Source organism: Kluyvera chengduensis (assembly GCF_044197065.1).
GTDB lineage: Bacteria > Pseudomonadota > Gammaproteobacteria > Enterobacterales > Enterobacteriaceae > Kluyvera > Kluyvera ascorbata_C.
In genome coordinates this window covers 170036-227011 of sequence record NZ_JBIQOI010000004.1, presented here as the reverse complement: position 1 = coordinate 227011, position 56976 = coordinate 170036, and the positions used below count along the sequence as shown (strand labels likewise).

Genomic DNA, 56976 nt, shown 5'->3' with positions numbered 1-56976 from the left:
GACTTTCACCTTGATAAGTTCATGGTGCTCTAACGCTAGTTCAATCTCGGCCAGTACCCCTTCGGTCAAACCATTGTTGCCAAGCATAACTACAGGCTTGAGCGAATGTGCGAGACCTTTCAGGTGCTGTTTTTGTTTAGTACTCAGATTCATCGTATATTTTTGCTTACGTTGGGATTGAAAACGGGTCATTCTACCGCCATCTCCCATATATCGGCAAACGATGCGTAGAAATTTACGCCGAAAGGCTACGATGAACTGCCCCGATGGGAATGTTAAATGACAGGTAAAAAGCGTTCTGCCAGTTCAAGCCGCTGGCTTCAGGAACACTTTAGCGATAAATATGTTCAAGAGGCACAGAAAAAGGGGTTACGTTCCCGTGCCTGGTTTAAACTTGATGAAATACAGCAAAGTGACAAACTTTTTAAACCGGGGATGACGGTAGTCGACCTCGGTGCTGCTCCAGGAGGCTGGTCACAGTATGTGGTCACGCAGATTGGCGGCAAAGGCCGTATCATCGCTTGCGATCTTTTACCTATGGATCCAATCGTTGGTGTGGACTTCCTTCAGGGCGATTTTCGTGATGAACTCGTGATGAAGGCATTACTGGAACGCGTGGGTGACAGTAAAGTACAAGTTGTCATGTCAGATATGGCACCAAACATGAGCGGAACGCCGGCGGTTGACATCCCCCGGGCCATGTATCTGGTAGAACTGGCGCTTGAAATGGCTCGTGATGTGTTGGCGCCGGGCGGAAATTTTGTAGTGAAAGTGTTCCAGGGCGAAGGCTTCGATGAGTACCTAAGGGAAATTCGCTCCCTGTTTACGAAGGTTAAAGTTCGTAAGCCGGACTCTTCGCGTGCGCGTTCACGTGAAGTGTACATTGTAGCGACCGGGCGAAAGTGATAGACGGTGGTTTTTCAAACGAAAGTTTGAAAGAAACTGGATATAGAGTATCCTGACGCTGTTTTTAACACAGTTGTAATATGAGGTTAATCCCTTGAGTGACATGGCGAAAAACCTAATACTCTGGCTGGTCATTGCCGTCGTGCTGATGTCAGTATTCCAGAGCTTTGGGCCCAGCGAATCGAATGGCCACAAGGTGGACTATTCTACCTTCCTGCAAGAGGTCAATAACGACCAGGTTCGCGAAGCGCGTATCAACGGACGTGAGATCAACGTTACCAAGAAAGATAGTAACCGTTACACGACTTACATTCCGGTTAACGATCCGAAGCTGCTTGACAACCTGCTGACGAAAAACGTCAAAGTGGTTGGTGAGCCGCCTGAAGAACCAAGCCTGCTGGCTTCTATCTTCATTTCCTGGTTCCCGATGCTGCTGCTGATTGGCGTCTGGATCTTCTTCATGCGTCAAATGCAGGGCGGTGGTGGCAAAGGTGCCATGTCGTTCGGTAAGAGCAAGGCGCGCATGCTGACGGAAGACCAGATCAAAACCACCTTTGCCGACGTTGCAGGCTGCGACGAAGCGAAAGAAGAGGTGGGTGAGCTGGTTGAGTACCTGCGTGAACCGAGCCGCTTCCAGAAGCTGGGCGGTAAAATCCCGAAAGGCGTGCTGATGGTTGGCCCTCCGGGTACCGGTAAAACGTTGCTGGCAAAAGCGATTGCTGGCGAAGCGAAAGTACCGTTCTTTACCATTTCCGGTTCTGATTTCGTAGAAATGTTCGTCGGTGTTGGTGCATCGCGTGTGCGTGACATGTTCGAACAGGCTAAGAAAGCGGCACCATGCATCATCTTCATCGATGAAATCGACGCCGTAGGCCGCCAGCGTGGCGCAGGTCTGGGCGGTGGTCACGATGAACGTGAGCAAACGCTGAACCAGATGCTGGTTGAGATGGATGGCTTCGAAGGTAACGAAGGTATCATCGTTATCGCGGCAACTAACCGTCCAGACGTTCTTGACCCAGCGCTGCTGCGTCCAGGCCGTTTCGACCGTCAGGTTGTGGTCGGTCTGCCAGACGTTCGCGGTCGTGAACAGATTCTGAAAGTGCATATGCGTCGCGTGCCGCTGGCACCTGATATTGATGCCGCAATCATTGCTCGTGGTACGCCTGGCTTCTCCGGTGCAGACCTGGCAAACCTGGTGAACGAAGCGGCACTGTTTGCAGCGCGCGGCAACAAGCGCGTGGTATCGATGGTTGAGTTCGAAAAAGCGAAAGACAAAATCATGATGGGTGCGGAACGTCGCTCCATGGTGATGACGGAAGCGCAGAAAGAATCTACCGCTTACCACGAAGCAGGCCACGCGATTATCGGCCGCCTGGTACCGGAACACGATCCGGTGCACAAAGTGACGATTATCCCACGCGGTCGCGCGCTGGGTGTGACCTTCTTCCTGCCTGAAGGCGACGCGATCAGCGCCAGCCGTCAGAAACTGGAAAGTCAGATCTCCACCCTGTACGGCGGTCGTCTGGCAGAAGAAATTATTTATGGCGTAGAACATGTTTCTACCGGTGCGTCGAACGACATTAAAGTCGCGACTAACCTGGCACGTAACATGGTTACCCAGTGGGGCTTCTCCGACAAACTCGGTCCGCTGCTGTACGCGGAAGAAGAGGGCGAAGTATTCCTGGGCCGCTCTGTCGCCAAAGCGAAACACATGTCCGATGAAACCGCGCGTATCATCGACCAGGAAGTGAAAGCGCTTATCGAACGTAACTACGCTCGTGCTCGCCAGCTCCTGAACGACAACATGGATATTCTGCATGCAATGAAAGATGCGCTCATGAAATATGAGACCATCGATGCACCGCAGATTGACGACCTGATGGCTCGCCGCGACGTGCGTCCGCCAGCAGGCTGGGAAGAACCAGGTTCATCCAACAACTCTGGCAACACGGGTAAACCAAGTGCGCCACGTCCGGTTGATGAACCGCGTGCTCCGGACTCTGGCACTATGTCAGAGCAACTGGGCGACAAATAAGTTATCCCATCGTTGATGACTGTGCTTCACCTGAAACCCTGGGGCTTGCTCCAGGGTTTTTTTATGTCACGAATAACAAATCAGAAGGAATCGCTATGAAACTCACCGCCCAGGGCTCCATCCTGGATCTTTCCCATCCGCACGTGATGGGGATCCTCAACGTAACGCCGGACTCGTTCTCTGACGGCGGCACGCACAATACGTTGGTTGAGGCGGTGAAGCATGCAAACCTGATGATTAATGCTGGCGCGACGATTATCGATGTGGGCGGCGAGTCTACGCGTCCCGGTGCGCTGGATGTCAGCGTTGAAGAAGAGCTGGAACGCGTGATCCCGGTGGTGGAGGCAATTGCCCAGCGCTTTGAAGTATGGATTTCTGTCGATACGTCAAAACCGGAGGTTATTCGTGAATCCGCTCGCGTCGGGGCCCATATCATCAATGATATTCGCTCTCTGAGCGAACCGGGCGCGCTGGAAGCGGCGGCAGAGACCGGACTGCCGGTGTCGTTGATGCACATGCAGGGTAATCCAAAAACCATGCAGGAAGCGCCGAAGTACGACGATGTTTTTGCCGAGGTGAATCAGTATTTTGTCGATCAGATCGCGCGCTGTGAGCGTGCCGGGATCGCAAAAGATAAATTGTTGCTCGACCCGGGGTTCGGTTTCGGTAAAAATCTCTCTCATAATTACGCATTACTCGCTCGCCTGTCAGAATTCCACCACTTCGGTTTGCCGCTGTTTGTCGGCATGTCGCGGAAGTCGATGATTGGCCAACTGCTGAACGTGGGGCCATCAGAGCGCCTCAGCGGCAGTCTGGCGTGCGCGGTGATTGCAGCTATGCAGGGCGCGCATATCGTTCGCGTCCACGATGTCAAAGAAACTGTTGAGGCGATGCGTGTGGTTGAAGCCACGCTGTCTGCGAAGGGAAAAAAACGTTATGAGTAATCGCAAGTATTTTGGTACCGATGGGATTCGCGGTCGCGTAGGTGATGCGCCAATTACACCTGACTTTGTGCTGAAGCTCGGTTGGGCGGCGGGTAAGGTGCTGGCAAGCCACGGCTCACGTAAGATCATCATCGGGAAAGATACCCGTATCTCCGGCTATATGCTGGAGTCAGCGCTGGAAGCCGGTCTGGCGGCGGCGGGGCTGTCTGCCTCCTTCACCGGTCCCATGCCAACCCCCGCAGTCGCCTACCTGACCCGCACTTTCCGTGCGGAAGCCGGTATTGTTATCTCGGCATCACATAACCCGTTCTACGACAATGGCATCAAGTTCTTCTCCATTAATGGCACCAAGCTGCCGGATGAAGTTGAAGAGGCGATTGAAGCCGAAATGGAAAAAGAGATCACCTGCGTAGACTCTGCTGAGCTGGGCAAGGCGAGCCGTATCGTTGACGCCGCTGGCCGTTATATTGAGTTCTGCAAAGGTACATTCCCTAACGACCTCAGCCTTAACGGTTTAAAAGTCGTGGTCGATTGTGCCAACGGCGCAACCTATCATATCGCCCCAAACGTGCTGCGTGAGCTGGGTGCGACTGTTATCGCCATTGGCTGTGAACCGAACGGCGTGAACATCAACGAAGAAGTTGGGGCAACCGATGTGCGTGCGCTACAGGCGCGCGTGCTGGCGGAAAAAGCCGATGTCGGTATTGCGCTGGACGGTGATGGCGACCGCGTCATTATGGTTGACCACGAAGGCAACAAGGTCGATGGCGACCAGATCATGTACATCATTGCTCGTGAAGCACTGCGCCAGGGTCAACTGCGCGGTGGTGCCGTGGGTACGCTGATGAGCAACATGGGTCTGGAAGTGGCGCTGAAGCAGCTGGGTATTCCGTTTACCCGCGCAAAAGTGGGCGACCGCTATGTGCTGGAGAAAATGCAGGAGAAAGGCTGGCGTATCGGGGCGGAAAACTCCGGTCACGTGATCCTGCTGGATAAAACCACCACCGGCGACGGCATTGTTGCTGGTCTGCAGGTGGTTGCGGCAATGGTGCGTAATCACATGAGCCTGCACGATCTGTGCAGCGGTATGAAGATGTTCCCGCAGGTGCTGGTCAACGTGCGCTATACCGATGGAAAATCTAACCCGCTGGAAAATGATGCGGTTAAAGCGGCTGCGGCAGAAGTGGAAGCCGCGTTGGGTAACCGTGGTCGCGTACTGTTGCGTAAATCGGGCACTGAGCCGCTGATTCGCGTCATGGTTGAAGGTGAAGAAGAAGCGCAGGTGACCGCGTTTGCTCACCGTATTGCCGATGCAGTAAAAGCGGTATAATGGTTATCTAAGTTACTCAAAAGGCGGCGCTTGCCGCCTTTTTATTGTTGATTACGCGTTGTTTTGCTGTTTTTTTCCGCAGTTGATACAATGTGTCAAAATTGCCCTTGCGAAGGTCATTCGCTTTGGTTAGTATTCACACCCGCTTCAGTGGGAAACATAAACATCCCGCTTTATTGGTTGAAGCACTTGGTACGCGGTGTCCCCGCAAGGAACAGGTTGATTATGTACGAAGCTCTTTTAGTAGTTTTCCTTATTGTAGCAATTGGCCTTGTGGTCCTCGTTATGCTGCAGCAAGGTAAAGGCGCTGATATGGGAGCCTCCTTTGGAGCAGGCGCTTCCGGCACATTGTTTGGTTCAAGCGGTTCTGGTAACTTCATGACCCGTATGACCGCCGTGTTTGCGACGCTGTTCTTCATTATCAGTCTGGTACTGGGCAACATCAACAGTAACAAGATCAATAAAGGAAGCGAGTGGGAAAATCTGACTGCGCCTAAGACTGAGCAAACGACTCAGCCAGCGGCACCGGCCCAGCCGACCAGCGATATCCCGCACTAATAGCAGTATCTGTACCGAGGTGGTGGAATTGGTAGACACGCTACCTTGAGGTGGTAGTGCCCTAACGGGCTTGTGGGTTCGAGTCCCATCCTCGGTACCAATATTCCGAAAGAAAGACGCTGAAAAGCGTCTTTTTTTTCGTCTGTATAAAATCACCGTGAATTCGTAGGCCGGATAAGGCAACGCCGCCATCCGGCACTCTGCGGCTTAGTCAGCCTTAGGGAAGTCGACCACGGTATCGTTCACGCGGTTCACCATATTGGTGAACAAAATGGCGCTGATAGCGCTGATGGCTTCAATCACCTGACGGTCGCTGAACCCGGCGTCACGCAATACTGTCACATCCGCTTCCGGCAACGTGCCCGTGGTGGTCACCAGCGTTTGTGCGAATTTTGCCAGCGTGTCGAGATGTGCATCTTCTGCGTACTGCCCGCGGCGCAGTTCACGAATCTGTTCGCTGCTGAAGCCGGCCTTTTTCGCCATCATACTGTGTGCGGCCAGGCAGTAGTCACACCCGGTGGCTTCGCTGACGGCAAGGTTGATGGTTTCCAACTCTTTCGCATTCAGGCTGCCTTTGTGCAGCATCGCATTATGCGCCAGCGCCTGTTGCAGTGACTCCGGTGAGTGCCCGCCGATGGTCAGATAGGCATTCGGCACTTTCCCCATCGCTTTTTTGATACCGCCAAAAATCTCTGCGGCTTTCCCTGTTGCGTCTTGTTCACGAATTTCAGCTAAACGGCTCATGTCATACTCCTGTTACTAGAGGGTTTGTAGTGGCAATGACGTCATCTTAGTCACACTGAGCGTGCTAGACTGGCACTCTTCGTCTCATCTTTTTGTCTTATCGTCTCAGGAGTGATATGGACAGTCTCAGCCATCTCTTGACGCTGCTGGCCCCGCGCTGCGAAGTGAATCTGCACTGCCGTTTTGGCGGTCGTTGGCAGGCAGGGCACGAGCAGATGCGTTCCGGCATTGTGCCCTGGCATTTTGTATTACGGGGGGAGGGGCGTCTTACCGTGGGCAACCAAACCCGGCATATGCGAGCGGGAGATGCCATTTTGTTGCCGTACGGTTCGCCGCATCTGATGGAGAGCCTGGTCGAGTGGGGGCAGGTGCTGCCTGTCGCTCATCGCTTTAACGGCACGCTGACCGAAATGCGCACCGGCAGCGAAAGTGATGCGCTGGAGATGCTGTGCGGTGAGTTTTATTTTGGCCCGCACGTTAGCTGGCTTTTCGCCAGGGAGTCGGAGCTTATCCATCTGCATACCGATGAGCGGGAGGATTGCCCGGAACTTGAGATTCTGCTCAACGTACTGGTGCGCGAGAGTCTGGCGGAACATCCCGGCGGTAGCGCCATTGTCCGAAGCCTGGGTGATACGCTGTTGGTGCTTCTGTTTCGCACGCTACTGGGTGCAGAGGAGCCACCGGAGGGATTGTTGCGCCTGATGGGGGATGAACGGCTGATGCCCGCGGTGCTGGCCGTTCTTGCCACGCCTGAACAGCCCTGGACGATGGAAAGTATGGCGGCACGCGCCTTTTTATCGCGTGCGACGTTTGCCCGTCACTTTGCCCGAGCTTATCACCTGACGCCACAGGCCTGGCTGACGCAACTACGCATGGCGATGGCGGCGAGATTGTTGCATCAGGACAGACAGGCCCGGCTCGACGTGATTGCCGAACGCAGTGGGTTCCAGTCGCTGGCATCGTTCTCAAAGACCTTCAAAAAGTACTACGGCCTGACACCGGGAGAATGGCGGCGCAGATAGTGCAACTCTCCGAGCCCAAACAATCCCCAGGCGTAAAAAAGGCCGCATAAGCGGCCTTTTACATTCTCGACGCAGGCTTATTTGCCTTTGTTTTCCAGGTTCTCAACCTGCGGCAGACCGGTGGCAGAAGAGGCGGTCAGCAGACCCGCTTTCGCATAGCCGAACAGCTTTTCACGGGTATCGGTGATGTCGAGGTTACGCATGGTCAGTTGGCCAATACGATCGTCTGGCGAGAACACAGACTCACCTTTCTCCATGGTCAGACGCTCGGCCTTGTAGGTCAGGTTGTCAGACACAGTATTGAGAATGGAGTAGTCGTTGCCACGACGCAGCTCCAGTGTCACTTCACCGGTAATCTGGCTGGCCACCCAACGCTGCAGGCCGTCACGTAACATCAACGCCTGCGAGTCGAACCAGCGGCCCTGATACAGCAGTTTGCCCAACTGACGGCCATGGGAATGATACTGCTCGATGGTATCTTCGTTGTGGATACCGGTCAGCAGACGCTCGTAGGCAATATGCAGCAGTGCCATCCCCGGAGCTTCGTAGATGCCACGGCTCTTCGCTTCAATGATACGGTTTTCAATCTGGTCGCTCATGCCCAGACCGTGACGGCCGCCGATGCGGTTCGCTTCCAGCATCATCTCAACGTCGTCGCTGAAAGTTTTACCGTTCAGCGCGACCGGATGGCCCTGCTCAAAGCGCACAGTGACTTCTTCCGCTGGGATCTTCACGTTTTCGTCCCAGAATTTCACGCCCATGATGGGGTTAACGATCTTCACGCTGGAGTTCAGGAACTCAAGGTCTTTTGCTTCGTGCGTTGCGCCCAGCATGTTGGAGTCGGTGGAGTAGGCTTTCTCGACGGACATTTTGTAGTCGAAGCCGCAGGCGATCATGAATTCAGACATTTCATGACGACCGCCGAGCTCGTCGATAAAGTCGGTATCGAGCCACGGTTTGTAAATTTGCAGTTCAGCGTTGGTCAGCAGGCCGTAACGATAGAAGCGTTCGATATCGTTGCCTTTATAGGTGCTGCCGTCGCCCCAGATGTTTACGCCATCTTCTTTCATGGCGGCAACCAGCATGGTACCGGTCACGGCACGGCCCAGCGGGGTGGTGTTAAAGTAGGTCAGACCACCGGTAGTGTTGTGGAAGGCACCACACTGAATCGCGGCGATACCTTCAGCAACCAGTTGTTTACGGCAGTCGATCAGGCGAGCATTCTCTGCGCCATATTCCATAGCACGACGAGGGATCGCATCATAATCTTCTTCGTCAGGCTGGCCCAGGTTTGCAGTATATGCATAAGGGACCGCTCCTTTTTGTCGCATCCACAGCAGCGCTGCGCTGGTGTCAAGACCGCCAGAGAAGGCGATACCAATACGTTGACCTGCTGGAAGATGCTTGAGAATCGTCGTCATAAAGTAAAACCCTGCTTGATTGACTGAAGGATAAATCGCTTTCGCTGTCAGTGAATTTTTATGCAAAATAAATGAGTTTTCATTTAATCATGTTTTGACTGGCATCGGAAGGGATTCGTGCATTTTTATTCAAAAAATCCGCGCCGTCAGCGCTGATAACCAGCATTACCATACCGCGACGGCTTACGCATTTCTTCTGCATAGAATGTGAGGTTGACAAGCTGTGATCGAGGTCACTATACTAGAAGCAGATTTTACGTCCCGTCCTCGGTACCAAATCCCAGCATTATTTGCACTTTTTACTCAAAACGAGTAAAATTTGCCACGTTTCAGGCGCGGGGTGGAGCAGCCTGGTAGCTCGTCGGGCTCATAACCCGAAGGTCGTCGGTTCAAATCCGGCCCCCGCAACCACTTTCCCTTAGAGTTCATTTTCAAATATACTGTGAAGACTTAGGCCTTCGTAGCTGGATTTGAAAAAAAATTCTTTCGGAAGGTTCTCCAGGCCGCAGTTGCGGCTATAGGGTTCAGTTATCTAAAGCCCCGATTTATCGGGGTTTTTTGTTATCTGACTACAGAATAACTGGGCTTTAGGCCCTTTTTTTATGTCTTGGGGGTGGGTTTGTCCACATTAGAGCAAAAATTAACAGAGATGATTACAGCGCCGGTTGAAGCCTTAGGCTACGAACTGGTCGGCATCGAATTTATTCGCGGTCGCACATCGACACTGCGCATCTATATTGATAGTGAAGATGGCATCAATGTTGATGATTGTGCTGATGTGAGCCACCAGGTAAGCGCGGTGATGGATGTTGAAGATCCTATTACGGTGGCTTACAACCTGGAAGTTTCCTCTCCGGGCCTCGACCGTCCTATGTTCACTGCTGAACACTATGTGCGTTTCATGGGTGAAGAGGTTACGCTGGTCCTGCGTATGGCGGTTCAGAACCGTCGTAAGTGGCAGGGCATTATTAAAGCGGTAGACGGTGAGATGATCACCGTGACAGTCGACGGTAAAGATGAAGTGTTCGCGCTGAGTAACATCCAGAAGGCGAACCTGGTTCCCCACTTTTAACAGTCTGGATTGAGGTGAAAAGCCCGCGATGAACAAAGAAATTTTGGCCGTTGTTGAAGCCGTTTCCAACGAAAAATCACTGCCACGCGAGAAAATTTTTGAAGCGCTGGAAAGTGCGCTGGCTACAGCAACGAAGAAAAAATACGAACAAGAAATCGACGTTCGCGTTGAAATTGACCGTCGTAGCGGTGATTTCGACACCTTCCGTCGTTGGGTTATTGTCGAAGAAGTGACCCAGCCGACTAAAGAAATCACCCTCGAAGCGGCACGCTTCGAAGACGAAAGCCTGAACGTGGGCGAATACGTTGAAGATCAGATCGAATCTGTGACCTTCGACCGTATTACGACCCAGACTGCAAAACAGGTTATCGTACAGAAAGTACGTGAAGCTGAACGCGCAATGGTTGTAGACCAGTTCCGTGAGCATGAAGGTGAGATCATCACCGGCGTGGTTAAGAAAGTTAACCGCGACAACATCTCTCTGGACCTTGGCAACAACGCTGAAGCGGTTATCCTGCGTGAAGACATGCTGCCGCGTGAAAACTTCCGTCCAGGCGACCGTATCCGCGGTGTTCTGTACTCCGTACGTCCGGAAGCGCGCGGTGCGCAGCTCTTCGTCACCCGTTCTAAGCCTGAAATGCTGATCGAACTGTTCCGCATTGAAGTGCCAGAAATCGGTGAAGAAGTTATCGAAATCAAAGCTGCTGCTCGCGATCCGGGTTCTCGTGCCAAAATCGCTGTTAAGACCAACGACAAACGTATCGACCCAGTCGGTGCTTGTGTTGGTATGCGCGGTGCGCGTGTTCAGGCGGTCTCTACCGAGCTGGGCGGCGAACGTATCGATATCGTGCTGTGGGACGACAACCCAGCGCAGTTCGTGATCAACGCGATGGCTCCGGCTGACGTGGCATCTATTGTGGTTGACGAAGACAAGCACACCATGGATATCGCGGTTGAAGCGGGCAACCTGGCGCAGGCGATTGGCCGTAACGGTCAGAACGTCCGTCTGGCTTCTCAACTGAGCGGCTGGGAACTCAACGTTATGACCGTTGATGACCTGCAGGCGAAGCACCAGGCTGAAGCACACGCGGCTATCGATACCTTCACTAAATATCTCGATATTGATGAAGATTTCGCTACCGTGCTGGTTGAAGAAGGCTTCTCCACGCTGGAAGAACTGGCCTATGTGCCAATGAAAGAGCTGCTGGCTATTGATGGCCTGGATGAAGACACCGTTGAAGCACTGCGCGAGCGTGCTAAAAACGCACTGACCACTCTGGCACTGGCCCAGGAAGAAAGCCTCGGTGATAATAAACCGGCTGACGATCTGCTGAATCTGGAAGGATTAGATCGTGAGATGGCCTTCAAACTGGCTGCCCGTGGTGTTTGTACGCTGGAAGATCTCGCCGAACAGGGTATTGATGATCTGGTGGATATCGAAGGGTTAACCGACGAGAAAGCCGGTGAGCTGATTATGGCTGCCCGTAATATCTGCTGGTTCGGCGACGAAGCGTAATAAACTGTAGCAGGAAGGAACAGTATGACAGATGTAACCGTAAAAACGCTGGCTGCAGAAATACAGACCTCCGTGGATCGCCTGGTACAGCAATTTGCTGATGCGGGCATCCCGAAAGGTGCTGATGATTCTGTGTCCGCGCAAGAGAAGCAAACCTTACTGGCGCATCTGAACCGTGAAAATGGTTCTGCCCCAGATAAGTTGACTTTGCAGCGCAAAACGCGCAGTACTCTCAACATTCCAGGTACCGGTGGAAAAAGCAAATCGGTACAAATCGAAGTCCGCAAGACACGCACCTTTGTAAAACGCGATCCGCAAGAGGCTGAACGCCTGGCCGCGGAAGAGCAGGCGCAGCGTGAAGCGGAAGAGCAAGCCCGTCGTGAAGCTGAAGAAGCAGCTAAACGCGAGGCGCAACAAAAAGCTGAACGTGAGGCCGCAGAAAAAGCTAATCGTGAAGCCGCTGACAAAGCGAAACGTGAAGCTGCGGAAAAAGACAAAGTGAGCAATCAACAGACCGACGATATGACCAAAACTGCCCAGGCTGATAAAGCCCGCCGTGAAAATGAAGCTGCCGAGCTGAAGCGTAAAGCGGAAGAAGAAGCACGTCGCAAGCTTGAAGAAGAAGCGCGCCGCGTAGCGGAAGAAGCTCGCCGTATGGCAGAAGAAAATGAGAAGAATGGTGTGAATAACGCTGAACCTATTGAAGATGCTAGCGATTATCACGTCACGACTTCTACCCATGCTCGCCAGGCTGAAGACGAAAACGACCGCGAAGTTGAAGGTGGCCGTGGCCGTGCGCGTACTGCATCTAAAGCAGCGCGTCCTCAGAAGAAAGGCAACAAACACGCTGAATCTAAAGCTGACCGTGAAGAAGCGCGTGCAGCGGTTCGCGGTGGTAAAGGCGGCAAACAGCGTAAAGGTTCCGCGCTGCAGCAGGGCTTCCAGAAGCCAGCTCAGGCCGTTAACCGTGATGTTGTGATTGGTGAAACCATTACCGTTGGCGATCTGGCTAACAAGATGGCTGTGAAAGGCTCTCAGGTCATCAAAGCGATGATGAAGCTGGGCGCAATGGCCACCATCAACCAGGTCATCGACCAGGAAACCGCACAGCTGGTTGCCGAAGAGATGGGCCACAAAGTTATCCTGCGTCGTGAAAACGAGCTGGAAGAAGCGGTAATGAGCGACCGTGACACCGGTGCTGCGGCTGAACCGCGCGCACCAGTTGTGACTATTATGGGTCACGTTGACCACGGTAAAACCTCTCTGCTGGACTACATTCGTTCTACGAAAGTGGCCTCTGGCGAAGCGGGCGGCATTACTCAGCACATCGGTGCTTATCACGTTGAAACTGAAAACGGGATGATCACCTTCCTGGATACCCCAGGCCACGCCGCGTTTACCTCCATGCGTGCTCGTGGTGCTCAGGCAACGGATATCGTTGTTCTGGTTGTTGCGGCAGACGACGGCGTGATGCCGCAGACCATCGAAGCAATCCAGCACGCGAAAGCGGCGCAGGTGCCTTTGGTTGTTGCTGTGAACAAAATCGATAAGCCAGAAGCCGATATGGACCGCGTTAAGAACGAACTGTCTCAGTACGGCGTTATGCCGGAAGAATGGGGCGGCGAATCGCAGTTCATCCCTGTATCTGCAAAAGCGGGTACCGGTATCGACGACCTGCTGAACGCTATCCTGCTGCAAGCTGAAGTTCTGGAGCTGAAAGCGGTTCGTAAAGGTATGGCGAGCGGCGCGGTAATCGAATCCTTCCTGGACAAAGGTCGTGGCCCAGTCGCTACCGTCCTGGTTCGCGAAGGTACCCTGAACAAGGGCGATATCGTACTGTGTGGCTTCGAATACGGTCGCGTTCGTGCGATGCGTAACGAACTGGGTCAGGAAGTGCTGGAAGCGGGTCCATCCATTCCAGTGGAAATCCTGGGTCTGTCCGGTGTTCCGGCTGCCGGTGACGAAGTGACCGTCGTTCGTGACGAGAAGAAAGCGCGTGAAGTTGCTCTGTACCGTCAGGGTAAATTCCGTGAAGTTAAACTGGCTCGTCAGCAGAAATCTAAACTCGAGAACATGTTCGCCAACATGACCGAAGGCGAAGTTCACGAAGTGAACGTCGTACTGAAGGCCGACGTACAGGGTTCTGTGGAAGCGATCTCCGACTCCTTGCTGAAACTGTCTACCGACGAAGTGAAAGTGAAGATCATCGGTTCTGGCGTAGGTGGTATCACCGAAACCGACGCAACCCTGGCTGCAGCATCTAACGCTATCCTGGTTGGCTTCAACGTACGTGCCGATGCCTCTGCACGTAAAGTTATCGAGTCAGAAAGCCTGGATCTGCGCTACTACTCCGTCATCTATAACCTGATCGACGAAGTGAAAGCAGCAATGAGCGGCATGCTGTCTCCGGAACTGAAACAGCAGATCATTGGTCTGGCTGAAGTACGTGACGTGTTCAAATCACCGAAATTCGGTGCGATCGCGGGCTGTATGGTTACCGAAGGTACCATCAAGCGTCACAACCCAATCCGCGTTCTGCGCGACAACGTGGTTATCTATGAAGGCGAGCTGGAATCCCTGCGCCGCTTCAAAGATGACGTTAACGAAGTCCGTAACGGTATGGAATGTGGTATCGGCGTTAAGAACTACAACGACGTTCGCGTTGGCGATATGATCGAAGTGTTCGAAATTATCGAGATCCAACGTACCATCGCTTAAGGTTGGTTGGGTGTAGGCCGGATGGCGGCGTTTACGCCGTCATCCAGCAATGTTATGCCTGATGGCGCCAGCGCTTATCAGGCCTACAGCCTGAATACCGTATTAATTTTAAAAAGGGGCTGATAGCCCCTTTTTTGTCTGGAGAATTTATTATGGCGAAAGAATTTGGTCGCCCGCAGCGCGTGGCCCAGGAGATGCAAAAAGAGATCGCAATCATCCTGCAGCGCGAAATTAAAGATCCTCGTCTGGGCATGATGACCACCGTTTCCGGTGTCGAAATGTCTCGTGACCTGGCCTATGCCAAAGTGTTTGTCACCTTCCTGAACGATAAAGATGAAGCGGCGATTAAAGCTGGCATCAAAGCGCTGCAGGAAGCCTCTGGCTTTATCCGTTCTCTGCTGGGGAAAGCGATGCGCCTGCGTATCGTGCCGGAACTGACCTTCTTCTACGACAACTCGCTGGTTGAAGGTATGCGCATGTCTAACCTGGTGACCAGCGTGGTGAAGCATGACGACGAACGTCGTGTGAACCCAGCGGACGACAGCAAGGAGGACTGATGAGTCGTCCTCGTCGTCGCGGCCGTGATATTCACGGCGTATTATTGCTGGACAAACCGCAAGGCGCGTCCAGCAATGATGTGCTGCAGAAGGTCAAGCGTATTTATAACGCCAACCGCGCCGGGCATACCGGCGCGCTGGACCCGCTGGCTACCGGCATGCTGCCGATTTGCCTCGGTGAAGCCACCAAGTTTTCTCAGTATCTGCTGGACTCCGACAAGCGTTATCGTGTGATTGCTCGCCTGGGCCAGCGCACCGATACCTCGGATGCCGATGGCCAGATCGTGGAAGAACGTCCGGTGACCTTCAGCGATGCGCAGCTGGCTGAAGCGCTGGAGAGCTTCCGTGGAGACACCCAACAGGTGCCATCCATGTACTCGGCGCTGAAGTACCAGGGCAAAAAGCTGTACGAATATGCGCGTCAGGGCATCGACGTACCGCGTGAAGCCCGCCCGATTACCGTCTATGAGCTGCTGTTTATCCGCCATGAAGGTAACGAACTGGAGCTGGAGATTCACTGCTCAAAAGGTACTTATATTCGTACCATTATCGACGATCTGGGTGAGAAGCTCGGCTGCGGTGCGCACGTGATTTTCCTGCGCCGTCTGGCGGTCAGCAAATACCCGGTCGACCGTATGGTCACGCTGGAACAACTGCATGCGCTGGTCGAACAGGCCGAACAGCAGGGCGTTCCGGCCGCGAGTCTGCTCGACCCGCTATTAATGCCAATGGACAGTCCTGCTTCAGACTATCCGATAGTCAATCTTCCTTTAACCTCATCGGTTTATTTCAAAAATGGTAATCCGGTGCGGACGTCAGGTGCGCCTCTTGAAGGTCTGGTGCGCGTGACCGAAGGGGAAGAAGGCAAATTCCTCGGCATGGGTGAAATCGACGATGAAGGCCGCGTGGCACCACGTCGCCTGGTGGTCGAATACACCGAGTAAGTCAGATTGTGTGGCTTGCGATAACAGAGCGCTGCGAGTAGAATATCGCGGCTTAACGCCTGCTTAATTGTTTAACAATTGGCAAGCGTTATATCAGGGGCTGCTGAATTAGAGATCGGCACCCTTTCTTTCTTTTAAATTTGGAGTTCAAAATGTCTCTAAGCGTTGAAGCTAAAGCACAAATCGTTTCTGAGTTCGGTCGTGGCGCGAACGACAGTGGTTCTACCGAAGTTCAGGTTGCACTGCTGACTGCACAGATCAACCACCTGCAGGGTCACTTTGCAGAGCACAAAAAAGATCACCACAGCCGTCGTGGTCTGCTGCGCATGGTTTCTCAGCGTCGTAAACTGCTCGACTACCTGAAACGTAAAGATGTTGCACGCTACACCGCGCTGATCGAGCGTCTGGGTCTGCGTCGCTAATTCTAGCGAGTTTCAGAAAGAGGGGCCTTTATGGCCCCTTTTTTCCACCAGACAACGCCAATTTAAAAGAACAGAGTGCCCGTAGAAACGCTGTTTGTGCCCCGGTAATCCTCCCTGTCTACGTCTTGTTTAGACAAAATTGAGCTGAAATTACCGACACAGCAGTATTTTGAAAGATAACGGGTATAATGTATTGTTGTTGTGCATATTCTTCGTTGCAGAGGTTCGCGCGGCTAATGAGAGGCTTTACCCGCATCGGGTTAGGGTTGTCATTAGTCGCGAGGATGCAAAGAAGATCGGTTTCATCGGTTGGTACGCCAGAGGGTGTGCCACCATTTAATAAGAAAGGATAGAATTTTGCTTAATCCGATCGTTCGTAAGTTCCAGTACGGCCAACACACCGTCACGCTGGAAACCGGCATGATGGCGCGTCAGGCGACTGCCGCTGTGATGGTTAGCATGGATGACACCGCGGTATTCGTTACCGTTGTCGGCCAGAAAAAAACCAAACCAGGCCAGGACTTCTTCCCGCTGACCGTTAACTATCAGGAGCGTACCTACGCTGCTGGCCGTATCCCAGGTAGCTTCTTCCGTCGTGAAGGCCGTCCAAGCGAAGGCGAAACCCTGATCGCGCGTCTGATTGACCGCCCGGTTCGTCCGCTGTTCCCGGAAGGCTTCATTAACGAAGTTCAGGTTATCGCAACCGTGGTTTCCGTTAACCCACAGGTTAACCCTGACATCGTTGCCATGATCGGCGCATCCGCTGCCCTGTCCCTGTCCGGCCTGCCGTTCAACGGCCCAATCGGTTCTGCTCGTGTTGGTTACATCAACGACCAGTACGTACTGAACCCGACTCAGGACGAACTGAAAGAAAGCAAGCTGGACCTGGTTGTTGCCGGTACCGAAGCTGCCGTACTGATGGTTGAATCCGAAGCAGAACTGCTGAGCGAAGACCAGATGCTGGGTGCCGTTGTATTCGGTCACGAACAGCAGCAGGTTGTTATCAAAGAGATTAACGAGCTGGTAAAAGTTGCAGGCAAACCACGTTGGGATTGGCAGCCAGAAGCCGTCAACGAAGCGCTGAACGCGCGCGTTGCAGCTCTGGCAGAATCTCGCCTGAGCGACGCTTACCGCATCACCGACAAACAAGAGCGTTATGCTCAGGTTGACGTGATCAAATCTGAAACCATCGCTCAGCTGGTTGCAGAAGACGAAACCCTGGACGCTAACGAACTGGGTGAAATCCTGCACGCTATCGAGAAAAACGTTGTTCGTAGCCGCGTACTGGCAGGCGAGCCGCGTATCGATGGCCGCGAAAAAGACATGATCCGTGGTCTGGACGTACGTACTGGCGTTCTGCCACGTACTCACGGCTCCGCGCTGTTCACCCGTGGCGAAACTCAGGCGCTGGTGACTGCGACCCTGGGCACCACCCGTGATGCACAGAACCTCGACGAGCTGATGGGCGAGCGTACTGACAACTTCCTGTTCCACTACAACTTCCCTCCGTACTGCGTAGGCGAAACCGGTATGGTCGGTTCTCCTAAGCGTCGTGAAATTGGTCACGGTCGCCTGGCGAAACGCGGCGTGCTGGCAGTGATGCCAGAGCTGGACAAATTCCCGTACACCGTTCGTGTGGTTTCTGAAATCACCGAATCTAACGGTTCTTCTTCCATGGCTTCCGTATGTGGTGCTTCCCTGGCGCTGATGGACGCAGGCGTGCCAATCAAAGCGGCCGTTGCGGGTATCGCGATGGGTCTGGTGAAAGAAGGCGACAACTTTGTTGTTCTGTCTGACATCCTGGGCGACGAAGACCACCTGGGCGATATGGACTTCAAAGTGGCGGGTTCCCGCGACGGTATCTCTGCGCTGCAGATGGATATCAAAATTGAAGGTATCACCAAAGAGATCATGCAGGTTGCTCTGAACCAGGCTAAAGGTGCGCGTCTGCACATCCTGGGCGTGATGGAACAGGCGATTAACGCGCCACGTGGCGACATTTCTCAGTTCGCTCCACGTATCCACACCATCAAGATCAATCCAGACAAGATCAAAGACGTTATCGGTAAAGGCGGTTCTGTTATCCGTGCTCTGACCGAAGAAACCGGCACCACCATCGAAATCGAAGATGACGGTACCGTGAAGATCGCAGCGACCGACGGTGAGAAAGCGAAATTCGCTATCCGTCGTATCGAAGAGATCACTGCAGAAATCGAAGTAGGTCGTATCTACAACGGTAAAGTGACCCGTATCGTTGACTTTGGCGCGTTCGTTGCCATCGGTGGCGGTAAAGAAGGTCTGGTACACATCTCTCAGATCGCTGACAAGCGCGTTGAGAAAGTGACCGACTACCTGCAGATGAACCAGGAAGTACCGGTTAAGGTTCTGGAAGTTGACCGTCAGGGCCGTATCCGTCTTAGCATTAAAGAAGCAACCGAGCAGTCTCAGCCTGCCGCCGCACCGGAAGCTCCGGCAGCGGAACAGGGCGAGTAAGGTTTGCCTTTTGCCCTCCGCGTTTGCGGAGGGCACATTTAGCTGGCAGGATGCCTTGTTTGCAGGCGGGGGACAGGACGTTCATCCAATTGTTGTCTTCGGGAGTGGGAAATGAAGCCTTTTTTGCGCTGGTGTTTCGTTGCGACAGCACTCACGCTGGCAGGATGCAGCAACTCTGCCTGGCGTAAGAGTGAAGTCCTCGCAGTGCCATTGCAACCGACGTTACAGCAGGAAGTGATCCTGGCACGCATGGAACAAATACTTGCCAGTCGGGCTTTAACCGATGACGAACGCGCACAGCTTTTATATGAGCGCGGAGTGTTGTATGATAGTCTCGGTCTGAGGGCATTAGCGCGTAACGATTTTTCGCAAGCGCTGGCAATCCGACCTGATATGCCTGAAGTATTCAATTACTTAGGCATTTATTTAACGCAGGCAGGCAATTTTGATGCTGCCTATGAAGCGTTTGATTCTGTACTTGAGCTTGATCCAACTTACAATTATGCGCACTTGAACCGCGGCATCGCGCTTTATTACGGTGGCCGTGCGAAGTTAGCGCAAGATGATCTGCTGGCGTTTTATCAAGACGATCCCAATGATCCTTTCCGCAGTCTGTGGCTTTATCTCGCTGAGCAGAAGCTCGATGAGAAGCAGGCGAAAGATGCGTTGAAGCAACGCTTCGACAAATCGGATAAAGAACAGTGGGGATGGAACATTGTCGAGTTCTACTTAGGCAACATTGACGAAAAAACGTTAATGGAGCGCCTGAAGGCGGACGCAACGGATAACACCTCGCTCGCTGAGCATCTCAGTGAAACCAACTTCTATTTAGGTAAGTATTACCTAAGTCTTGGGGACAAGAACAGCGCTACGGCACTGTTCAAACTGGCGGTTGCCAACAACGTACACAACTACGTTGAGCACCGATACGCATTGTTGGAATTATCGCTCCTGGGCCAGGACCAAGATGACCTGGCAGAATCGGACCAGCAATAGCTGACGACTACATCAGCCCGTAATCTTTTTTGATTGCCATCACCTTCGCGGGTGAGGGCGTTGTTGTTCGTTAATACACCTACTTTGAGCCGGTTCACACTTTTCAATGAAAATTGCAGATCAATTTCATGATGAGTTATGTAGACTGGCCGCCATTAATATCGAGGCACTTGTACTACATGGCTGAATTCGAAACCACTTTTGCAGATCTGGGCCTGAAGGCTCCTATCCTTGAAGCCCTTACCGATCTGGGTTACGAAAAACCATCTCCGATCCAGGCTGAGTGCATTCCGCACCTGCTGGGCGGTCGTGACGTTCTGGGTATGGCCCAGACAGGTAGTGGTAAAACCGCAGCGTTTTCCCTGCCACTGCTGAACAACATCGATCCTGAGCTGAAAGCACCACAGATTCTGGTGCTGGCACCGACCCGCGAACTGGCGGTTCAGGTAGCTGAAGCAATGACGGATTTCTCTAAACATATGCGCGGCGTAAACGTGGTAGCCCTGTACGGCGGCCAGCGTTATGACGTGCAGTTACGCGCCCTGCGTCAAGGGCCACAGATTGTCGTCGGTACCCCAGGTCGTCTGCTGGACCACCTGAAACGCGGCACCCTGGACCTCTCCAAACTGAGCGGCCTGGTGCTGGACGAAGCAGATGAAATGCTGCGCATGGGCTTTATCGAAGACGTCGAAACCATCATGGCTCAGATTCCAGAAGGTCACCAGACCGCTCTGTTCTCTGCAACCATGCCGGAAGCTATCCGTCGTATTACCCGTCGCTTCATGAAAGAGCCACAGGAAGTACGTATTCAGTCCAGCGTAACCACTCGCCCGGACATCAGCCAGAGCTACTGGTCTGTGTACGGCATGCGCAAAAACGAAGCGCTGGTACGTTTCCTGGAAGCGGAAGATTTTGATGCGGCGATTATCTTCGTTCGTACCAAAAACGCGACCCTGGAAGTGGCTGAAGCCCTGGAACGTAGCGGCTACAACAGCGCCGCGCTGAACGGCGACATGAACCAGTCCCTGCGTGAGCAGACTCTGGATCGTCTGAAAGACGGTCGTCTGGATATCCTGATCGCAACCGACGTGGCGGCACGTGGTCTGGACGTTGAGCGTATCAGCCTGGTTGTTAACTACGACATCCCAATGGACTCCGAGTCTTACGTTCACCGTATCGGCCGTACCGGTCGTGCAGGTCGTGCTGGCCGTGCGCTGCTGTTCGTTGAGAACCGCGAGCGTCGTCTGCTGCGCAACATCGAACGTACTATGAAGCTGACCATTCCAGAAGTAGAACTGCCAAACGCAGATCTGCTGGGCAAACGCCGCCTGGAAAAATTCGCCGCGAAAGTACAGCAGCAGCTGGAAAGCAGCGATCTGGATCAGTACCGTGCACTGCTGGCGCAAATCCAGCCGACCGCGGAAGGCGAAGAGCTGGACGTTGAAACGCTGGCCGCTGCGCTGCTGAAAATGGCACAGGGCGAACGTTCTCTGATCGTTCCACCAGATGCGCCAATGCGTCCTAAGCGTGAGTTCCGTGACCGTGACGATCGTTTCGAACGTCGTGACCGCAATGACCGTGGTCCACGCGATCGTAATGACCGTGGTGGCGAAGATCGTCCTAAACGCGAACGTCGTGACGTCGGCGATATGGAACTGTACCGCATTGAAGTGGGTCGTGATGACGGCGTTGAAGTTCGTCACATTGTTGGTGCTATCGCGAACGAAGGCGACATCAGCAGCCGTTATATCGGTAACATCAAGCTGTTCGGTACCCACTCTACTATCGAACTGCCAAAAGGCATGCCGGGCGAAGTACTGCAGCACTTTACTCGTACCCGTATCCTGAACAAACCGATGAACATGCAGCTGATCGGCGACGCACAGCCTCGTCCAGAGCGTAGCGGTCGTAGCTTCGGCGGCGAACGTCGTGAAGGCGGTCGTAGCTTCGGTGGCGAACGTCGCGAAGGCGGTCGTGGCGAAGGTCGCGGTTTCGGCGGCGAGCGTCGTGAAGGCGGTCGTGGTGATGGTCGTCGTTTCAGCGGTGAACGTCGTGACGGTGGTAACCGTGCGCCGCGCCGTGATGATTCAGGCGCTGCTCCACGTCGTGATGACTCTGCAGGCCGTCGTCGTTTCGGTGGTGACGCATAAGCCTCACGGTTTAAAAGCGTAAAGTAATATATACAGCCCCGATCGTCATGATTGGGGCTTTTTTTATTCCATTTGTACTCGTGTACTGGTACAGTGCGACACATTAAAATGCAGTAGCAAAATAATACACTGGAGAAAAGGCTGTATGGCGACACTAACCACCACCCAAACGTCACCTTCGCTGCTTGGCGGCGTGGTGATCATCGGCGGCACAATCATTGGTGCGGGGATGTTCTCTCTGCCGGTGGTCATGTCCGGTGCGTGGTTCTTCTGGTCGATGGCGGCGCTGGTGTTTACCTGGTTCTGCATGCTGCACTCTGGGCTGATGATCCTCGAAGCGAACCTCAACTACCGTATTGGTTCGAGCTTCGACACCATCACCAAAGATCTGCTGGGCAAAGGCTGGAACGTGGTGAACGGTATCTCCATTGCCTTCGTGCTCTACATTCTGACCTACGCCTACATCTCGGCGAGCGGCTCGATTCTGCATCACACCTTCGGTGAAATGTCGCTGAACGTTCCCGCGCGCGCGGCGGGCTTTGGTTTTGCGCTGCTGGTGGCGTTTGTAGTGTGGTTGAGCACCAAAGCGGTAAGCCGCATGACGGCCATCGTGCTGGGCGCCAAGGTCATTACCTTCTTCCTGACCTTCGGTAGTCTGATGGGCCACGTCACGCCCACCACGCTGTTTAACGTTGCGGAGACGCACGCCAGCTATACGCCTTACCTGTTAATGACGCTGCCGTTCTGTCTGGCCTCATTTGGCTATCACGGTAATGTCCCGAGCCTGATGAAGTACTACGGCAAAGATCCTAAGACCATCGTGAAGTGCCTGGTCTACGGTACGCTGTTGGCGCTGGTGCTCTACACGGTGTGGCTGCTGGCGACGATGGGTAACATCCCACGTCCAGAATTTATCGGTATTGCTCAGAAGGGCGGTAACATTGATGTGCTGGTGCAGGCGCTGAGCGGTGTGCTCAATAGCCGCAGTCTGGACCTGCTGCTGGTAGTGTTCTCAAACTTTGCGGTGGCGAGTTCGTTCCTCGGGGTGACGCTGGGTCTGTTCGACTATCTGGCGGATCTGTTCAAATTTGATGACTCTGCGATGGGCCGTTTCAAAACCGCGCTGCTGACCTTCCTGCCACCGATTATCGGTGGCCTGCTGTGGCCGAACGGTTTCCTGTACGCTATCGGCTATGCAGGGCTGGCGGCAACCATCTGGGCGGCGATTGTACCGGCGCTGCTGGCACGTAAATCCCGCAAGCGCTTCGGTAGCCCGAAATTCCGCGTCTGGGGTGGTAAGCCGATGATTGCGCTGATTCTGGTGTTTGGCGTGGGTAACGCGCTGGTGCACGTGCTGTCGAGCTTTAATCTGCTGCCGGTTTATCAGTAAGGCATTTGCCCGGTGGCGCTACGCTTACCGGGCTTACATTCTGATGTAGGCCGGATAAGGCATAGCCGCCATCCGGCAAAAAACACACTACCCCAACAATTCCTGCTTCACATCCATCGCCAACCCAAACGAATGCAGTCGCGCCTGATGATCGAAAATCTGGCCGTTAACCATAATTTCATCCGCCTGCGTTTCCCGCAGAATCGACTCCAGACCATGGCGCACCTTCGCCTTATCACCCACCAGCGACATCCGCAGCGCCTGGTCAACGCCGTATTTCTCCGACGGGATCCAGAAGTGCTCCATCTGTTGAATCGGTGGTGGCAACTGCCCGGTCTCTCCGCGGCGCAGTTTCGTGAACGCCTGCTGCATCGAGGTGAAGAGGAATTCAGCATCACGGTTGCTGTCGGCAGCGATGATATTGATGCACACCATCGCGTATGGTTTCTCCAGCCGCGCCGACGGCTTGAAGTTGGTGCGGTAGAGATGCAGCGCCTGGAACAGCATATCCGGCGCGAAGTGTGAAGCGAAGGCAAACGGCAGACCAAGCTGTGCGGCAAGCTGCGCGCCGTACAGGCTGGAACCGAGCAGCCACACGGGGATCTTCTCGCCGTAGCCCGGTACCGGGCGCACCTGCGGGTCTGGGTCGGCCGCATCAAACCAGTCCACCAGTTCCGCGACGTCGCGCGGGAAGTTATCGATATCGCCACTCATATGACGGCGCAGCGCACGCATCGTCGGCTGATCGCTGCCCGGCGCACGGCCAAGCCCAAGATCGATTCGGCCAGGATAGAGCGTATTGAGCGTGCCGAACTGCTCGGCAATCACCAGCGGTGAGTGGTTAGGCAACATCACGCCGCCGGAACCCAGACGCAGCGTGGTGGTGTGGGCGGCGAGATGGCCGATCAGCACCGAGGTTGCCGCACTGGCGATGCCCACCATGTTGTGGTGTTCCGCCAGCCAATAGCGGTGGTAGCCGCGCTTTTCAGCGAGCTGTGCCAGATCGAGCGAATGGGAGAAGGCTTCTCGCGCGGAGGAACCCTGAGGGATCGGTGCGAGATCGAGCACCGAGAAGGCAACGGTTTTGTCAGTCATAAAGGCTCACTTTGCTAGCTGCTAATCTATTCATACTGCATTAAAGAATAGTGAATGTTGTTAACAAAGTGAGCTTTATACGACGGGTGCTGGTCAGAAAATGCCTGATGGCGCTGCGCTTATCAGGCCTACAGACGAACTGTAGCCCGGCCGAGCGCAGCGACGCCGGGGATGTTTAGGCCTGCAGCTCTAGCCCGGCCAGACGCTTCCAGTAACCATTACAGTCGCTATTGGCCGTCAGCGGCAGCGGAGCATGGCCATTTTCGTTGGCGCGGAAGGCGTCGAGCATGGCGAAGGTCTCATTGCCCATCGGCGACAGGCGCACCATATCAACCAGCCCGTGCATCGACGTCAGCTCATTACCCAGGTTGTAAACGTAGCCGCTCATGGTCTGAATACCGTTCAGCACGAACACCTGCTGATTCTCCTGCGACAGCATGCTGCGCCCGTTCGGGTACTTGATACAGCAGGTCTCGCACTCATCCTTTGGCTTATCTTCCGAACGAGCAGTAAAGCAGCGCGCGGAGTAGGCCAGCGGCAGATGGCCGTAGCTCAGCACTTCCACCTCAAACTTATCGCGGATTCCTAGCTCTTCGCACTGATTCAGCAGATTCACCAGCCAGTCGCGAGAAAGCTCCACCGGCATACACCAGCGCACCATCCCCTGTTTTTGCAATATCTTCAGGGTAACGGCGTTGTAGCAGTTCAGCGCGTGACCGGCGACAAACGGCAGTTTGCGTTCGGCGCAGAGGTTCACTACCCCAAGGTCGCTCGCTTCCAGCAGAAACTCGCCGTTGTCGACGTAGCGCTTCAGCTCGCCCAGCTCGGAGGATGCCTGCACCAGCGCCAGCGTAGAGATCACCACCTGCTTGCCGCTGTCCGCGAGGGATTTAGCCATATCCAGCCAGTCGCCCACTTTGGTGGCGCGACGCTTGCTGCATACCGCTTCACCGAGATAAATGGTATCGGCGTGGCTCGCGGCGGCCTGCTGGTAAAAGTCTTCCAGCGTCTCTTTTGACCAGTAGTAAAGCACTGGTCCTAATGAATATTTCATTGCGTTTCCTACTGCCATTTACGGTGATATGCGCCAAGCGTGGTCTGGGTGCCTTCCGACATTGAGCCGAGCGTCTCCATCCACGCCGCCTGCGGGGCAAAGTTCTGCGGGTCTGCCATGCAGCGATCGATTGCCTGACGCCACACTTTTGCCACCTGGCTGACGTACGCCGGGCTACGCTGACGACCCTCGATTTTCACCGAAGCGATATTGGCGGCCAGTAATTCCGGCAGCAGTTCCAGTGTGTTGAGGCTGGTGGGCTCTTCCAGCGCATGGTATCGCTCGCCGTCGACCAGATAGCGGCCTTTGCACAGCGTTGGATAACCCGCGTTCTCGCCGTCCTGATAACGGTCGATCAGCACTTCGTTAAGGCGAGACTCCAGCCCATGCGGGGTTTGCTGCCAACGAACGTAGCGCGCAGGCGAGCAGGCGCCGACGGTATTTGGCGACTCACCGGTCAGATACGAGGAGAGGTAGCAGCGGCCTTCGGCCATGATGCACAGGCTACCAAAGGCGAACACCTCCAGCGGCACCGGCGTAACGCGGGCCAACTGCTTCACCTGGTGAATAGACAGTACGCGCGGCAGTACCACGCGGGCCACGTCAAAGTTGCGATGATAGAAATTAATCGCCTCTTCATTGGTGGCTGATGCCTGAACGGAGACATGGCGCTCAATATGCGGGTAGCGCTCTGCGGCATACTCAAGCATGGCGAGGTCGGCGAGGATGAGGGCGTCAGCACCCAGCTGTGCGGCCATATCCACGGCACGCTGCCAGCGGACGTAGCCGTCCGGGTGCGCAAAGGTATTAATCGCGATGTGCAGCTTACGTTTATGCTGGTGTACGAAGTTCACCGCTTCCTGCAGCTTTTTCTCGGTGAAGTTAAGACCGGCGAAATGGCGGGCGTTAGTATCATCTTTCAGCCCGATATACACCGCGTCGGCACCGTTTTCGATAGCCGCCTTAAGCGCCGGAAGGTTTCCGGCAGGGCAGAGCAACTCCATAATTCTTCCTGAGTTTGCGGCCCGGCTGGGGCGCATTATTGTTAATGAATGGAGATTTTAGTTAACCTATCGCTAATCATTTTTGATTTGAGGCAGACAAAAGCGTATTGATGACGCCAATAATCCCTCAGCCTCACGACATAATTGTTGATTTACGCCGCTATGTCGTTTAACTGATATGGCAAAATAACGGAACTATTGCATTCAGGGAGTAAAGCTTGTGTTGGATAAACTGCGTTCACGTCTGGTCCATGTCGCACCGACTCTGATGAGCGTTCCGGTGAAATTCACGCCGTTCGCGCTTAAACGGCAGGTCCTTCAGCAGGTGCTAAGCTGGCAGTTCCGCCAGGCGCTGGATGACGGTGAACTGGATTTTCTCGATGGCCGCTGGCTGAGTATTGAGGTGCGTGATATTGGCCTCACCTGGTTTACCTCCGTTGAGAACGGGCGCTTAATCGTCAGCGACGCCGCTCAGGCGGACGTGAGCTTTAGCGCGGATGCCAGCGATCTGTTAATGATCGCCGCGCGCAAACAGGACCCGGATACGCTCTTCTTCCAGCGTCGACTGGTGATTGAAGGGGACACGGAGCTGGGTCTCTATGTCAAAAACCTGATGGATGCCATTGAGCTTGAGCAGATGCCAAAAGCGCTGCGCATGATGCTGATGCAGCTGGCCGATTTCGTTGAGGCTGGCCTAAAATCACCATCAGAAACTAAACATACATCGGTAGGTGAGCCATGTTGATTCGAGTAGAAATTGGAATTGATGCGCCGGGCATCGACGCGCTGCTGCGTCGAACCTTCAAGCGTGACGGTGAAGCCAACCTGGTGCGCGAGCTGCGCGAAGATGGCTTGATCACCCTCGGGCTGGTGGCGACGGATGACGAAGGTCATGTCGTGGGCTATGTGGCCTTTAGCCCGGTCAGCATTGAAGGCGAAGAGCTGCAGTGGGTGGGTCTGGCTCCGCTGGCGGTTGACGAAGAATACCGCGGCCAGGGGCTGGCGCGTCAGCTGGTCTATGAAGGGCTGGATTCACTGAACGAATTTGGCTACGCGGCGGTGGTCACGCTGGGTGAACCTGAACTCTACGGTCGATTCGGCTTTGAGCGTGCGGCACAGTACGATCTGCGCTGCCGTTGGCCGGGCACCGAAGAGGCATTTATGGTACATCGTCTGGCGGACGATGCACTGAACGGCGTGCACGGGTTGGTGGAGTATTCTGACCACTTCAATCGTGTTTAAGGCTGCTCAGTAACGTTTCGAATGAACCGTCACCAGCAACGAGGCGCTCTTTCTGGCGCTTCGTTAGCTGCTTAATGCGATACTCGAGGCGCAGCGCCAGCGAGTGCTCGCCGACCTCACCGGAAAACGCCAGCCGTAGCTCGCCTTTACCGCGCAGCGCTTTCGCCCCTTTACCGCTTTGATGCTGGTGGAACCGTCGTTCAACGTCGGTAGTGATACCGGTATACAATTTGTCGTCCTCGGTACGGACGAGATACAGAAACCAACGCACGTGCGGCAACCTGTCTATGTGTGTGAACGCACCATAGCATAATGGAGAGAACAGATGGAAACCCTCACTGCCATTAGCCGCTGGCTGGCAAAACAGCACGTTGTCAGCTGGTGCGTGGCGAAGGAAGGCGAGCTGTGGTGCGCGAATGCGTTTTACGTGTATGACCCCCAGCGCGTTGCGTTTTACCTGCTAAGCGAAGAGACCACCCGCCACGGCCAGATGACGGGCCAACAGGCACCGGTGGCTGGCACAATCAACGGCCAGCCAAAGACCGTCGCGTTGATTCGCGGCGTGCAGTTCAAAGGCGAAATTCGTCTGCTGAGCGGTGAAGAAGCCGAAGAAAAACGCGCGCTCTACGTCAAACGCTTTCCCGTGGCCCGCATGCTGCATGCGCCGGTCTGGGAACTACGCCTCGACGAACTGAAGTTCACCGATAACACCCTCGGCTTCGGTAAGAAGCTGCACTGGCTGCGCGACTAAGCCTTAAGCGTTGGCAATTCAATGATAAAGCGCGTGGCGACGGTATCGGACGTCACGCTAATCTTCCCGTGATGGGCGCGGATAATCGATTTCACAATGGCCAGCCCAATCCCGCTGTTCTCCCCTTTGCGCTGCCGGGAAGGATCAACCCGGTAGAAGCGATCGAACAGGCGCGGCAGATGCTCCTCAGAAATCGGCGTCCCCGGATTTTCCACGCTGTAGATAATCTTATCGTCCTGCGAGCTGACCTGCACGGTCACCGACATGCCGCGCGGGGTGTAGCGAATAGCGTTGGAGAGCAGGTTGTTGATCACCCGGCGGATCATCAGCGGGTCGCCGGCAATCAGCGACGGTTGCCCGACAAAGCGGAGCGCCACGTCGCGCTCTTCCGCCCAGGCTTCGAAGAACTCAAACACCTTTATGGTTTCGGTTTGTAGATCCAGCGGTACGCTCTCCGGTACCAGCAGGTTTTCATCCGCCTGCGCCAGAAACAGCATGTCGCTGACCATTTTTGCCATTCGGTTGTACTCTTCGAGGCTGGAATAGAGCACGTCCTCCAGCTCTTTCACCGTGCGCGGATGGCTTAAGGCGATTTCAGTCTGGGTCACCAGGTTGGTGATGGGCGTGCGAATTTCATGGGCGATATCCGCGGAGAAGTTGGCCTGACGGCGGAACACGTCTTCGATCCGGCCGATCATCTGGTTAAACGAGATAACCAGTTGCTCCAGTTCGATCGGCACTCGCGTGGGATCCAACCGCACGTCGAGATTTTCCGAGGTGATGTTTTTGATCTCCAGGCTGACGTCGCGCAGCGGCTGGTGGCCTTTGCGCACGGCGAAAAGCACGATCACCACGATAAGCAGGCTGATGACGGCGGCGATCATCATCAGGTTGCGTTTGAGCTCTTTGAGATAGTGCAGATGGAAGTCTATCGACAGTGCGGTCAGCAGCGTGTAGCGATGGGTATCGCTCTGAATTGTTGAGGCGATAACCCGGTAGGTCGTCGTCGGCATGGCGCTGGCTTCATGGCCTGCCATCGCAGGCATACTGCTGCCAACCCAGCGGAACATGCGCTGAGATTTCAGCGCCTGCGAAAACTGCGGGGAGGCAAAGATCGGCGAAAGATCGGGCCCGGCCGGTGAACGGTAAAGCTGCGGGTTATCCTCACTTCTCAGCAGCACGACAATATTGCGATACCCCGCCAGTGCGCTCTGGACGTTGGCTAGCTTCTCGGCTTCCGGCGTATCTGGCGCGGTGAGCTGCGCGTTAAGCGTCGCGTTCACCTGCTTCAGGTCATTCACATCCTGCTCGGCGAAGTGTTTTTCTACCGAATACAGCATCATCCCGGTGAAGGCGGCAAACGCGATAATGGTCGCCAGGCTGATAAAAAAGGTCAGGCGGGTAGCCAGCGAAAATGGGCGGCGGCGCGGGTTAGCCTTCATCGCGAACCTCAAGCACGTAGCCCACACCGCGTACGGTTTGAATCAGCTTTGGCGTAAAGTCGTTATCCATTTTGGCGCGCAGGCGCTTGATGGCAACGTCGATGGCGTTGGTGTCGCTATCGAAATTCATGTCCCAAACCTGGGAGGCAATCAGCGAACGCGGCAGCACCTCGCCCTGATGGCGCAGAAAGAACTCCAGCAGCGTAAACTCTTTGCTGGTCAGTGTGATGCGGGTGTCGCCGCGGGTGACTTTGCGGGAGACGCGGTCGAGGGTCAGATCGGCAACCTGTAGCTGACTTTCCACGATCACCGCGGCTCCGCGGCGCAGCAGCGTCCGAACGCGCGCCAGCAGCTCGGCGAAGGCGAAGGGTTTCACCAGATAATCATCGGCGCCCAGCTCAAGCCCTTTTACCCGGTGTTCAATGGTGCCGAGCGCAGTGAGCAACAGAATTGGCATGCCTTTGTTGGCGGCACGAAGCATGCGAACGATATCCCAGCCGTTGACGTCTGGCAGCATAATATCCAGCACAATCAGGTCGTAATCGGCGGTCATCGCCAGGTGATAACCGTTAAGGCCGTTGTCGGTGTGATCCACCACAAAGCCCGCCTCCGTCAGCCCCTTTGCCAGGTACTCGCCTGTTTTGACCTCGTCTTCCACCACCAGAATTTTCATTCGCCCTCCGTCGCTACTGCGTGATGGAGCCATTCTAATAGAGCGAACGTTGTTGGCAACGACCGAGACCTTAAATGACAGCATTGTCATTTAAGGTCAAATCGTCCGGGCTACTCTGCCCACGCATGCTGGCGCTTCAACTCCTCGTTCACCTTGCCGTTGATCTCCTTCAACACGGCGGGAATCTCGCCGTCGCAGTTGGCGTAGATCTTATTAAAGCCGTCGGCGGTGATTTGCCGCACCGGGATCCAATTTGGGATCTGCGGCATGTAGCGCCCCTCTTTGGCATAGGTTTCCGCGAACACTTCCCAGCGCGGATCGTCATGGTAATCCTTGATGTTCAGCGTTTTGTTAATCGGCAGACGGACGATCGGCATTGAGGCGCTGTCGGTCGCCATGCCGATCTTCTGCCCCTCTGGCGAGATCAAAAACTCGAGGAACCGCTTCGCTGCGGCTTTACGCTGGCTGGTTTTCATCAGGAATGCCGTGGTGCCTTCCGCCATGGAGATGGCACCGCCGGGGCCAGCCGGCGGTGGCACAACGGTGTAGGTCTCTTTGCCGGGATCTTTATCGAACAGCGCGATGTGATAAGGGCCGGAAGAGTACATCCCGGTCTGCCCCGAACGGAACGAGGTGTTGGCATCGGCGGTGGTGTGGTTAATTGCCCCCGGCTGCGCCAGCCCTTCGCACACCATTCCACGCATAAACGTCATCGCCGTCACCATCTCTTTGCTGTCCAGCGCCGCTTTAAATTTCCCCGGCTGAGTCGCGACCAGGTAGTTAGCGCCCGCCTGCCACAGGTAGGACGACGAAAACGAGCTGGCGTAGCCACGGGTGGTGGCTAACGGCATGGTAAAGCCATAGGTGTCGTTTTTACCGTTGCCGTCCGGGTCGTCACGGGTAAACGCCTTCGCCACGTTTTTCAGCTCCTCCCATGTGGTAGGCGCTTTCAGGTTGAGCTTATTCAGCCAGTCCTGGCGGATAAACAGCGCGTAGGTGTGCGCAGAGGTCGGTACGCCGTAATATTTACCGTCCGGCAACTGGGTAGATTTCCACGCCGCCTCATAGACATCGCCACCGCCCTTTAACTCTCCCGGCTTAATTTCATCTACGATACCGAGCTGCACCATCTGGCCGACGATAATCGCATCGTTAAACACGACGTCCGGCAGTGCGTTGCCGGTGGCTGCCCGCGCCAGACGCTGGTCGAAATCGGTCACCGCATTGAAGTATTTAATCGATATCCCGGTCTCTTTTTTAAACTGGTCCGCTAGCTTTTGGTAAATCACTTTTGAATCGTTGCTGGCGCGTATCCAGACATCCAGTTCTTCGCTAAAGGCATTATGTGAAAGGCTAATTAACAGGGCCAAACCCAGCGCTTTGGTTTTGAATTGCATATATTGACTCCGGTTTTTACGGTAGATATTTGCCATCCCTGAACAGAGGTAAGGATTGGTGAAAAAAGGAACGAAAATGATGATAGGAGTGGGGCCTGGATGAAACAATATTTTGAAAATGTGATTCCTGAAATATCAGATAATTATGTGGTTGGGTTCACAAGGAAAATAAGCCGATGTTTATTCGAAATAATATAACTGCATGAAAATATTACCGTTGGTGTATTTCGCTAAATAGATGTGGACGCTGGCAGAAGAATAAACCTGTGACCGCGCTAACGCTTTTTCCACGAAAGCGTGATCGCTGAAGAATATCGCAGTAAAAATTAGCCCCTTTTTCACTCATTATCATTTTTCTGCGCTATTGCGGCTCATTTTTTGCCATACCGATCACGCGCCGCCGCGCTTAAATGACAGCTTTGTCATTAACCCGTCACGTTGCAAACAGAGTCACCTCCGTAAAGTAACCGCATAGCCAGCCTCTTTTGATTCGGCTGAACAGGACGTGACATGTTTAAAGTAAAACAACTGACGCTGGTGATGGCGTTCATTCTGGCTGGATGCACCTCGCTGGCGCCGGACTATCAGCCGCCGGAAAACGTGGTGCCGCAGCAGTTTTCACTCGCGAAGGGTACGCTGGTGCCAACCGGCGGCCAGTGGCAGGAGACCGGCTGGCAAACCTTCTTTGTTGATCCTCAGGCGAAGCGTCTGATTGACGTCGCCCTGCACAATAACCGTGACCTGCGCATGGCGGTACTGAACGTTGAAGCCGCGCGTGCGCAGTTCAACGTGACCGATGCCGGGCGCTACCCGCAGCTTGATGGTTCGATGGGCGGCAGCTTTGAAGGCGACCTACAGGGAAAAAACGGCACCACCAAAAGTTATAACGCGGGCCTGAATCTGAGCTTTGAACTCGACTTTTTTGGCAAGCTGAAAAACATGAGCGAGGCGGACAGGCAGAACTTCTTCGCCAGCCAGGCCGCTCAGCGTGCGGCACAGATTGTGGTGGTGACCAACGTCTCGCAGGGATACTTCAACCAGCAGCGGCTAGCCGCACAACTGGCGATCGCCAAAGAGACGCTAAGCAACTACCAGCAGTCCTATGCGTTTGTGGAGCAACAGCTGGTCACCGGCAGCACCAACGTACTGGCGCTGGAGCAGGCGCGTGGGGTGATTGAAAGCACCCGCGCCGATATCGCCCAGCGGGAAGGTGAACTGGCGCAGGCCAATCATGCGTTGCAACAGCTGCTGGGAACCTACAACACATCGCTCGACAACGGGGCGCAGAATATCGCAGCGGTTAAACCCGTGCCGCTACCGGCCAACCTGCCGTCGACCATTCTGCTACAGCGCCCGGATATCATGGAGGCCGAGCATCAGCTACGCGCCGCGGATGCCAATATCGGCGTGGCCCGCGCGGCCTTCTTCCCATCGATAACGTTAACCAGCGGCATCTCGAGCAGCAGTTCATCGCTCTCCAGCCTGTTCAACGCGGCCAGCGGCATGTGGAACTTCGTGCCAAAGGTGGAGCTGCCTATCTTTAACGCCGGGCGTAACGAGGCCAACCTGGCGCTCGCCAACGTCAAGCAGCGTCAGGCGGTGGTGAACTACGAGCAAAAAATTCAGGCCGCCTTTAAAGCGGTGGCGGATGCGTTGTCGCTGCGCGAAAGCATTGCAGACCAACTGGTGGCGCAGCAGCGTTATTTAACCTCGCTGCAAATTACCCTCCAGCGCGCCCGCGGATTATATGCCAGCGGCGCGGTGAGCTATATCGAAGTGCTCGACGCCGAGCGCTCTATCTTCACCACGCAGCAGGCGATCCTCGACTTACTTTATTCCCAACAGGTTAACGAAATTAATTTATTCACCGCACTGGGTGGCGGCTGGAAAGCGTAACCCTTTATTCAGGAGATTCTCGATATGCGTAATGTAACGATGCTGGTTGGCGGAATGTTGATGGCGATGACGTTGAGCGTTCAGGCCGCCGAAATGCAGCATGACGGACATGGACAGATGATGGAGATGAACGCCGAGCAGGCGGTTATTCAGGGAACCGGCGTGGTGCAGTCCGTGGATAAAGCGGCGAAAAAAATCACTATCGCCCATGAGGCAATTCCCGCCATTGGCTGGCCGGCAATGACCATGCGCTTTACCTACAGCGCACCCACCGACGCTATTAATCAGTTGAAAGAGGGCAGCCACGTGAATTTCTCCTTCATTCAGCAGGGGAACCTCTCGCTGCTTCAGGATATTAAGTCAATCTGATGGCTACCTTAAAATATACCGCCGTTATTGCCTGTAGCCTGATTATCGGCGGGTTGGCGACGGCCACCATAAGCCGCTTTATTGCACCGAGCGCCCAGGCTGAATCTCAAACGGCCGAGCGTAAGGTGCTGTACTGGTACGATCCGATGAAGCCCGACGTGCGCTTCGATAAACCGGGTAAATCGCCGTTTATGGATATGGACCTGGTGGCGAAATACGCCGACGAGGGCGGGGATGCGCAGTCGAGCGGCGTCCGTATCGACCCGACTCAGGTGCACAACCTGGGGCTGCGTACGGAGAAAGTCAGCAAGGGCCGCCTTAACTACGGCCAGACCCTTCCCGCGAACGTCAGCTACAACGAGTACCAGTTTGTGATTGTTCAGGCGCGCGCCGAAGGGTTTATCGAAAAGGTCTCTCCGCTGACGGTGGGCGATAAAGTGCGTAAAGGTGCGCCGCTGGTTGAGGTGACCATTCCTTCGTGGGTGGAAGCGCAGAGTGAATACCTGCTGCTGGCGAACTCAGGCGGCACGGCAAGCCAGTTAGATGGCGTGCTGGAACGTCTGCGTCTGGCGGGTATGCCGGAGGCGGATATCCAACGGATGCGCAGCACGCGCCGCGTACAGACGCGCTTTATCCTCACCGCGCCTATCGACGGCGTGCTGACGGCGTTTAGCCTGAAAAGCGGTATGAACATCGCCAAGGACAGCGTGGTGGCGCAGATTCAGGGCATGGACCCGGTGTGGATCACCGCCGCCGTGCCGGAGTCGATCGCCTGGCTACTCAAAGACACCACGCAGTTTACGGTGTCTATCCCGGCTTACCCGGATAAAACCTTCCCGATCCAGAAATGGTCTATTTTGCCGAGCGTCGATCAGACCACGCGCACGTTGCAGGTGCGCCTGCAGGTCAACAACCCGGATGAGCTCCTGAAGCCGGGGATGAATGCCTACCTGAAGCTGAACGCGCAAAGCGAGGAGATGCTGTTGATTCCGTCCCAGGCGGTGATTGATACCGGCGATGAGCAGCGGGTGATTACGGTGGCGAGCAACGGCGAGTTCGTGCCGAAAAAAATCCAGGTGCTGCATGAATCTCAGCATCAGACCGGCATTGGCGCGGGGCTGTCGGAGGGAGAATCGGTGGTGCTGAACGGCCTGTTCCTGATTGATTCGGAAGCCAATATCAGCGGCGCGCTGGACAGAATGCGGCATACCGCTGACGCCCACGCCGGGCATTAAGGAGACGGTGATGATTGAATGGATTATCCGGCGCTCGGTCGCCAACCGTTTTCTGGTGATGATGGGCGTGCTGTTCTTGAGCCTCTGGGGCGGCTGGACCATCGTCAATACGCCGGTGGATGCCCTGCCGGACCTCTCTGACGTACAGGTGATCGTCAAAACCAGCTACCCGGGACAGGCGCCGCAGATTGTCGAGAATCAGGTGACCTATCCGCTCACCACCACCATGCTGTCGGTGCCGGGCGCGAAAACGGTGCGCGGCTTCTCGCAGTTTGGTGACTCCTATGTATACGTGATTTTTGAGGACGGAACCGACCTCTACTGGGCGCGCTCGCGCGTGCTGGAGTACCTCAACCAGGTGCAGGGCAAGCTGCCGCAGGGCGTGAGCTCCGAGATTGGCCCGGACGCTACCGGCGTGGGCTGGATCTTTGAATATGCGCTGGTGGACAAAAGCGGCAAGCACGACCTTGCCGAACTGCGCTCACTCCAGGACTGGTTCCTGAAATATGAGCTGAAAACCATCCCCAACGTGGCGGAAGTGGCTTCCGTCGGCGGCGTGGTGAAGCAGTATCAGGTGCAGGTCGACCCGATGAAGCTCACCCAGTACGGCATCAGTCTTAGCGACGTGAAGCAGGCGCTGACCACCTCGAATCAGGAGGCGGGTGGTTCATCGGTGGAGATGGCCGAAGCGGAATATATGGTACGCGCCACTGGCTATTTGAAAAGCCTGGAGGACTTTAACCATATCGTCCTGAAAGCAGAAGCGAACGGCGTGCCGGTCTATCTGAAGGACGTGGCGCGGGTGCAGGTGGGCCCGGAAATGCGCCGCGGCATCGCTGAACTGAACGGCGAGGGCGAAGTGGCGGGCGGCGTGGTGCTGCTGCGTTCCGGCAAGAACGCCCGTGAAGTGATTTCGGCGGTGAAAGAGAAGCTCGCCTCGCTGCAAAAAAGCCTGCCGGAAGGGGTTGAGGTGGTGACCACCTACGACCGCAGCCAGCTGATTGACCGGGCCATCGACAACCTGCGCTCCAAGCTGATTGAAGAGTTTATCGTGGTGGCGGTGGTCTGCGCGCTGTTCCTCTGGCACGTGCGCTCGGCGCTGGTGGCGATCGTTTCGCTGCCGCTGGGGCTGTGCATTGCTTTTATCGTGATGCATTTCCAGGGGCTGAACGCCAACATCATGTCGCTGGGCGGGATTGCGATTGCCGTCGGCGCAATGGTGGACGCGGCGATCGTGATGATCGAAAACGCCCACAAGCGGCTGGAGCACTGGCAGGAGGCACATCCTGACGAGCCGATGGATAACGCCACTCGCTGGAAAGAGATTACCGACGCGGCGGTTGAAGTGGGGCCCGCGCTGTTTATCAGCCTGCTGATTATCACGCTGTCGTTTATCCCGATCTTCACCCTTGAAGGCCAGGAAGGGCGTCTGTTTGGCCCGCTGGCGTTCACCAAAACCTATGCCATGGCCGGGGCGGCGGCGCTGGCAATCGTGGTGATCCCTATCCTGATGGGCTTTTGGATCAAAGGTAAGATCCCGGCGGAATCGCGCAACCCGTTGAACCGCTTCCTGATGGCGATTTACCACCCGCTGCTGCTTAAGGTGCTGAAATGGCCGAAGCTCACCTTGCTGGTGGCGCTGCTGTCTATCTTCACCGTCGTGTGGCCGCTCAGTAAAGTCGGCGGCGAGTTTCTGCCGAAAATTAACGAAGGCGACCTGCTGTATATGCCGTCGACGTTGCCGGGGATTTCACCAGGGCAGGCGGCGGTGCTGCTCCAGCAGACCGATAAGCTGATTAAGACGGTGCCGGAAGTGGCGTCGGTGTTCGGAAAATCGGGGAAAGCGGAAACCGCCACTGACTCTGCGCCGCTGGAGATGATTGAAACCACTATTCAGCTCAGGCCGCAGGATCAGTGGCGGCCGGGAATGACGCTCGACAAAATTATCGACGAGCTGGACGCCACCGTGCGGCTTCCGGGGCTGGCGAACCTATGGGTGCCGCCGATCCGTAACCGTATTGATATGCTCTCCACCGGGATTAAGAGCCCGATTGGTATCAAGGTCTCCGGTACGTCGCTGGCGGATATTGATGACGCCGCCCAGCGTATTGAAACGGTGGCCAAAACTGTGCCAGGCGTGGTCTCCGCGCTGGCCGAGCGGCTGGAAGGCGGGCGTTATATCGACGTTGATATCAACCGCGAGAAAGCCGCGCGTTACGGCATGACGGTGGGCGATGTGCAGCTGTTTGTCTCGTCGGCTATTGGTGGCGCGACGGTGGGGGAAACGGTAGAGGGCGTGGCACGCTACCCTATCAATATTCGCTATCCGCAGGGCTTCCGCGATGGCCCGACGGCGCTGCGTCAGTTGCCGATCCTCACGCCAGGGAAGCAGCAAATCACCCTTGGCGACGTCGCGGAGGTGAAGGTGGTTTCTGGCCCGACGATGCTGAAAACCGAGAACGCGCGCCCGGCGAGCTGGATTTACATCGATGCCCGCGACCGCGATATGGTCTCCGTTGTGCATGACCTGCAAACGGCGATTAGCCGCAGCGTAACGCTGAAGCCGGGCACCAGCGTGGCGTTTTCCGGGCAGTTTGAACTGCTGGAGCATGCCAATAAGAAGCTCAAGCTGATGGTGCCGATGACGGTGATGATTATCTTCATCCTGCTCTATCTGGCCTTCCGTCGGGTGGATGAAGCGCTGCTGATCCTGATGAGCCTGCCGTTTGCGCTGGTCGGCGGCATCTGGTTCCTCTACTGGCAGGGGTTCCATATGTCGGTAGCGACGGGCACCGGGTTTATCGCTCTGGCGGGGGTGGCAGCCGAGTTTGGCGTGGTGATGCTGATGTATCTGCGTCATGCCATTGAAGCCGAACCGCGGCTGAAAAACGCCGATACCTTTAGCCCACAGGCGCTGGACGAAGCGCTATATCACGGGGCGGTGCTGCGCGTGCGGCCCAAAGCGATGACGGTGGCCGTGATTATTGCCGGGCTATTGCCCATACTATGGGGAACCGGGGCTGGTTCCGAAGTGATGAGCCGCATTGCTGCGCCGATGATTGGTGGCATGATCACCGCGCCGCTGCTGTCGTTGTTTATCATTCCGGCGGCCTATAAATTGATATGGTTGTATCGGCACAGGCGTAGTTTGTAGGCCGGATAAGGCGGTTACGCCGCCATCCGGCAATGTGCGCCGTATTGCCTGATGGCGCTGCGCTTATCAGGCCTACAAACGACAAGCGGTGAACCATAATACGGAGACCCTCATGCACCACGTCCTTATTACCGGTGCCACCGGCCTTGTTGGTGGGCACTTACTTAACTTGCTTCGCCGGGAGCCGCAGGTGGAATCCATCGTCGCGCCTACCCGCCATCCGCTGGAGCACGCCTTCGGTATCGCCAACCCACACGACCCCGACCTTAGCGCGGCGTTGGCGAAGGTCACGTCGCCTGTCGATACCGTTTTCTGCTGTCTTGGCACCACAATACGCGACGCGGGCTCGAAGGCGGCTTTTAGCCACGTCGACTACGATCTGGTGTTGGAAACCGCCCGGACCGGCCTGCGCTTAGGCGCTCAGCAGTTGCTGGTGGTCAGCGCAATGGGGGCCAATCCCAGCTCACCTTTTTTCTACAATCGCGTGAAAGGCGAAATGGAAGCGGCGCTGATAGACCAGGGCTGGCCGCGTCTGGTTATCGCGCGGCCTTCAATGCTTCTTGGTCAGCGCGGTACGCCGCGCCTGAACGAGCGCCTGCTGGCACCGCTGTTTAGCCTGCTGCCGGGAAACTGGAAGGCGATTGAATCACTGGATGTGGCGAAAGCCATACTGAGAGAGGCCAGACACCCTGATACGGCACCGGTCGCGGTGCTGTCGTCGCGTAAGCTCAGGGAAATAGCCCGGCAGTGAGCCTGCCGGGCGGGTAGTAAGGACTTACTGAATAAAGGTGAACGCGGTGGTTACGCGCTTAACGCCGCTGACGCGGCTGGCAATATCGGCCGCGGCTTTACCTTCACGGTCGGTGACCAGACCCATCAGGAACACTTCACCGTTTTCGGTCGTTGCCTTCACGTTGGAGGATTTAACCTGATCGCTCGCCAGCAGTTGGGAGCGGACTTTGGTGGTAATCCAGGTATCCGAAGACGACGTCCCGAGGCTAATCGGCTGCCCCTGGCGGATTTCGTTATACACTTCGGTTGCTCCATCAACGCCCACGGCAATCTGTTTCGCCCGAGTGGCGAGGCTCAGATCCGGCGTCTGACCGGTCAGCAGCACTTTGCCCTGATAGGCCGTGACGTTAATCCGTGCGTCTTTCTTAATTTGTGCATCTTTAGACAGGGCGTTGTTTACGCGAACTTCCAGCGTGCCATCATCCACCTGAGTTCCCACCGTGCGCGGGTCAGTTGCGGCTTTGGTACCGACTGCAGCCGTGCCAACAACGGCGGCTGCAATGCATCCCTGGAGCAGCAGTGCGGAAATAAGGACCGCGAGGGTCGAAATTACCTTCATTTGTTCTCCTTAGTCGTCCTGGTGTGGGAAAAGGGTGTTATCAATCAAATCACACAGACAGTTTACCGTGAGCATGTGCATCTCCTGGATACGCGCACTGCGGTGCGACGGAATGCGGATCTCCACATCCTGTTGCCCAAGCAGGCCCGCCAGTTCGCCGCCGTCATAGCCGGTCAGGGCGACGATGGTCATGTCACGTGTGACAGCCGCTTCTACCGCTTTCACGATGTCGCGACTGTTACCACGGGTTGAAATAGCCAGCAAAACATCACCAGCGTGGCCCAGCGCGCGCACCTGCTTGGCATAGATTTCATCATGCAGGCGATCGTTCGCTATTGCCGTTAAGACCACATTATCGGAATTAAGTGCAATCGCAGGTAAACCGGGACGCTCTGTTTCATAACGATTAATCATGCAGGCAGCAAAATGCTGTGCGTTGGCGGCGGATGAACCGTTACCACAACAGAGAATTTTGTTGCCGTTCAGCAGCGACTGTACCAGGGTCATCGCAGCTCGGGAGATAGCGTCCGGGAGCGCCTCTGCCGCGGCGATTTGGGTTTGAATGCTTTCGGTGAAGCACACTTTGATTCTTTCGAGCACGATATCCCTTTACATTCTATGAGCTAAAAGCGTTTGAAAACCATTCGATTTCATTGCCGGTGAAGGCTATCACATCGAAACGGCAATCCACAGTATCAAAACTCCCATTATGGCGGGCAAGCCACAAGCGGGCAGTCTGTAACAGTTTGTTTTGTTTGCTCCGGGTCACACTGGCGGCAGCACCGCCGAATGCGCCCGAGGCGCGGTAACGAACTTCCACGAAAACCGTGACCGTTCCTTCTCGCATAATCAAATCAATCTCGCCGCTACGCTCACGCACGTTGGCGGCGATAAAGCCGAGTCCCTGGCCTTCAAGCCAGCGACGCGCACGCTGTTCCGCGGCGTCGCCAACCTGTTTTGTCGTTAACTGGCGGGGACTATCTGCCCTTGCTGGTATTTGAGCCATGATAACTTCCTGTTAATCACGCAGTCTGGTGTCGCGCTCAGATCGCCGGTGTTGCCGTTCAGCTCGAAGCCAGGCACGCCGCGCATCTGCGCAAAGTGGTTCGCCAGCGCCCAGGCATCCGCGCCCATGGCATACAAACGAGCCAGTGAATAGTCGTTGTTCACTGCGCGCAGCGCCTGCTGCATCAGCGCCGGGTTGCTGCCGGCAAGCATTGGGATTTCGCTGTACTGCAGGCCTTCCATTTCCAGACGGAAATCTGGGCCGGCGGTGCCTTGTGCGCTGCGGGAGCTGGCATACAGCATAGAACCGCTCTGGCTGCCATTACGCATCACAATCATCGGCTTGATGAAGGCGATCTCTTCAGGCGTTGCCAGAATATAGGCGGCGTCGACTTTGTTGCTGCCGGTGATTTGCGCGTCGGTCGGTGCGGCTGGAATGGTCAGATTACCGATGGTGACGCCCTGCGGCTGGGACTGCGCGGAGATAACCGGCGTGCCGGACAGCGAGATACCGGAACCGCCGTTCACGCCGCCTTTCAGCTCGGACAGTGAACCAAACTTCTGCTGTAAGACCGTACCGCCGCCGATTTTGTGCCACTCGTCGGCGAAGGCCTGGGTGACGCGATCGCCGAGGGCGTTGCGCGGCACCAGCACCAGTGGAGACTGTTTGCCCTGATCGTGAATATGACGCGCCGCATCGCGGGCTTCATCTTCCGGCGACAGCGCGAAGTAGCAGATGTTCGCGCGGTTACTCACCGCTTCCGGCTGGTTTAGCGCCAGCACGTTAAGCGTGGTGTTGCTCTTCATCAGCTCTTCAACGTTGTTTTTCAGCAGCGGGCCAACCACCAGGCTGGCGCCATCCTGCTGCGCCTGCGCCAGGATCTGGTTCAGCGGCTGGGAAGAGGTGTCGTAGATTTTCAGCTCTGCCGATGGGGTTGCCGCCACGCTCGCGACGGGCTGTACTGCCGGTGTTTGAGCTGGTGCCGCATCGGCCGCAGGTGCCTCAGTCGCTGGTGCGGCTGCACTATTGGTCTGTGCGGCCTGAACCGGTGCAGCTTCTGGTGCCTGAACCGGTGCCTGACTTTGTGGCGTGGTCAGATCGGTCACTTCCGCCTGAGACGGGCTGACCACTGCCGTAGTGGCAGCCTGCGCGACCTGTTCTGGTACCGCGCTGCCGCTCACCGGCATAGTGCCGTTTTTCGCCGCTTCAAAGCCCTGTTGGATGGTACGGCCAAATACCGCGGCCTGGCCGTTTAACGGCAGCAGCAGCGCGATTTTGTTGACCGACGCGGGCTTAAAGTTCTGCACGTTCGCCAACTGCGACGGCAGCACTTTCGCGCCTGGGTTCTGCGGATAGCGGGTCTGCCAGTCTTTAATACCGGCTTTCAGCATATCGGGATCGTTACGGTTATCGAACCAGACGCGTTGCAGATCGAGCCAGCCTTGCAGCACATTTTCATCGGCGTTGATCACCAGCGCGTTGGCCTGTTCCTGGGTCATGGAGGAAAGCGCCTGCCAGGTGGCATCGCTATTTTGCTGTTTTTCCGGCTGAGTGGTGAGCAGCGGCATCTGGGCAATCAGGGCGCGCAGCAGCGTCAGGGACGGTTTACCCTGCTCGGCGCTGATGGTGTCCTGCCAGAAGCGCGCCTGCAGCGCATTGTCGAAATCATCGGCCTTCAGCTTTTGCAGCAGCGCCTGAGCCCCGGCGTAGTCTTTCTGCGCCAGTTTCAGTTCGACCGCTAGCAGCGCTTGTTCCTGACGCTGGGCAGCGTTCAACTGCTGAGGAAGCTGATTGAACAGCTCCAGCGCCTGCTGGCTCTTACCTTCCTTCAGTAATGAACGAATGGCGAGTAATTGCCAGTTGGTCTTGCTATCATTCGAGCTTTGCTGCATCTGCTGCAGATAGAAGCCGGAGTCAGCCTGCGTCGCGCCCTGAAGTTGGGCTGCACTCTGATCGGGGGCCTGGGTGCCACAGCCTGCAAACAGCAGCGCTGCCAGGAGTACCGGCAGACAGCGCGCGGCTTTCATACGAGAAAATGTTGAGGGTACCATTCTGTATCCAGTAATATTTTTTACGCAATGCTCAATATTAAATCGGCAATACGGACGAAACAATGAAACAACACGAATCGGCGGATAATTCTCAAGGCCAACTCTTTATTGTACCTACTCCTATCGGAAATTTGGCTGATATTACCCAACGAGCGCTCGAAGTATTGCAAGCTGTTGATTTAATTGCGGCTGAAGACACCCGTCATACAGGTTTATTGCTGCAACACTTCGCCATTAACGCCCGTTTGTTTGCCTTACACGATCACAATGAGCAACAAAAAGCCGAAACGCTGGTGGCGAAACTGAAGGAAGGGCAGAACATCGCGCTGGTTTCCGATGCCGGTACGCCGCTTATCAACGACCCTGGCTACCATCTGGTGCGCACCTGCCGCGAAGCCGGTATCCGCGTGGTGCCGCTGCCGGGCCCGTGTGCGGCGATCGCCGCCCTGAGCGCCGCTGGTCTGCCGTCTGACCGTTTCTGCTACGAAGGCTTCCTGCCAGCCAAATCTAAAGGCCGCCGCGATACGCTGAAGGCTATCGAAGCCGAGCCGCGCACGCTGATTTACTACGAATCCACCCACCGTTTGCTCGACAGCCTGGAAGATATGGTCGCCGTCTGGGGTGAGTCCCGCTACGTGGTGCTGGCGCGTGAGCTGACCAAAACCTGGGAAACCATTCACGGCGCGCCGGTGGGTGAACTGCTGGCGTGGGTGAAAGAGGATGAAAACCGCCGTAAAGGCGAGATGGTGCTGATTGTCGAAGGACACAAGGCGCAGGAAGACGAGCTACCTGCGGATGCGCTGCGCACTCTGGCGCTGTTGCAGGCTGAACTGCCGCTGAAGAAAGCGGCGGCGCTGGCGGCGGAAATCCACGGCGTGAAGAAGAATGCGCTGTATAAGTATGCGCTGGAGCAGCAGGGGGAGTAAGGGTGAGCGCCTACCAACCACCGTTTGTTATTAGTCCAGGAATACTCAGCCAGGTTGTTGAGATTGGTGAGTTAATGGGCCATTGAGCACAACTCCCTCACCGCCGGGCAGGTCACTGCGTTGATGGAGGGAAAGCGAGTGCTGGCACCGGCGAAAGATATCCAGGAAGTCAGAAATGCCCTTCTGGCTTATGACCATATGCCGGAATGGAAAAGCCATCGTTTATCGGATTTACTCAAAGCGCATCGGATCTTAATGACGGGGCTGGTTGATGCCCCTGGTCAGCCACGTGCAGGTGATGTCGGTGTCTATCGTGGTCAGAAGCTGGTCCATATGGCACCCCCTGCCTCGCAAATTGCACGCCTGATAGATGAACTGCTGCAGTGGCTGAAAACAACTGATATTCATCCGCTAATTGCAAGCGCAGTGTTCCACTACGAGTTCGAATTTATTCACCCTTTTGCCGATGGTAACGGACGGATGGGGCGCCTGTGGCAGACCCTAATTCTTAGCGAGTGGCGAAGTGAACTTGGATGGTTGCCTGTCGAGACGCTGATTCATTACCAACAAGATCGTTATTATCAAGTGCTGGGGCAGTGCGATCGACAGAGTGATTGCACGCTGTTTATTGCGTTTATGCTGGATAACATCGCTGCTGCTTTGAAAGAAGGTTTGGAAAAATCGACGATAATGTCGGAAGAAATGTCGGAAGAAATGTCGGAAGAAAGTATCAGCGATCTCACGGCAATAGAAAAACAGATTTTACAGATTTTATCCGCCCGACCTGCGAGCTCGGCAAAGAATATGGCCCAGGAGTGCGGTGTTTCAGCGAGAACGATTGAGCGATACCTTAAGGTATTACAGCAAAAAGGGGCTCTACAGCGTATTGGTGCCACTAAAGGCGGCATATGGCGGGTATGTTAGTTTTTGTGAAAACCACACCCTCAGGGTGTGGTTTTCACTGAATACTACTTTTGCATTCTCTCTATCGCCCGCTCCAGCCAGTACCGCTGCGTACCGAAGTTAATGCGAATAAAGCGTTCCCCATCCTGAACATAATGACTACCGTCTTCAATGATCACCCCCGCGTGGCGAGCATAGTGATTCACCACTTCGCTTGCGGTGCACCCGCTGCCGCTGACATCAATCCACGCCAGATAAGATGACTCCGGCGTCATCATTTTCCATGTCGGAAAATGCGTTTGAATGGCGTCGGCAAGATAGTGGGCGTTGCTGCGTAAATAGCCATTGAGCGCATCAAGCCACGGCAGCCCATGCTGGTAGGCAAGCGTAATCCCCCATACGCCAAAAATATTCGGAGAGGTTATGGAGTTTTGTTCCAGTCGCTGGCGGAAGCGCGCTCTCAGATGCTTGTCCGGAATGATGGAATAAGAGGTCTTTAGCCCCCCCAGGTTAAACGCCTTATTCGGTGAGGTCAGCAGGATAAGATTATCCTGCGCGGCGGCACCGGGGGCCAGACAGCTGGTAAACTCACCTTCCAGAAGGTGCTCAGCGTGGACCTCATCAACCACCAGAATAACGCCATAGCGCTGGCATAAATCAGATGCCTGACGAATTTCACCCAGCGTCCAGATACGCCCGGAAGGATTATGCGGCGAGCACAGAAACCACAGTTTAGGCTTATGCTGCTTAAGCTGGGTTTCGATAAGCGTAAAATCCAGGTGATAGCGGTTATCTTCAATCTTCAGCGGATTCGCCAGAACCTGAACGCCCTGGCGCTGCGTTGCCATGGCGAAAGGATCGTAAACCGGCGTATTCATCATGACGCAATCGCCCGTCTGGCAAAAGGCCTGCACCAGATAGTGCAACGTCGAGACGGTGCCATAGCTGAGCGTTATCCAGTCTCGTTCGACGTTGACATGATGACGGCCGCGCTGAAATCCGATCACGGCATCGTAAAATTCATCAAAACTGTAGGTGTAACCAAAGGTCCCGTGTTCAACAATACGCTGGAAGCCTTCGATAACCGCAGGAGGTGACGTGAAATCCATGTCGGCAATCCACAGCGGAATAAAGTCCTGCGGAACTTCACCGAAGCGAGAGCAGACAAATTGATGATCCCATTTACGACACTTATCGCTTTTACGCTCGATGATTTTATCGAAATCGAACATGGCTAACTCCTGATTAAATTAAGGCTTCAATGCCGGTTTTTACGCTCTGTACCTGAGGGCCGATGATTACCTGCACGCTATGCGCATCGAGAACGACCACGGAAAGTGCGCCAGCATTTTTTAAGGTCTGCTGATCGACCTTTGTCATGTCCTTCACGACCAGACGCAGTCGGGTGATACAGTTATCCAGGGAACTGATATTTTCTTTGCCGCCGAGCGCATTCAAAATCACGCCGTGGTCGTATTTCGATTTACCACGCGCTTTGGTGTTTGCCGCGACAGCCTGCGCAGCACCATCAGATGAATCTTCACGGCCCGGTGTTTTAATGTCGTGTTTTAAGATGTACCAGCGGAATACCAGGAAGTAGACGGCAAACCAGACCACGCCGACCGGGAACAGTAAGTACCATTTGGTCGAGGTTCCTTGCATCACGCCAAAAATTAACAGATCCAGAATCCCGCCATCGGTATTACCAATGGTGACGCCAAGAATTGCCATTACCATTAATGCCAGACCTGACATAATAATATGGAATACATATAGCGTAGGCGCAATAAATAGGAATAAGAATTCAATGGGTTCGGAAATACCGGTAATAACGGAAACTAATACGCCGGAAAGTAACAGTCCTTTAATAATCGGTCTGTTTTCTGGTTTCGCCGTCCGATAAATAGCATAGGCCACGGCAGGCAAACCAAAAATAAAGGTTGGCATAAAACCTTGTGATAAAAATGCGGTCACATGTGGGCTGAACGGCAGGCCGACTTTAAGCTCAGCGTAGAAAATATTTAACGCGCCAGCCACTTCGTGCCCGTTGACCATTTCAATACCGCCTGCAGGGGTGAAACGCACCATGGCGAGCAGAATATGGTGGAGTCCAAAAGGCTTGAGCAGTAGCACCCCTACACCGTATAGGAACGGGCCGAATACGCTGGTGCTTTGAATGATATGGCCAATACCAGCAATGCCCATGGCCACGTAAGTCCAGAGAATAGGGAGTATCAGACCGACAATGGAGAGCGTCAGTGAGGTAATGATAGGGACGAAGCGAATGCCGCCAAAGAAGGCGAAGGCATCATGCAATACGGTATCCTGAAAGCGCTCGTGCAGAAAATAGGTGATGACCCCGGCAATGATACCGCCTAACACCCCCATTTCTAACGTCTGCACGCCCAGTACGACCGACTGTCCTACCTGTTTCATGGTGGCGGCATCGGCAAGCTGGTGGGTAGCGGTCAGATAAAAGTTAATGCTCATATTCATCAGCATATAGCCGACAAATCCTGAGTAAGCCCCTACAGCTTTATTTCTTTTCGCCATGCCGAATGGAATTGCGATAGCGAACATGACCGGTAAATAGGTGAAGGCAAAGCCGCCGACGGTAGCAATAAATCCAAAGGTTAATTGTGTAAGCTCACCACCTAAAAAGGGGAAGCTTTTAATGGTTGAAGGGCTGGTAATTGAACTGCCTACCCCTAATAATAACCCCATGAACGCCAATAAAGAGACGGGGAACATAAATGTTTTGCCGAGGCTTTGAAAAAATTCCCATACTCGTGACTTTATGGAATTTTCCTGTGTCATGTAGAGTACTCCATTATTTCCATTAGTATAATATGAAGGTCATGAGAAATTAATCATGACCTTTTCAAAATGAGAGGTAAGTTGTTATTAATATATTTTATGAGCGAATCTGTTAACGAATATTAATCATGCAGCGTAGGCAACAATCGTTGAGATGAACCGCATACATTGATTTTACTGCGCACCACTTCTTTCATCGCGTCCATGCCGACGCGCATGTAATAACGTGGATCGTTCCCTTGTGGATTTTCAACAAACCACGCTTTGACGGCGTCAGCAAAGGCGATTTTCAATTCGGTCGCAACGTTGACCTTACACACCCCAAGCTCGATGGTGCGGCGCACATATTCATCTGGCACATCACTTGCGCCATGCAGCACCAGCGGAATATCAACCACTTCACGAATCTCCGCCAGGCGCTGGAAATCGATCTTTGGTTTTTTGGTATAGAGGCCATGCGCAGTACCAATGGCGACGGCAAGGCTATCTACGCCAGTACGTTCAACAAAGCGTTTTGCTTCCATAGGGTCGGTCAGGAAAGCACTTTCTGCGTCGACGCTCATGTCGTCTTCCACGCCGCCCAAACGTCCGAGTTCCGCCTCTACGCTGCAATCATGGGCATGACAGAAATCCACTACCGATTTCACGAGCTTCACGTTCTCTTCAAACGGGGAGTGGCTGCCATCAATCATGGCGCTACGTACGCCCGCGTTCACTTTGTGGCGGATATCTTCCAGGGATTCATGGTGATCAAGATGCAGCGCCAGCGGCATATCGTAGGTATTGGAGTAGGCGCGGCACAGCGCATAGATCTCTTCCAGCGCAATATGTTTAAACGTGCCAGGCGTTCCGGCGAGGATCACCGGCGACTGCATTTCGCTGCAAACTTCGAGGATCGCCTGGATAGTTTCCGCGTTATGAATGTTGAAGGCTGGCACCGCGTAGCCTTTCGCCTGGGCGTCTTGCAGAAGATATTTGGTAGAAATAATGCTCATGATGTATTCCTCTTAAGCCAACCAGGGGTGAATAACAACGCCTTGTACTACACGGTTAACCGTGCCGTTGGCGGATGGGGTATCTGGCGTATTACCAACATGGATTGACTGCGTCAGGGCAAAGATCTGGGCGTAGGTCAGGAAGCAGAATGCCAGTTCCATATCGATAAAATGGCGTGCTGGCGGTAGCAGAATATGCGGGCCAGCTTCGATAATGGCATCCGTTTCTGCCGCAATCGCGATCACGCGCATTGCCTGGCGATCGCGGCGAAGCTCCGCCAGTAGATCCAGATCGTATTGGCGCGTGTAAGGGTGGCTGGATATGTACACCACGATAAGCGTTTCGCTATCGACCAGTGATTTTGGCCCGTGGCGGAAACCGGTTGGTGAGTCATAGAATGCAGCCAGTTTACCTGCCGTGAGCTCGAGCACCTTCAGAGCTGATTCACGCGCAACGCCCTGCAATCCACCGCTGCCGAGATAGACGATCCGTTTCCAGGCTTCGTGGCCGAAAACACCGTGGCTGAAGTTACCCAGTGAGGTCAGGATAGCCTGGCAGCGATCGGCGACATCGCGGAAGGTTTCGCTATTGATGACCTGCGGCGCAAACACGGCCAAACAGCTTGCCATCATCGTGGTGATGCTGCTGGTCATGGCAAAGCCGCGATCGTGGGTTTCTGCTGGCATCAGCAGGGCGAAGGCGTTATCGCAATTGACCGCGTTTTTATACAGGCTGCCAGCTTCGTTACAGGTAATCGACAGGTGGTAGCACTCCGGCACGAATTGATTTGCCAACTCAACGGCGGCGACGCTCTCCGGGCTGTTGCCGGAGCGAGCAAAAGAGACCAGCAGCAGCGGATGCGCCGGGTTCAGATAATCCATTGGGTTGGTGACAAGATCGGTAGTCGGTACTGCGCTGATGTTCTTGCCGGTATGGCTTGCGAGCCAAGGGGCGACTATCTCGCCGATAAATGCAGAGGTACCGGCTCCGGTCAGTACGATCCGCAGATCGTGCTTATACAGTAATGGTTCAAGAAACCCGTCAATATCGGCTCGGATGCTGGCGATATTATTCAGCGAGCGGATCCAGCTGTTAGGTTGCTGGCGGATCTCTTCTTCGGTCCAGGTACCGGTTGCAGCGGGCGCGGGGGTATAGATTTCTGGCATAACTCAGTCCTTAGTCTTGTGAAGTCCACATCCGACGCGGGCAAAATGTCGTTGTCTTTCGTTTCGTTTCACTTTTTCGCGTATCAGTTAATTAAAATCTATATAAAAGAAATCGAAAGTTCAATGATGCAAAATGAAATAAAACGAAAACTGTGATCGATGAAACGCTGTTTTTTCTATCCTATTGATTTGTAATGCATAGATAAAAACACTGACGGATTAGTGGTTTGATTAAAAGAAAGGAAAAGAAAGAATGTCGTTCGATAAGTGAAGGGAAAATAGCGCTGTAGGCCGGATAAGCGAAGCGCCATCCGGCAACGGTGATGTGTGGTGCCGGATGGCGCTTCGCTTATCCGGCCTACACGTGATGTCCCTTATCCGCATTGCGTCGTAAAGGGAGTTAAAGGGAAAGATGCTGACCTTGAATCCAGACGCGCTGAACATGCAGGCCGCCGTCGAGGGCGATAATACTGGCGCGTTTACCTGCCTGTAGCGAACCAAGCTGTTGGTCTACCCCCAGAAGGCGGGCAGGGTGCAGCGAGGCCATACGGATTGCCTCTTCAGGAGAAATCCCCGCAAGTTCGACCATATTACGCACGGCGGCATCTACCGAGAGCGTGCTCCCCGCCAGACCGCCGGAAGCGGTTCGTACAATACTGCCGCGCATCTCGACCTTTTCGCCGCACAGCGTGTAGGAGCCGTCAGGCATACCGGCAGCCTGCATCGCATCGGTAATCAATACGACCCGATCTTTCGCACAACAGCAGCAGAGTTTCATAGCGGCCGGGTGAACGTGGTACCCGTCGGCAATCAGTTCGAGCCAAGCCCGCGGGTCGGTTAACCCCGCGCCGACCATGCCAGGCTCCCGATGATGTAAGCCGGTCATGCCGTTATAGCAATGCACGAGACCGTCTGCCCCAGAATCGAAAGCGGCGCTGGTTTGCGCCCAGGTTGCCGCGCTATGTCCCAGCATGACCCGCACGCCTTGTCGCTTAAGATGTTGAATAGCCCGTATCGCGCCTGGTTTTTCCGGCGCGAGGGCGACGACCCTCAGCGTGCTTTGCGAGAGGGCGATTAGCTTATCCAGCTCGTGGATGTCCAGGTCCCGGAACAGTTCAGGAGGATGAGCGCCCTTATTCTGTGGTGTGAAGTAAGGGCCCTCAAGATAGCTCCCCAAAACCTGAGCGCCAGGGCCGCCGGAATGGCAGCGTTGGGCAATGCGCTCCAGCGCGTGGTAGATCTGCTCCATCGGCGCGGTAACGGTGGTGGGAAGCCAGCTCCCCACCCCTTCACGCGCTTTATGCATTGCCAGTGTGTCGAGCGTGTCCGGTGCATCATCCATGACATCGACACCCGCACCGCCGTGGACGTGAGTATCGATATAGGCTGGACAAAGCAGCTCAGCATCGCGCTGCGTGGTGCCTGAAGGTATGGGGGCGATGGCGGTAATGATACCGCTATCAATGTGTATCTGATGATCGTCAAGCCAGCCCTGCTCCGTCAGCAGACGTCTGGCGCGAAGGATCTGCGTCATATCCCTTCCTCTGCTGGAACCTCTTCACGACAGCGCCCCATCTCATCAACCAGGCTTGTCAGGCCGCGGTGCCCGCACTCCAGCGCCTGTAGGCGAAAGGCTTCGCTGCTCAGGCCTTCACGCTCCAGCACCATTTCCAGCAGGAGCTGCAGGTTAGTGCCGGTAATCACCTCTCGGCCGGGCTTTTGCATCGCCAGCGTTGAGGCCACGCGGAATGGCGTGCCGCCAAGGAGGTCGGTCAGAAATACCAGATCGTCCTCGCTATCCAGCGTGTTCACCGCGTGTTCAAGCTGCGAAGTGAGCAACGCGGTGGTGGAGGTTTCTGGAAAATCGATGGCGATAAACTGCGTTTGTTCGCCCAGGATTTGCTTCATCGCTTTTTCCATTCCGCTGGCAAATCCGCCATGCCCGGTCAAAATAATTCCCAACATCTCAGACCTCTTTTGTTTTACAGGAAGTGGCAGAATTTACCGACAACACCCAGCACAACGGTGATGCCGATAAGGCGCAGCGGGCTCCAGCCACGACGAACCAGCCAATACATGGTCAGGGTATATACCAGCGGTAAAAAGGCAGGCATCAGCTTGTCGATAACATCAGTCTGCAGTTTGACGACGGCATCACCCGCTTTAATTTCAAGCGTGGTATTCAGACGAACGTAGGTGGCAACCAGCGCACCGATAACGGTCATACCGACGATTGATGCGGCATGCCCCACCTTTTTGGTGTTGGCTTTGATAAGCGGAATCGCCGCGACGCCCATACGATAAGCATAGTGGGCCAGACCAAAGCGCAGGCCGAGATGCACCACGTTGAACATCACAATGAAGACAATCGCACCGAGGATGGAGCCCTGTAGCGCCAGGCTCGCACCAATGCCGCCGCAGATTGGCAACAGCGTCAGCCAGAACATGGCATCGCCAATGCCGCCGAGCGGTGCGCCTACGGCAATCTTGGTGCTTTGAATGCTGTTCACGTCCTGCTTCGAACGCTCCATCGCCAGAATAATGCCAATCACAAAGGTCACCAGGAACGGGTGGGTGTTGAAGAAACCCATGTGGCCTTTCATCGCTCGTGCGAGGTCGCGTTTGTTGGTGTGGATCTTTTTCAGCGCGGGCAGCAGGCCATAAAGCCAGCCGGAAGCCTGCATACGTTCATAGTTAAAAGAGGCCTGCAGCAGCATGGAACGCCAGGCCACGCGGTTAATATCCTTTTTAGTCAGGTCTGCGCCAATGTTTTGATCTTCATAGACGTTTTCGTTAACCCCGGTCAGTAGCGTCTCTTCATTGTCGGAAACACTCGGCAGGGTCTGTTGATTAGATGCCATCTTCGAATTCCTCTTTCTGTGCCGCAGGTTGAGTCGGTTCAGGAGATTTACGTAGCAGGTCGATGAGCGCCATGGCCAGCGCGGCGGCGGCAATGGCCAGGACCGGAAGCTTGAGCCAGGCTGCGGCAACGAAACCAATGATGAAATAAGGGATGTAGACGTTTTTCATCATGATTTTCAGCAGTACGGCAAAACCGATCGCTGGCATGATGCCGCCCGCGACACCCAGCCCATCAATCAGACGTTCAGGCAGGACATCAATAGCGGTTTTTGCATGTTCCGCGCCGAAGTAAATCGGCAGGAAAGCGCAGAGGAAGTAGAAAATGCCTAACGCCAGTAGCGCCAGATAGTTAACGCGTTCAATACCTGCGGTATCGGCATTTGCCGCCATACGGTCGCAGCGGGACATGACGCCGGACATTACGGAGAACAGGAAAGTAATGCCCATTTGCACGGCGACGGCAAACGGTACGGCGACCCCGACGGCAACATCAGGCTTCACGCCGGTGGTAATGGCAAACGTCGTACCGACAATAGTACCGATAATGACGTTAGGCGGTTGGGCACCGGCCAACGGTGCCAGACCCATCCACACCAGTTCCAGCGTACCGCCGGTAAGAATGCCGGTGTGCAGATCGCCCAGAATCAGACCAACCAGCGGCCCCAGCACCACCGGACGGTGCATATGCGTTAACCCGTTGAACATATCCAGGCCTGCAATAAAGGCGAGAATGCCTAGTGCAAAAGCCTGTAACAGACTAATTTCCATTGTGAATCCCTCAAAGTAGTTTAAAGAGATCCAAAGCAGGTTCTGTCGGAACGCCCTGAACGAAGCATTCCACTCCGGCGGCCTTCAGGCCGTTGAACGCGCTGATATCATTGGCGTCGACAGAAACGGTTTTGGCAATTTGTTGTTTACCTTCGGCGTAGTGCATGTTTCCTACGTTGATGCGGGTGACGGGAACGCCGCCTTCAACCAGCTTGAGAAAATCAGCCGGCGTTCTGCACACCAGCAAAATTTTTTGTCGGTCAGCAGCGCGGTGAATATTGTCGATAACTTTCTGTAGCGACCAGAAACGCACGGCTATCCCTTCAGCCAGTACCATTTCCATCAGGTTCTGCTGCACGGTGTCTTCCGCGACTTCGTCATTGGCGACCAATACCAGATTTGCCCCCGCAAACCCGACCCACTGCACGCCGACCTGACCATGAATCAGTCTTTCATCGATGCGGCTGAGTACGATATTTGGCATAGCGCTTTCCTCTTTGTTGTTATTCGTTATGAGACGGAACGCCCTGACAGGCGGCGTGGTACTGCTGAAGTATGTCCTGAATATGATTAATGATGAGTTCACGCGGTGTAGCGTTGAGATCTCCCTCGCGTACTTTTACGTACTGTAAAGGGAGGTACTGGCTGATGAGCGGTAAGGGAATGGGTTCATCCGCCAGATTGCGTACCAGCCTTTCAAAGGCTTCATCAATTTGGCTGTCTGGCCAGTAGTAGCGAACGCGGTCAGAGTAGCTATAACCACGGGCCAGACGGCGGGCGTTGCCATCGCCGTGGTAGTGGCTTTGCCAGTATTCCGGGCGGTCGAGCATTACGGTTTCAAGAACATGGCGCAGGCCAGAGCCGGCTTTGGCAGGAAGCAGTTCCTCTTCAATCGCCGCCAGTGAGAACAGCGCTTCGCGCAGGGCGAAGGTCAGCCCTGGGCCAACTTTCAGAATCGCGAAATGATCTTTCACCAACTGACGCAGCGACTGCGGTGTCTGATAATCCGTGGAGTGGGCTTCGAAGACCAGCGTGTCATAGGCTTCCACCATTTTGCTCAGCGCGACCGCTTTCTGCGGCTGGTAATCAATAATGTGGGTATGGTCAAACTCAACGCCCGGCTGGACAACCAGTGCGATGATGCGTGGCCAGATGGCATCCAGCCCTTGCTTTTCAAACGCATGATGGTGCGCTTCCAACGTGGCACGAGCAGCATCAGGCGTCGTGACGGCGAGTTCAGTCAATGCTTCGTGGGCACCGCCAGGGACGGGGACTTCTGTGCCAATAACGTAAACAAGATCCGATTCGCCAAAGTGTTCAACGCAGGTCTGCTCGGCAATTTTAGCCAGGCGAGCTGCGCGCTCGGCAACGATCGCATCAGTTAATGGAACGGGATCGCCCTCGCAGGACATACTGCAATCGAGGTGGATCTTTTTAAAACCAGCCGCCACATAGCTTTTGATCAGATCGTCGGCGTTATTCATCGCTTGTTCGGCTGGCAGGTTTTGCCAGCGGTTAGGGCCAAGATGATCGCCCCCCAGAATCAGGCGATCCTGCGGGAAGTTCAGTGAATCAGCCAACGCGCAGACAAAGTGGCGAAAATCAGCCGGGGTCATACCGGTATAGCCACCGAACTGATCGACCTGATTCGACGTTGCTTCAATGAGCAGCGGCGTCTGTTCTGCCTGGGCATAACGAATAGCGGATTCAAGTACCAGTGGATGCGCGGAACAAACGGCATAAATTCCGTTTGTTTTCCCCCGTTTGTGCTGCTCCACCATAGTTGTAAGATATTTCACTTTCCTCTCCAACTCAGATTGTAATGATGTTTATCTTTCGTTTTGTTTCATTTAATACTGCGTTACGAGGGTTTAAAAATAAAATGAAAGATTTCCATTTTCGGATCTGTTTCACAAAAGAAACATAATGAAAGCTTTGTTGTCAGGCTTTGTCGCCGTGTGGGGGCCTTTTAAGGCTTGCATTCCGACAAAAGAAAGGTGTTAATAAGCAAAAAGAAATGAAACGAAAGAATCAATCAAAGGAATCTCTATGAGCAACACCGACTCTTCTGCCGATAAGCGTGTGACGGGAACCAGTGAAAGACGCGAGCAGATTATCCAGCGGTTGCGGCAGCAGGGTAGCGTGCAGGTAAACGATCTTTCTGAATGGTTCGGCGTATCGACGGTGACGATCCGTAACGATCTGGCCTTTCTGGAGAAGCAGGGCATTGCGGTGCGCGCATACGGCGGCGCACTCATCTGCGATAGCAATACGCCAGCGACCGAACCCTCTGTCGAAGACAAAAGCTCTCTGAATACGGCGGTAAAGCGTAGCATCGCGAAAGCTGCCGTGGAGCTGATTAAACCCGGTCATCGCGTAATTCTTGACTCCGGGACCACCACCTATGAAATTGCCCGGTTGATGCGCCAGCATACGGACGTGATTGCCATGACTAACGGCATGAACGTCGCAAATGCGTTGCTGGAGTCGGAAGGCGTTGAACTGCTGATGACCGGTGGCCACCTGCGCCGTCAGTCGCAGTCGTTTTACGGCGACCAGGCGGAGCAATCGTTACAGAATTACCACTTCGATATTCTGTTCCTTGGCGTTGATGCCATTGATCTCGAGCGCGGCATTAGCACGCATAATGAAGATGAAGCGCGGCTTAACCGCCGGATGTGTGAAGTGGCAGAGCGTATTGTCGTTGTCACGGACTCCACGAAATTTAACCGCTCCAGCCTGCATAAGATCATCGATACACAGCGTATTGATGTGATTATTGTTGATGAGGGCGTACCGAATGAAAGCCTGGAAGGGTTACGTCGGCAGGGCATTGACGTGATTTTAGTGAGAGCATAAAAAAATCGGGAGGCAGGGTTGCCTCCCGATTGCGTTTTTTATTCAATATCGCGTAATCAAGTCACCGGAGCCGGGTTAAACACCGCCAGTTGGTTATGCAGACCCCACTGATCCGAGAAGGTTTTCTTACGCCCGCTCGCCACGTCCAGAATGAACTCAAACAGCTTCGTGCCAACATCCTCAATCGTCTCTTCGCCCGTGGCAATGGTCCCGGCGTTGATATCCATTAAGTCATACCAGCGGTTCGCCAGTTCGGTGCGGGTAGCCATCTTAATGACCGGTACGGCCATCAGACCGTACGGCGTGCCACGGCCGGTGGTAAAGACCTGCACGGTAATGCCGGAAGCGACTTGCTGGGTACCGCAGACAAAATCGCTGGCCGGGGTGGCAGCATAAATCAGGCCGCGCTTGGTTGGGCGTTGGCCCGGCGAAAGCACTTCTACAATGGCGCTCTTGCCGGATTTAGCGATAGAGCCCAGCGCTTTTTCCACCACGTTTGCCAGTCCACCTTTTTTGTTGCCCGGGGACGGGTTGGCGCTGCGGTCAGTCTGACCCATATCGAGGTAATTATCGTACCAGGCCATCTCTTCCAGCAGGCGTTTGCCTACTTCTTCATTGATGGCGCGCGGGGTGAGCAGGTGGATGGCGTCACGCACTTCGGTCACTTCCGAGAACATCACGGTTGCGCCGCAGCGCACCAGCAGGTCAGAGGCGTAGCCTACCGCCGGGTTTGCCGTCACG

Annotated in this window: 53 protein-coding genes and 2 tRNA genes (2 of these 55 only partly in view); 30 read left to right on the top strand and 25 right to left on the bottom strand. The window is 54.8% G+C overall.

Translation table 11 applies throughout. The annotated features are described in order from the left end of the window. On the bottom strand, positions 1-153 hold the 5' portion of the coding sequence (gene yhbY, locus ACH1XZ_RS13660) for a ribosome assembly RNA-binding protein YhbY (RefSeq protein WP_185667939.1). Its footprint begins 141 nt before the window's first position; 153 of the gene's 294 nt are visible here — the first part of the coding sequence; it begins with the start codon at positions 151-153; its stop codon lies beyond the left edge, outside the window. 126 nt (positions 154-279) lie between these two features. On the opposite strand from yhbY, the gene rlmE reads away from it, so the two are divergent. The 6 genes from rlmE to ACH1XZ_RS13630 all read left to right on the top strand — a co-directional run bounded on the left by rlmE (position 280) and on the right by ACH1XZ_RS13630 (position 5873). Then, a complete protein-coding gene (gene rlmE / locus ACH1XZ_RS13655) occupies positions 280-906 on the top strand; it encodes a 23S rRNA (uridine(2552)-2'-O)-methyltransferase RlmE (RefSeq protein ID WP_035891117.1) in 627 nt (208 codons plus the stop codon). Between the two features lie 103 nt (positions 907-1009). Continuing rightward, entirely contained in the window at positions 1010-2941 is a 1932-nt protein-coding gene (gene ftsH / locus ACH1XZ_RS13650) for an ATP-dependent zinc metalloprotease FtsH (RefSeq protein ID WP_220440886.1), read from the top strand. A gap of 95 nt (positions 2942-3036) precedes the next feature. Next, positions 3037-3885: a dihydropteroate synthase gene (gene folP, locus ACH1XZ_RS13645; protein ID WP_395595994.1), complete on the top strand. Its 849-nt coding sequence runs from the start codon at positions 3037-3039 to the stop codon at positions 3883-3885. Then, positions 3878-5215, top strand: coding sequence for a phosphoglucosamine mutase (gene glmM, locus ACH1XZ_RS13640; protein ID WP_035891112.1), 1338 nt, complete (start codon positions 3878-3880; stop codon positions 5213-5215). Before folP ends, glmM begins: the two co-directional genes overlap by 8 nt. 225 nt (positions 5216-5440) lie before the next feature. Further along, positions 5441-5773: a preprotein translocase subunit SecG gene (secG, locus tag ACH1XZ_RS13635; protein WP_395595993.1), complete on the top strand. Its 333-nt coding sequence runs from the start codon at positions 5441-5443 to the stop codon at positions 5771-5773. Positions 5774-5786: 13 nt separating this feature from the next. Continuing rightward, positions 5787-5873, top strand: a tRNA-Leu gene (locus tag ACH1XZ_RS13630). A gap of 107 nt (positions 5874-5980) precedes the next feature. Here ACH1XZ_RS13630 and ACH1XZ_RS13625 read toward each other — a convergent pair. Further along, on the bottom strand, positions 5981-6517 hold the full coding sequence (locus tag ACH1XZ_RS13625) for a carboxymuconolactone decarboxylase family protein (protein ID WP_395595992.1): 537 nt from the start codon (positions 6515-6517) through the stop codon (positions 5981-5983). Positions 6518-6633: 116 nt separating this feature from the next. On the opposite strand from ACH1XZ_RS13625, the gene ACH1XZ_RS13620 reads away from it, so the two are divergent. Then, on the top strand, positions 6634-7539 hold the full coding sequence (locus tag ACH1XZ_RS13620; RefSeq protein ID WP_395595991.1) for a cupin domain-containing protein: 906 nt from the start codon (positions 6634-6636) through the stop codon (positions 7537-7539). A 77-nt stretch (positions 7540-7616) separates the two neighbouring features. Here ACH1XZ_RS13620 and argG read toward each other — a convergent pair whose 3' ends face one another. After that, entirely contained in the window at positions 7617-8960 is a 1344-nt protein-coding gene (gene argG, locus ACH1XZ_RS13615) for an argininosuccinate synthase (protein WP_035891104.1), read from the bottom strand. Between the two features lie 334 nt (positions 8961-9294). Here argG and ACH1XZ_RS13610 point away from each other — a divergent pair. From ACH1XZ_RS13610 to mtr, 12 genes are all read left to right on the top strand, one after another. Then, positions 9295-9371 (top strand) — tRNA-Met (locus tag ACH1XZ_RS13610). Positions 9372-9579: 208 nt separating this feature from the next. Next, complete coding sequence (rimP, locus tag ACH1XZ_RS13605; RefSeq protein WP_035891101.1) at positions 9580-10032, top strand: ribosome maturation factor RimP; 453 nt, start codon at positions 9580-9582, stop codon at positions 10030-10032. Positions 10033-10060: 28 nt separating this feature from the next. Further along, complete coding sequence (nusA, locus tag ACH1XZ_RS13600) at positions 10061-11548, top strand: transcription termination factor NusA (protein ID WP_202217112.1); 1488 nt, start codon at positions 10061-10063, stop codon at positions 11546-11548. A gap of 24 nt (positions 11549-11572) precedes the next feature. Then, entirely contained in the window at positions 11573-14266 is a 2694-nt protein-coding gene (gene infB, locus ACH1XZ_RS13595) for a translation initiation factor IF-2 (protein WP_395595990.1), read from the top strand. 152 nt (positions 14267-14418) lie between these two features. After that, on the top strand, positions 14419-14823 hold the full coding sequence (gene rbfA / locus ACH1XZ_RS13590; RefSeq protein ID WP_035891095.1) for a 30S ribosome-binding factor RbfA: 405 nt from the start codon (positions 14419-14421) through the stop codon (positions 14821-14823). Then, positions 14823-15767, top strand: a complete 945-nt coding sequence (gene truB / locus ACH1XZ_RS13585; protein ID WP_395595989.1) for a tRNA pseudouridine(55) synthase TruB — start codon at positions 14823-14825, stop codon at positions 15765-15767. Before rbfA ends, truB begins: the two co-directional genes overlap by 1 nt. Positions 15768-15919: 152 nt before the next feature. Beyond that, positions 15920-16189 (top strand): 30S ribosomal protein S15, encoded by a 270-nt coding sequence (gene rpsO, locus ACH1XZ_RS13580; protein WP_035891092.1) that lies wholly within the window; start codon positions 15920-15922, stop codon positions 16187-16189. A gap of 357 nt (positions 16190-16546) precedes the next feature. Continuing rightward, on the top strand, positions 16547-18682 hold the full coding sequence (gene pnp / locus ACH1XZ_RS13575; protein ID WP_395595988.1) for a polyribonucleotide nucleotidyltransferase: 2136 nt from the start codon (positions 16547-16549) through the stop codon (positions 18680-18682). 111 nt (positions 18683-18793) lie between these two features. Next, a complete protein-coding gene (gene nlpI, locus ACH1XZ_RS13570) occupies positions 18794-19678 on the top strand; it encodes a lipoprotein NlpI (protein ID WP_035891088.1) in 885 nt (294 codons plus the stop codon). 106 nt (positions 19679-19784) lie between these two features. Continuing rightward, a complete protein-coding gene (yrbN, locus tag ACH1XZ_RS13565; RefSeq protein WP_100249910.1) occupies positions 19785-19865 on the top strand; it encodes a protein YrbN in 81 nt (26 codons plus the stop codon). Then, positions 19858-21828, top strand: a complete 1971-nt coding sequence (locus ACH1XZ_RS13560) for a DEAD/DEAH family ATP-dependent RNA helicase (protein WP_395595987.1) — start codon at positions 19858-19860, stop codon at positions 21826-21828. The genes yrbN and ACH1XZ_RS13560 overlap by 8 nt, the downstream gene beginning before the upstream one ends. 145 nt (positions 21829-21973) lie before the next feature. Further along, on the top strand, positions 21974-23218 hold the full coding sequence (gene mtr, locus ACH1XZ_RS13555) for a tryptophan permease (RefSeq protein WP_395595986.1): 1245 nt from the start codon (positions 21974-21976) through the stop codon (positions 23216-23218). A gap of 87 nt (positions 23219-23305) precedes the next feature. Here mtr and ACH1XZ_RS13550 read toward each other — a convergent pair whose 3' ends face one another. The 3 genes from ACH1XZ_RS13550 to ubiU form a co-directional block, all read right to left on the bottom strand. After that, on the bottom strand, positions 23306-24313 hold the full coding sequence (locus ACH1XZ_RS13550; protein ID WP_395595985.1) for a luciferase-like monooxygenase: 1008 nt from the start codon (positions 24311-24313) through the stop codon (positions 23306-23308). Positions 24314-24488: 175 nt separating this feature from the next. Beyond that, entirely contained in the window at positions 24489-25367 is an 879-nt protein-coding gene (locus ACH1XZ_RS13545; protein WP_459253854.1) for a U32 family peptidase, read from the bottom strand. 8 nt (positions 25368-25375) lie between these two features. After that, a complete protein-coding gene (gene ubiU / locus ACH1XZ_RS13540) occupies positions 25376-26371 on the bottom strand; it encodes a ubiquinone anaerobic biosynthesis protein UbiU (protein ID WP_395595983.1) in 996 nt (331 codons plus the stop codon). Positions 26372-26591: 220 nt separating this feature from the next. On the opposite strand from ubiU, the gene ubiT reads away from it, so the two are divergent. Together ubiT and ACH1XZ_RS13530 are read left to right on the top strand one after the other, a co-directional pair. After that, entirely contained in the window at positions 26592-27116 is a 525-nt protein-coding gene (gene ubiT, locus ACH1XZ_RS13535; protein WP_220440894.1) for a ubiquinone anaerobic biosynthesis accessory factor UbiT, read from the top strand. After that, positions 27110-27613, top strand: coding sequence for a GNAT family N-acetyltransferase (locus tag ACH1XZ_RS13530; RefSeq protein ID WP_395595982.1), 504 nt, complete (start codon positions 27110-27112; stop codon positions 27611-27613). The genes ubiT and ACH1XZ_RS13530 overlap by 7 nt, the downstream gene beginning before the upstream one ends. Here the strand turns inward: ACH1XZ_RS13530 and ACH1XZ_RS13525 are convergent. After that, on the bottom strand, positions 27600-27884 hold the full coding sequence (locus ACH1XZ_RS13525; protein WP_035891072.1) for a GIY-YIG nuclease family protein: 285 nt from the start codon (positions 27882-27884) through the stop codon (positions 27600-27602). The genes ACH1XZ_RS13530 and ACH1XZ_RS13525 overlap by 14 nt on opposite strands. 54 nt (positions 27885-27938) lie before the next feature. Between ACH1XZ_RS13525 and ACH1XZ_RS13520 the strand changes: the two genes are divergently transcribed. Beyond that, positions 27939-28364: a YhbP family protein gene (locus tag ACH1XZ_RS13520; protein WP_395595981.1), complete on the top strand. Its 426-nt coding sequence runs from the start codon at positions 27939-27941 to the stop codon at positions 28362-28364. Here ACH1XZ_RS13520 and ACH1XZ_RS13515 read toward each other — a convergent pair. The 3 genes from ACH1XZ_RS13515 to ACH1XZ_RS13505 all read right to left on the bottom strand — a co-directional run bounded on the left by ACH1XZ_RS13515 (position 28361) and on the right by ACH1XZ_RS13505 (position 31876). After that, entirely contained in the window at positions 28361-29806 is a 1446-nt protein-coding gene (locus ACH1XZ_RS13515; protein WP_395595980.1) for a Cu(+)/Ag(+) sensor histidine kinase, read from the bottom strand. The two genes, ACH1XZ_RS13520 and ACH1XZ_RS13515, sit on opposite strands and share 4 nt — an antisense overlap. Then, entirely contained in the window at positions 29796-30479 is a 684-nt protein-coding gene (locus ACH1XZ_RS13510) for a copper/silver response regulator transcription factor (RefSeq protein ID WP_395595979.1), read from the bottom strand. The genes ACH1XZ_RS13515 and ACH1XZ_RS13510 overlap by 11 nt, the downstream gene beginning before the upstream one ends. A gap of 110 nt (positions 30480-30589) precedes the next feature. Continuing rightward, positions 30590-31876 carry an ABC transporter substrate-binding protein gene (locus ACH1XZ_RS13505; RefSeq protein WP_395595978.1) on the bottom strand — a complete coding sequence of 429 codons (1287 nt, stop codon included), beginning with the start codon at positions 31874-31876 and terminating at the stop codon, positions 30590-30592. Between the two features lie 510 nt (positions 31877-32386). Between ACH1XZ_RS13505 and ACH1XZ_RS13500 the strand changes: the two genes are divergently transcribed. From ACH1XZ_RS13500 to ACH1XZ_RS13480, 5 genes are all read left to right on the top strand, one after another. After that, positions 32387-33772 (top strand): Cu(I)/Ag(I) efflux RND transporter outer membrane protein, encoded by a 1386-nt coding sequence (locus tag ACH1XZ_RS13500; protein WP_395595977.1) that lies wholly within the window; start codon positions 32387-32389, stop codon positions 33770-33772. 24 nt (positions 33773-33796) lie between these two features. Further along, positions 33797-34141 carry a copper-binding protein gene (locus ACH1XZ_RS13495; protein ID WP_395595976.1) on the top strand — a complete coding sequence of 115 codons (345 nt, stop codon included), beginning with the start codon at positions 33797-33799 and terminating at the stop codon, positions 34139-34141. Then, complete coding sequence (locus ACH1XZ_RS13490; protein ID WP_395595975.1) at positions 34141-35376, top strand: efflux RND transporter periplasmic adaptor subunit; 1236 nt, start codon at positions 34141-34143, stop codon at positions 35374-35376. The genes ACH1XZ_RS13495 and ACH1XZ_RS13490 overlap by 1 nt, the downstream gene beginning before the upstream one ends. A 10-nt stretch (positions 35377-35386) precedes the next feature. Then, complete coding sequence (locus ACH1XZ_RS13485; RefSeq protein WP_395595974.1) at positions 35387-38530, top strand: CusA/CzcA family heavy metal efflux RND transporter; 3144 nt, start codon at positions 35387-35389, stop codon at positions 38528-38530. Between the two features lie 112 nt (positions 38531-38642). Further along, positions 38643-39281, top strand: coding sequence for an NAD-dependent epimerase/dehydratase family protein (locus tag ACH1XZ_RS13480; protein ID WP_395595973.1), 639 nt, complete (start codon positions 38643-38645; stop codon positions 39279-39281). Between the two features lie 24 nt (positions 39282-39305). On the opposite strand, the gene dolP is transcribed toward ACH1XZ_RS13480, so the two are convergent. The 4 genes from dolP to ACH1XZ_RS13460 are packed head-to-tail and all read right to left on the bottom strand — an operon-like array spanning position 39306 to position 42938. After that, positions 39306-39881 (bottom strand): division/outer membrane stress-associated lipid-binding lipoprotein, encoded by a 576-nt coding sequence (dolP, locus tag ACH1XZ_RS13475; RefSeq protein ID WP_395595972.1) that lies wholly within the window; start codon positions 39879-39881, stop codon positions 39306-39308. A 9-nt stretch (positions 39882-39890) separates the two neighbouring features. After that, positions 39891-40481, bottom strand: a complete 591-nt coding sequence (diaA, locus tag ACH1XZ_RS13470) for a DnaA initiator-associating protein DiaA (RefSeq protein ID WP_035891056.1) — start codon at positions 40479-40481, stop codon at positions 39891-39893. A 16-nt stretch (positions 40482-40497) separates the two neighbouring features. Then, positions 40498-40887 (bottom strand): YraN family protein, encoded by a 390-nt coding sequence (locus tag ACH1XZ_RS13465; protein WP_123652337.1) that lies wholly within the window; start codon positions 40885-40887, stop codon positions 40498-40500. Next, positions 40845-42938, bottom strand: coding sequence for a penicillin-binding protein activator (locus tag ACH1XZ_RS13460; RefSeq protein WP_395595971.1), 2094 nt, complete (start codon positions 42936-42938; stop codon positions 40845-40847). The genes ACH1XZ_RS13465 and ACH1XZ_RS13460 overlap by 43 nt, the downstream gene beginning before the upstream one ends. A 62-nt stretch (positions 42939-43000) precedes the next feature. Between ACH1XZ_RS13460 and rsmI the strand changes: the two genes are divergently transcribed. Together rsmI and ACH1XZ_RS13450 are read left to right on the top strand one after the other, a co-directional pair. Then, the gene (gene rsmI, locus ACH1XZ_RS13455) at positions 43001-43864 is read left to right on the top strand and encodes a 16S rRNA (cytidine(1402)-2'-O)-methyltransferase (RefSeq protein ID WP_035891050.1); all 864 of its coding nucleotides are present in this window, start codon (positions 43001-43003) and stop codon (positions 43862-43864) included. A gap of 81 nt (positions 43865-43945) precedes the next feature. Beyond that, the gene (locus tag ACH1XZ_RS13450) at positions 43946-44788 is read left to right on the top strand and encodes a Fic family protein (RefSeq protein WP_395596058.1); all 843 of its coding nucleotides are present in this window, start codon (positions 43946-43948) and stop codon (positions 44786-44788) included. A 44-nt stretch (positions 44789-44832) separates the two neighbouring features. Here ACH1XZ_RS13450 and ACH1XZ_RS13445 read toward each other — a convergent pair whose 3' ends face one another. The 10 genes from ACH1XZ_RS13445 to kbaZ all read right to left on the bottom strand — a co-directional run bounded on the left by ACH1XZ_RS13445 (position 44833) and on the right by kbaZ (position 55157). Then, positions 44833-45999: a MalY/PatB family protein gene (locus ACH1XZ_RS13445; protein WP_395595970.1), complete on the bottom strand. Its 1167-nt coding sequence runs from the start codon at positions 45997-45999 to the stop codon at positions 44833-44835. A 13-nt stretch (positions 46000-46012) separates the two neighbouring features. Then, positions 46013-47584, bottom strand: a complete 1572-nt coding sequence (gene malX, locus ACH1XZ_RS13440; RefSeq protein WP_395595969.1) for a maltose/glucose-specific PTS transporter subunit IIBC — start codon at positions 47582-47584, stop codon at positions 46013-46015. Positions 47585-47706: 122 nt separating this feature from the next. After that, positions 47707-48579 carry a tagatose-bisphosphate aldolase subunit KbaY gene (gene kbaY / locus ACH1XZ_RS13435; RefSeq protein WP_395595968.1) on the bottom strand — a complete coding sequence of 291 codons (873 nt, stop codon included), beginning with the start codon at positions 48577-48579 and terminating at the stop codon, positions 47707-47709. Positions 48580-48591: 12 nt separating this feature from the next. Next, positions 48592-49746: an SIS domain-containing protein gene (locus tag ACH1XZ_RS13430; protein ID WP_395595967.1), complete on the bottom strand. Its 1155-nt coding sequence runs from the start codon at positions 49744-49746 to the stop codon at positions 48592-48594. A 400-nt stretch (positions 49747-50146) separates the two neighbouring features. After that, complete coding sequence (gene nagA / locus ACH1XZ_RS13425; RefSeq protein ID WP_395595966.1) at positions 50147-51280, bottom strand: N-acetylglucosamine-6-phosphate deacetylase; 1134 nt, start codon at positions 51278-51280, stop codon at positions 50147-50149. After that, entirely contained in the window at positions 51277-51711 is a 435-nt protein-coding gene (gene agaF, locus ACH1XZ_RS13420; protein WP_395595965.1) for a PTS galactosamine/N-acetylgalactosamine transporter subunit IIA, read from the bottom strand. The genes nagA and agaF overlap by 4 nt, the downstream gene beginning before the upstream one ends. Before the next feature lie 17 nt (positions 51712-51728). After that, positions 51729-52607: a PTS N-acetylgalactosamine transporter subunit IID gene (gene agaE / locus ACH1XZ_RS13415; RefSeq protein ID WP_395595964.1), complete on the bottom strand. Its 879-nt coding sequence runs from the start codon at positions 52605-52607 to the stop codon at positions 51729-51731. After that, complete coding sequence (gene agaW / locus ACH1XZ_RS13410; protein WP_035891034.1) at positions 52597-53376, bottom strand: PTS N-acetylgalactosamine transporter subunit IIC; 780 nt, start codon at positions 53374-53376, stop codon at positions 52597-52599. Before agaW ends, agaE begins: the two co-directional genes overlap by 11 nt. A 10-nt stretch (positions 53377-53386) precedes the next feature. Beyond that, on the bottom strand, positions 53387-53860 hold the full coding sequence (gene agaV, locus ACH1XZ_RS13405; RefSeq protein WP_395595963.1) for a PTS N-acetylgalactosamine transporter subunit IIB: 474 nt from the start codon (positions 53858-53860) through the stop codon (positions 53387-53389). A 19-nt stretch (positions 53861-53879) separates the two neighbouring features. Then, positions 53880-55157 carry a tagatose-bisphosphate aldolase subunit KbaZ gene (gene kbaZ / locus ACH1XZ_RS13400; protein WP_395596057.1) on the bottom strand — a complete coding sequence of 426 codons (1278 nt, stop codon included), beginning with the start codon at positions 55155-55157 and terminating at the stop codon, positions 53880-53882. A gap of 268 nt (positions 55158-55425) precedes the next feature. Here kbaZ and ACH1XZ_RS13395 point away from each other — a divergent pair, with 268 nt between their 5' ends. Further along, positions 55426-56235 carry a DeoR family transcriptional regulator gene (locus ACH1XZ_RS13395; RefSeq protein WP_395595962.1) on the top strand — a complete coding sequence of 270 codons (810 nt, stop codon included), beginning with the start codon at positions 55426-55428 and terminating at the stop codon, positions 56233-56235. 56 nt (positions 56236-56291) lie between these two features. Here the strand turns inward: ACH1XZ_RS13395 and garD are convergent, their stop codons facing one another. Beyond that, positions 56292-56976, bottom strand: the final stretch of a protein-coding gene (gene garD, locus ACH1XZ_RS13390; protein WP_395595961.1) for a galactarate dehydratase. 887 nt of this gene lie beyond the right edge of the window; 685 of the gene's 1572 nt are visible here — the last part of the coding sequence; the start codon falls outside the window, past its right edge; it ends in the stop codon at positions 56292-56294.

Excerpts from the sequence above, each read along its gene's own strand:
- ACH1XZ_RS13495 (WP_395595976.1), top strand. The coding sequence starts at position 33,797 with ATGCGTAATGTAACGATGCTGGTTGGCGGAATGTTGATGGCGATGACG.
- mtr (WP_395595986.1), top strand. The coding sequence starts at position 21,974 with ATGGCGACACTAACCACCACCCAAACGTCACCTTCGCTGCTTGGCGGC.
- ACH1XZ_RS13625 (WP_395595992.1), bottom strand. The coding sequence starts at position 6,517 with ATGAGCCGTTTAGCTGAAATTCGTGAACAAGACGCAACAGGGAAAGCC.
- ACH1XZ_RS13550 (WP_395595985.1), bottom strand. The coding sequence starts at position 24,313 with ATGACTGACAAAACCGTTGCCTTCTCGGTGCTCGATCTCGCACCGATC.
- yrbN (WP_100249910.1), top strand. The coding sequence starts at position 19,785 with ATGAAAATTGCAGATCAATTTCATGATGAGTTATGTAGACTGGCCGCC.
- ACH1XZ_RS13430 (WP_395595967.1), bottom strand. The coding sequence starts at position 49,746 with ATGCCAGAAATCTATACCCCCGCGCCCGCTGCAACCGGTACCTGGACC.
- dolP (WP_395595972.1), bottom strand. The coding sequence starts at position 39,881 with ATGAAGGTAATTTCGACCCTCGCGGTCCTTATTTCCGCACTGCTGCTC.
- secG (WP_395595993.1), top strand. The coding sequence starts at position 5,441 with ATGTACGAAGCTCTTTTAGTAGTTTTCCTTATTGTAGCAATTGGCCTT.
- rsmI (WP_035891050.1), top strand. The coding sequence starts at position 43,001 with ATGAAACAACACGAATCGGCGGATAATTCTCAAGGCCAACTCTTTATT.
- nagA (WP_395595966.1), bottom strand. The coding sequence starts at position 51,280 with ATGACGCAGATCCTTCGCGCCAGACGTCTGCTGACGGAGCAGGGCTGG.
- ACH1XZ_RS13530 (WP_395595982.1), top strand. The coding sequence starts at position 27,110 with ATGTTGATTCGAGTAGAAATTGGAATTGATGCGCCGGGCATCGACGCG.
- nusA (WP_202217112.1), top strand. The coding sequence starts at position 10,061 with ATGAACAAAGAAATTTTGGCCGTTGTTGAAGCCGTTTCCAACGAAAAA.
- rbfA (WP_035891095.1), top strand. The coding sequence starts at position 14,419 with ATGGCGAAAGAATTTGGTCGCCCGCAGCGCGTGGCCCAGGAGATGCAA.
- ACH1XZ_RS13500 (WP_395595977.1), top strand. The coding sequence starts at position 32,387 with ATGTTTAAAGTAAAACAACTGACGCTGGTGATGGCGTTCATTCTGGCT.
- folP (WP_395595994.1), top strand. The coding sequence starts at position 3,037 with ATGAAACTCACCGCCCAGGGCTCCATCCTGGATCTTTCCCATCCGCAC.
- ACH1XZ_RS13620 (WP_395595991.1), top strand. The coding sequence starts at position 6,634 with ATGGACAGTCTCAGCCATCTCTTGACGCTGCTGGCCCCGCGCTGCGAA.
- agaE (WP_395595964.1), bottom strand. The coding sequence starts at position 52,607 with ATGGCATCTAATCAACAGACCCTGCCGAGTGTTTCCGACAATGAAGAG.
- ACH1XZ_RS13490 (WP_395595975.1), top strand. The coding sequence starts at position 34,141 with ATGGCTACCTTAAAATATACCGCCGTTATTGCCTGTAGCCTGATTATC.
- glmM (WP_035891112.1), top strand. The coding sequence starts at position 3,878 with ATGAGTAATCGCAAGTATTTTGGTACCGATGGGATTCGCGGTCGCGTA.
- malX (WP_395595969.1), bottom strand. The coding sequence starts at position 47,584 with ATGACACAGGAAAATTCCATAAAGTCACGAGTATGGGAATTTTTTCAA.
- ACH1XZ_RS13480 (WP_395595973.1), top strand. The coding sequence starts at position 38,643 with ATGCACCACGTCCTTATTACCGGTGCCACCGGCCTTGTTGGTGGGCAC.
- infB (WP_395595990.1), top strand. The coding sequence starts at position 11,573 with ATGACAGATGTAACCGTAAAAACGCTGGCTGCAGAAATACAGACCTCC.
- argG (WP_035891104.1), bottom strand. The coding sequence starts at position 8,960 with ATGACGACGATTCTCAAGCATCTTCCAGCAGGTCAACGTATTGGTATC.
- kbaY (WP_395595968.1), bottom strand. The coding sequence starts at position 48,579 with ATGAGCATTATTTCTACCAAATATCTTCTGCAAGACGCCCAGGCGAAA.
- agaF (WP_395595965.1), bottom strand. The coding sequence starts at position 51,711 with ATGTTGGGAATTATTTTGACCGGGCATGGCGGATTTGCCAGCGGAATG.
- nlpI (WP_035891088.1), top strand. The coding sequence starts at position 18,794 with ATGAAGCCTTTTTTGCGCTGGTGTTTCGTTGCGACAGCACTCACGCTG.
- ubiU (WP_395595983.1), bottom strand. The coding sequence starts at position 26,371 with ATGGAGTTGCTCTGCCCTGCCGGAAACCTTCCGGCGCTTAAGGCGGCT.
- ACH1XZ_RS13445 (WP_395595970.1), bottom strand. The coding sequence starts at position 45,999 with ATGTTCGATTTCGATAAAATCATCGAGCGTAAAAGCGATAAGTGTCGT.
- ACH1XZ_RS13505 (WP_395595978.1), bottom strand. The coding sequence starts at position 31,876 with ATGCAATTCAAAACCAAAGCGCTGGGTTTGGCCCTGTTAATTAGCCTT.
- ACH1XZ_RS13515 (WP_395595980.1), bottom strand. The coding sequence starts at position 29,806 with ATGAAGGCTAACCCGCGCCGCCGCCCATTTTCGCTGGCTACCCGCCTG.
- ftsH (WP_220440886.1), top strand. The coding sequence starts at position 1,010 with ATGGCGAAAAACCTAATACTCTGGCTGGTCATTGCCGTCGTGCTGATG.
- ACH1XZ_RS13460 (WP_395595971.1), bottom strand. The coding sequence starts at position 42,938 with ATGGTACCCTCAACATTTTCTCGTATGAAAGCCGCGCGCTGTCTGCCG.
- rlmE (WP_035891117.1), top strand. The coding sequence starts at position 280 with ATGACAGGTAAAAAGCGTTCTGCCAGTTCAAGCCGCTGGCTTCAGGAA.
- ACH1XZ_RS13510 (WP_395595979.1), bottom strand. The coding sequence starts at position 30,479 with ATGAAAATTCTGGTGGTGGAAGACGAGGTCAAAACAGGCGAGTACCTG.
- ACH1XZ_RS13520 (WP_395595981.1), top strand. The coding sequence starts at position 27,939 with ATGGAAACCCTCACTGCCATTAGCCGCTGGCTGGCAAAACAGCACGTT.
- agaW (WP_035891034.1), bottom strand. The coding sequence starts at position 53,376 with ATGGAAATTAGTCTGTTACAGGCTTTTGCACTAGGCATTCTCGCCTTT.
- ACH1XZ_RS13560 (WP_395595987.1), top strand. The coding sequence starts at position 19,858 with ATGGCTGAATTCGAAACCACTTTTGCAGATCTGGGCCTGAAGGCTCCT.
- ACH1XZ_RS13465 (WP_123652337.1), bottom strand. The coding sequence starts at position 40,887 with ATGGCTCAAATACCAGCAAGGGCAGATAGTCCCCGCCAGTTAACGACA.
- truB (WP_395595989.1), top strand. The coding sequence starts at position 14,823 with ATGAGTCGTCCTCGTCGTCGCGGCCGTGATATTCACGGCGTATTATTG.
- ACH1XZ_RS13485 (WP_395595974.1), top strand. The coding sequence starts at position 35,387 with ATGATTGAATGGATTATCCGGCGCTCGGTCGCCAACCGTTTTCTGGTG.
- kbaZ (WP_395596057.1), bottom strand. The coding sequence starts at position 55,157 with ATGGTGGAGCAGCACAAACGGGGGAAAACAAACGGAATTTATGCCGTT.
- rpsO (WP_035891092.1), top strand. The coding sequence starts at position 15,920 with ATGTCTCTAAGCGTTGAAGCTAAAGCACAAATCGTTTCTGAGTTCGGT.
- ACH1XZ_RS13395 (WP_395595962.1), top strand. The coding sequence starts at position 55,426 with ATGAGCAACACCGACTCTTCTGCCGATAAGCGTGTGACGGGAACCAGT.
- ACH1XZ_RS13545 (WP_459253854.1), bottom strand. The coding sequence starts at position 25,367 with ATGAAATATTCATTAGGACCAGTGCTTTACTACTGGTCAAAAGAGACG.
- agaV (WP_395595963.1), bottom strand. The coding sequence starts at position 53,860 with ATGCCAAATATCGTACTCAGCCGCATCGATGAAAGACTGATTCATGGT.